Genomic DNA, 57671 nt, shown 5'->3' with positions numbered 1-57671 from the left:
CAATATGTAACTTCTGATACCTTTAAAACCTTAAAAGAAAACTATGGAATAAATGTTGTTCGACTTGCAATGTATACTTCTGAATATAATGGATATTGTACTGGAGATGAAAATAATAAGCAAACTTTAAAAAATGTTATTTCAGAAGGAATAAATCATGCTACAAATCTAGGAATGTATGTAATTGTTGACTGGCATACTTTAACTGATAATAACCCACTTCAGAATAAAGAAGAAGCCAAGAAATTTTTTGATGAAATAAGTAAACAATATAAAGATTCAGACAATATCATTTATGAAATATGTAATGAACCTGTTAATACATCATGGCAAGATATAAAACAATATGCTGAAGAAATAATTCCAATTATTCGTTCTAATGATAAAAACGCAATTATACTTGTTGGAACACCAAATTGGTGCCAATACTTAAATGAAGCTGCTGCCTCACCTCTTGATTATGATAATGTTATGTATACTCTTCATTTTTATGCAGCAACTCATAAAGATGATCTTCGCAATACATTAAAAAATGCAGTTAATCAAAAACTACCTATATTTGTTAGTGAATTTGGTATTTGTGAAGCTAGTGGAAATGGTAATATAGATATAACTTCTGCTAACAGTTGGATTGACCTACTAGATCAAAATCAAATAAGTTATATACTTTGGAATCTTTCTAATAAAAATGAAGCATGTTCTTTCCTAAAACCAGATTGTCAAAAAATATCAGACTTTACTGATAGCGACTTATCAGAGGAAGGAAAATGGTATGTGGACAAATTAAGTCAAACTAAGTAAAATAAAAAATAATTTATAATTACAATATTTCCATCTCTGTCTGGCTTAAGTGTTGGAATATCATATAAAAATCTATCCAAATTTTAGTCCTCCTATTTATAATGTAGTAAAAAAACACCGGCAAAAGCCAGTGTTACTAACAACAATTGCGAGATGAACCGTAAGCGGGGTTATGTATTAAGCAATCATCTATCTAGACCTACTGTTACCAATAGGCTCAAGCGACACACCCAGAGACAGGACGGGCAGCCCCTATATGTCTCTCTATTCGGTCTTGCTCCAAGTGGGGTTTACATAGCCGTGAAGTCGCCATCACGCTGGTGAGCTCTTACCTCGCCTTTCCACCCTTACCAGAAGAACTGGCGGTATATCTCTGTTGCACTATCCTTCAAGTCGCCTTGACTGGACGTTATCCAGCACCCTGCCCTACGGAGCCCCGACTTTCCTCTCCTAGTTAAATACTAGCAGCGATTGCATGTTTCACTCGCATAAATCTTATGATATCATAAGAAAATAAAATTTACAAGGTTAATTTTATACCAATTAGCTTATGGTATGAATATAAATAATAATACTAGCAATAGCAAAACAAGTAATGCATATAACCCTATTCCACTAACTATCAATGTTATTATAAGTGCACATAATACTATGAATTTACCTGGACTGATAAAATAAAATATAGGCCAAGATAACCATCTCTTAAATCCTTTTTTATAAAACTTCTGACAATTATCTCTTATATTCTTGAAGGAATTATTACTTCCCATTCCTTATCTCCATACAAATTGCTTTATGCTAATATATATATTCATAACAATGATAAAAATTTTATTTAACTCTTAAAAAAATTCATATGGATCATTTGATACTCTTGAATGCATAAATTCTATATTAGTGAATTTACTCTCTATGTTCTTCATAACTTCTAAAAATATTATCCATTCAGTCTTAAAATGTCCTGGATCAATTATAGTTATTCCCATCTCTTTATAATCTGAAGCATAATGATATGTAGTATCTCCAGTAATTATACAATCAGCACCATATCTTACTGCATCACTAAAGTAATCTTGACCACTACCATTTATTATTGCTATCTTAGATATAGGCTTATCACCTATTACAACTCTTAAGTTTTCTACATTTAATTTATTTTTCACTAAATCTATTATATCTTGTGGAGTTTTCTCTTGAGATAACTTCACTATTCTTCCAATGCCACTGCCCTTGTATTCAGGATTCTCAACTTCATCTATTATTTTACTCTCACCAAATCCTAACATCTTAACTATTGTTTCATTTATACCACCCTTAACTGTATCTAAGTTAGTGTGACTAGAATATAATGATATGTCATTCTTTATAAGAGATATTATCTTCTCTCCTTGTAAATCACCCATAACTATTCTACTAGGTTTTCTGAATATAAGTGGATGATGTGTTATTATAAGGTCTATATTATTTAATATAGCTTCGTTTATTACTTCTTTTGTACAGTCTAATGCAAGCAATATCTTCTGTACATCTTTTTCTTCATCTCCTACCATTAACCCAACATTATCATAACTTTCTTTAAGAAATGGTGGTGCTAATTTCTCCATTTCTTTTATTATATCTTTTACCTTCATACACTACACTCCTTAATAGATTTATCAATAAATTCTATCTTACTGCTTATCTCTTTTTTTCTATTATTTGCACTTTCCGTATCTTCTTTTATGAAGCCTAAAATTTTCTCTAGTTTTTCTCTCTTAACTTCTAGATATTCTTTCATCATTGGATTCTTTTCTCTCAATAATATAGGCGATATCTCATAGAATATATCATCTATTACTAATTTATTTTCTGTAGAATATCTTACTTTAAATATCTCATAATATATTCCTTCATCTTCACATATATCTTCTGTTAATATCTCATAACCTGTGTTATACAAATATTTTCTTAACACCTCTGGATTTTGAGCAGGTAATAATATCATATAATCTAATTCTTTTACCTTTGATATATCTGCTTCTAGGATGTCACGTATAAGATTGCCGCCCATTCCTGCTATAACTATAGAATTCACTTCACCTTTTCTTATAGTTTTAAGCCCTGCACCTAAACGTACATCTACAAAGTCTGATACTCCTTCAAACATCGCATTCATTCTTGCCTTTTCAACAGGTCCTTTATTAATATCAGATGCTATTGCTCTCCTACATATGTTATTTTTCACTGCATATATGGGAATATATCCATGATCAGATCCTATATCCGCCATCTTCTCACATTTATCCATATGCTTTACTATACTATTTAATCTTTTACTTAATTCCATATAATATCATCCTTTATACTTAAAAAGGGAACCTTTTATAATAATAAATAAGGTTCCCATATGTTTTAATCTAAATAATCTTTTAACTTTTTACTTCTTGATGGATGTCTTAACTTTCTAAGGGCCTTCGCTTCTATTTGTCTTATTCTTTCTCTTGTTACATTAAACTCTCTTCCTACTTCTTCTAGAGTTCTTGCTCTTCCATCATCAAGTCCGAATCTTAATCTAAGTACTTTCTCTTCTCTAGGTGTTAGAGTATCTAGTACGTTTATAAGTTGCTCTTTTAACATTGTAAAAGCAGCTGCTTCAGCTGGTGCTGGTGCTTCATCATCTGGTATGAAATCTCCTAAGTGACTATCTTCTTCCTCACCTATTGGAGTTTCTAATGAAACTGGTTCTTGAGCTATCTTTTGAATTTCTCTAACTTTCTCTACAGGAAGATCCATAACTTTAGCTATTTCTTCTGGGAACGGATCTCTACCTAGTTCTTGTAATAATTGTCTCTGAACTCTTATTAATTTATTAATAGTTTCTACCATGTGTACTGGTATTCTTATAGTTCTCGCTTGATCTGCTATAGCTCTTGTTATCGCTTGTCTAATCCACCATGTAGCATATGTTGAAAATTTAAATCCCTTTCTGTAATCAAACTTCTCAACAGCTTTTATTAATCCTAGATTTCCTTCTTGGATTAGATCTAGAAATAACATACCTCTTCCCACATATCTCTTGGCTATACTAACAACCAATCTTAAGTTAGCTTCAGCTAGTTTTTTCTTTGCAACTTGATCTCCTTGCTCTATTCTATTAGCAAGTTCTATCTCTTCTTCTGATGATAGTAAAGGTACCTTACCTATCTCCTTTAAGTACATTCTAACTGGGTCATCTATAGCTATACCTTCTGGAACAGATAAATCTATTTCTTCTTCTTCTATATCGTCTCCACCATTTCTAGCTCCTATTATCTCTATACCTAGTGATTCTAGTACCTCATAGACTTTTTCTATCTGTTCTGGAGCTAATTCAACGTTCTCTAGTTCGTCAATTATCTCCTTTTCTGTAAGGGACCCTGCTTTCTTTCCCTTATCCATTAATTTTTTTACTATTGACATCTTATTATTTCTATCTTCAGCTTCCTTGTTGTTCTCTACTTTTTTAGTTTTAGTTTCTGCCATAGCTGTCTTCCCTCCTTCCGTTATGACCTCTAACCTTTAGTTTGTTTAACTCTTCATTTACCTTCCGAAGGTCTAGAGCTAATCTTATTGATTCTTCTATCATACCCTTTGCTTCCAATTCTTTCTGCTCCTTTTTTAAGTCTCTCTGCCTTTCAATTAACCTAAAAGATTTTATTTTAACTATATAATCATTTATTAATTTATTAATATCTTCTGCCTGCATAACTTCTGTTTCTTGTATAATCACCCATTCCTTAGAAGAACTAACATCATCGCATCTACTTCCTACATATGATACAATGTTAGATGCATTTTGCTCATTTCCTTCTTTTATCAATGAGAATATCTTACTATGTGCCTCTAGATTAAAATCATTTTCTGATATCTCATTAATAATATATTCATAAAACTCTTTATTTAACATAAGTTTTAATAATGATTTTTCCGACTTTAAATAAGCAGGTTCTACATATAATTTTGTTCTAACTTCTTCCAAATTATTCATTGTATGTTCTTCTTTTTTGACTTTTTCAGCAGAAATCAAATCGTACAACCCTTGTTCTTTTAATCCAGTAGTTTCTGAGATTTTCTTGATATAAACATCTTTTTCAATAGGATCTAATTCAGCAAGTATCTTAGACACTTTTCTACCATATTGTATTAAAGATTGTTCATCACGAAAATTAATATTTTCTGCTGCCTTCTTCAATCTATAATCAATTAATGTAACAGCATTATCTATTAATTTTAGAAAAGCCTCTCTTCCATTTAAGCGTAAAAATTCATCAGGATCTTTTCCTTCTGGTATATTAAGTACTCTAACCTCAAAGCCTGCATCTCTTAAAATATCTAGTCCTCTTAATGTGGCAGTCTGGCCAGCAAAATCTGCATCATAAGATATAATTACCTTATCTGCATATCTTTTTAACATTCTAGCTTGATTGACAGTTAATGCAGTTCCTAGTGATGCTACAGCATTAGTTATTCCATACTGATGAAGAGATATACAATCCATATATCCTTCAACTATTATAAAATACCTATCTACAATTTTGTTTTTTATTGCATAATTAAGTCCATATAGGTTTGTGCCCTTATGAAAAACAATAGTCTCTGGTGAATTTAGATATTTAGGTTTACTATCATCTAGCACTCTCCCTCCGAAACCTATGACTCTTCCCTTTATATCGAAAACAGGAAACATTACTCTATTCCTAAACCTATCATAATAGGTGTTTCTCTTTTCATTCTTTAGAACTAATCCTGCTTCATATAAGGTTTCTTGCGAATATCCTTTTCCTCGAAGATAATATAATAAATTGGTGAACCCATCCTTCGCATATCCTAATCCAAACCTTCTTATAGTCTGTTCACTTATACCTCTTCTAAGGAAATATTCTTTTGAGTTATTATCATTTAGTAAATTAGAGAAAAAATATCTTCCTGCCTCATTGTTTACTTTATAAAGTAATTCCTTTTTCTTTACTACCTGGCTAGATTCTCCTCTTCCAATCTCCAATGGTATATTAACTCTATCGGCTAAATACTTAAGTGCTTCAACAAAGTTCATATTCTTCTGTTTCATAACAAAAGTAATTACATTTCCAGCTTCTCCACAAGAAAAACACTTGTATATCTGTTTATCCTGAGATACTGAAAATGATGGTGACTTATCATTATGAAAGGGACATAAACCAATATAATTCCTTCCTGAACGCTTCAACGATACTGTTTCTGATATTATATCCACAATATCAGTTTCTGATTTTATTCTTTCTATTATCTCATCTGAAATACGCAAGGAGCAATCTCCCTCCCTACAAATTTTTTTCACAAATTTATATTATTCGACATAATTAATTAAAATCCTCTTAACTTATATAATTTTTAATAATTTATTTTTCTAATGTATTATTATCAATTATGGCATTTAATATACTACAATTTTAGGTACATATATTTTATTAAACATACTCAAGCAATAATCATCGCTCATTCCTGAGATATAATCAACTATTCCTCGTTTATCTCCTTCTTCTTCTGCTATATTCTTATACATAGGTGGTAGCTTTTCTACATTCTTCTCAAAATAACTCAATAATTGCTCTAAAACAAAACTTGCTTTTCTTCTCTCTTCTTTTAATTCTTCACTAAGATAAACATTCTTAAACATGAATTTTCTAAGTTTTCTCATAGCACTATCAATTTCACTACTTAAACTTATATTAACTATACCTTTCTTTATGTTATTTAAGGAATTATTTATTATATCCATAACTAACGTATTTATCCTCTCTGAATGATTATATCCTAAAATCTCCAAGATATCCTTAGGTATAGAATCTCTATTAAGTAATCTAGCTCTTATAGAATCATCAATATCATGATTAATATATGCTATCTTATCACTATATTGCACCACCTTACCTTCTAATGTCTTGGCACCACCTAAATCATCACTATCTCTTAACCCACTATGGTTAAGTATACCATCAATTACTTCCTCTGTAAGATTGAGACCTCTTCCATTATTCTCTAGCTTAGTAACTACCCTTACACTCTGTTCATTATGTCTAAAACCTTCCTCTAAGTAATCATTAAGTACTGCTTCACCATTATGTGCAAAAGCTACATGACCTAAATCATGACCTAATGCTATTGCTTCTACAAGTATTTCATTTAGACCAATACCTACAGCTATTGTTCTAGCTACCTGTGATACTTCTAATGTATGAGTTAATCTTGTTCTATAGTGATCTCCAAAGGTATTTATATAAACTTGAGTTTTATGTTTAAGTCTTCTAAAAGACTTCGAATGAATTATTCTGTCTCTATCAATCATAAAACAAGTTCTAAGCTCTTCTGCTTCTTCCTTCTTCTCTCTCTTAATGTCTATTCCTGAGAAGGTAGCTTCTTTTATTAATGTCAATTTTTCAAAAGACTCAATTTTCTCCCTATAATTCATATAACCACCCCTTAGTATTATTATTCTATACTTTTCGTTTTATTCCTCTTAATTATTGCCTTTAAATATTATTTGTATTTTTTTATAATATTTTCTTTTTCTCCTTAGAATATTTATTTATTTTTTTAATATGATAATAGTGTATATTAATGTAAGGAGTTTTATGAGATATGGACGCAGTATTCTCTACAAATAATATTAAAAATAGCATTTTACCATTTTATGATCTTATGGACGCAACTGTAGAAATAATAAAATTTAAAAATACAGACAAACAAAGAGTCGTATATAAAGTTACAAACAACAATAAAAGTTATGCTCTAAAAAAAGTTTATTATTCTCTAGAAGATTTATTATATGTCTATTCTGCAATGGAATGGTTATCTCGTAATAATATTAATGTTCCCAAATTCATTCATACTAATACTTCTGGTAGATATGTTGAATATAATAATATGCTATTTGTATTAACTCCTTGGATAGCGGGCTATAAATGTGATTTTGACAATCCAACGCATCTATTTAATTCTTGCACAACTCTAGGAAAAATGCATGCTAGATCAACAAATTTCATTCCCATTATTGGTAGCTCTAATCGTGAATCTTTAGGAGATTACTATATATACGCCTTAAAGCATTTTGAACAATTCATAAAATGTTCTGCCTTTGCATATATAAATCAAGATAAATTTTCAAAAAAATTCTTAAGTACATATGATAATAATCTAAAACTTGCTGAATTATCCCTTTATATAGCCTCTAGCATTAATAATAATAATTTAAGTATTTCCCTTTGTCATGGAGATTATGTAAACAAAAATATTTTATTTGATAAAAATAATGAAACTTATATAATTGACTTTGATAAATGTAAAAAAGATTATTGTGCTCATGATCTTTCATATTTCTTAAGAAGATTATTAAAACGTGATAATACAAATTGGAATGTTGAACTAACAACCTCTCTTATACAATATTATAATTCTGAAAAAAAACTAACTACTGACGATATTAAATATATTATTTCTTATTTGATTTTTCCTCAAAAATGCTTAAAAATTGCAAAAGATTATTACAAAGCTCTTGAAAACAAAAAAGAAATAGACATTAATCTGTATATTTCTCTATTAAATAAATGCAATAAAAATTTAACTAATCAAATCATATTTTCTAAAGAAATCTATAAAAAATTCAAATCATCTCATTGGAGATTAATATAGCAGTAGCTTAGGATACCTTATTTTACTAAGGTATCCTAAGCTACTATTATTTTAATTTTCTTCCGATTCCATCTCTTCTTCTTCAAAATATCTTGAAAATTTCTCTTGATGCTTAAGTATGTAAGCTACTACTACTGAAGTTACAGGAATAATAAGAATGCTTCCTATTCCACTTATTATTATACTTGCAAATTCTTCTACAAAAGCTTTAGAATTAATAATCTGAAGGAAGTTATAATTAAACTTATTATAAAATATGAATAACATTATTGATTCACCTATATATGCAAAAAATAATGTATTTATCATTGTACCTATTATATCCTTTCCCATACTTATTCCTGACTTTATAAGTTCAGTACTAGATAAATGCTTATTATTATTGTATACCTCATATACAGCTGTAGCTATGGCTATAGCGCCATCAATAAGTGCTCCTATAAGGCCAAATATTATAAGTGCTACTGTTATATTCACCATATTAATATTAATATTTACAGTTAAACCCATCATTTCATCTTGTCTCTTAAGTATTTCATTTATTCCACTTATATTAGTAGTATACGAAAATCTATATACTATAATTGCTAACAGAACCATAATTATAATTACAGATATGAACGATGCTAACATTTTAGGGTTTTTTCCATTTTGAAAAAATATAGTATTGATACTTATAAGAACACAACCTATAAATGCAACTATTATAGGATGTAATCCAAAATATATCATAATTACAGATGCAATAAATATAATTATATTTGCTATTAGAGTAACTAATGAAAGAGAACCTCTCTCCCCTCCTATTATTATCATTAACAATATTAAAATTATAGATAATGTTATTGTTGTTACCATTATTTCTTACTTCCTTTTTTCATTATAAATATAGAAACATATTGAGCTATTGGTATAGATAATATTATCCCTATACCTCCTATAAGAAACCTATATAATTCAAAATCCATATGTAATGATAATATAGTTAATAAACTCATATCATTCTTCATCTTAAGTATCATTATAGGTATAGATCCACAGAAAAATGTAAATAATAAGATATTCACCATAGTACCCATAATATCATAACCTATTTCTTTTCCTGAAGTTCTAAGAGCCTCATATGATATATTATTTTCTTTAGTAACAAGTTCATCCATTGCAGTGGACATTGATATAGACACATCCATAATAGCTCCTAAACCACCCAATAATATTTCTGACAAGAATATCTCTGGTAAGTCATTAGGTGACAATATATATTCCATAAAAGCATAATCAACTTCTGTAAAATGCAAAACTATCTTCACTATCATCATAGTTACTGCTACCGATATCAATGTAGATATAATAGCTGCAATAGTCTTTTTATTAATACCACTTATAAACATTAGTGAAAACATAGTATAAAATATAACTAGTATAATGCTAATTCTTAATATATTATGTCCTTTGATATATTCATTCAATCCATAAGAAAATATGCATATATTTACGCACAGCGTTATAATTGCAAATAACCCTTTTCTACTAGCAACAAATACAGCAATTATTGCAAATAGCACAAATAATATTGCAACATAAGTATCCCTCTTCATAGACTTTATAGTACCAACTAATTGAGTATCTGTACTATTGCTTAAATCAATAAACACACTATCTCCTTCTCTGTATCTATCATCATATATTCTAGAGGTAGTAAATGTATTCGATAAAGTAATATTCTCTCCTTTATACTTTCCATTCATTATCCTAGCTTCTATATCTTGTTTATAATATTTTTCTCCATTTTCTTTTGTCTGAGTATAAGAATCTTTGACTGATATAATCTTAGCTATATCCACATAATCATACAGAAAATAATCATTATAAACAAAAATAACTCCTACTATAAGTAATATAGCAAGAATTATTTTACTTATAATTGACTTTTTATTTTTATTGTTATTATAATATTGTTGTAATTTTGCTTTGCATATTTCAATATAATTCATAATCTTCACGCTTCCTTATTTTTTTACTGTATCACTTTTTCAATAAGCTGTCTAGGAAACTTAGATTCTATTAATTAATTTTTAAGATTTCAATTTTTTGCAGCATTCACAAAGCTTTTTAATATCTTTCTACTATTTTCATCCTTCAAATATGAAAATTCAGGATGCCATTGTATTGCCCATATATACCTTTTACTCAGTGCACATACAGCTTCTATAATACCATCAGGAGCATAAGCCATTGCACTTAGCTTAGGTGAAAGTTTCTTTATAGCTTGATGATGATAACTATTTACGTTTAATTCATTCACATTTAATACTTCATATAATGGAGAATCATTAATTATCTCAACCTTATGTATAGGAATATCATACGGTGGCAATTGATGATGTTCTATATCAGATGGTTTTTGAGTAGGTATATCTTGATACAATGTTCCTCCTAACATAACATTAATGAATTGAATTCCTCTACATATACCAAGTATAGCTTTATCCTTATCATATATCATAGGAAACAATATTTTCTCCATGTTATCTCTTAATTCAGAGCAATCTCCACATACCTCTAGTATATCTTCACCATATAATTTAGGCGATACATCATGTCCCCCTGTAAATAAAAATCCATCATATGTATTTGCTATTTGTTCTAATATATATTTATTATCAGTTAATGGTAACATAACTGGAATTCCTCCTGCATCAATGATTCCGTTCATATATCCAGGTAACATCCAATAACTATCTTTTTCTTCATCCACTAATGGTATAAGTCCAATTATAGGTTTCTTCATTATAATCTCCCCTTTATAGATCAATGTAAAAAAGGACAAAAAGTTTCAAAAAATTGAACCTCTTTGTCCTTTTCTATAAAATACAGTATACAATATACTTTTCAATGTATCAACTTTAAGTAAATATATCTTCAAAAAAAATCATCTTTATTATATACAACAATAACCAATCAATATCTACAGATTAGGATTTTATATAATTTCCTATTAGAGTAAAACTCCTATTAAAAATCTATAATTCTTAATATGCTATCTCAGACCTACTGCTTCCATAATAGCTTCAATGCTTTCCACTGGAGTATCGCTCCAAGGATATCCTGCATCTTCACAACCTGCAGAAGATAGAAGATCCTTAGCCCCATCTCCTAACAATTCTTTATACACCGAATCTACTAACTCCATCTTTTCTGCAAATTCTACTTGTTCATCATTTCCCTTGTTAGACAACCATTCAACTGTTGCTTTCTTTATCTCTTGTGGATCAAGACCTGTAGTGGTTCCCCAATCTAATAACTTAACTACCACCGGAACAGCCTTCAGAGAGGAACCTGCAGTTCCAACCATTATGTTTTTATTAATCTCATCTAGTATTGGAAGCTCAATTTTAGTATCACTTGCTTTATTTGCTATCTCTTGTTGTTTTATTTCATTTGACTTTATTTGAATTTCTTTATCATTATTAGTATTTTCTGTTTTTGATGTTTCTGTTAGCTCTTCTGAATTTGAACTTAAATTTTCTGATTGCTGCTCCTCTTTAGGTAATTCATTTACATTAGTTTCCTTCTTTTGATTATTTCTTTCACAAGCTGGCAATGTAAACACCATTGCGACAAGTATTATGATCAATACTTTTTTCATTAAATATTTCCTCCTTAAAATATAACCTATTTTATTAATAAATCTTATTTACTTATAAATTGATACTCTACTGTACAAATATAAAAGACGCAAGCGAAAATTTAATTTCTACTTTGCGTCTTAGCATCTAGCATCCATTCTATATTCAACTAAGATCATATTTTTTATTAATATATTAAGTAAATCAATACTGAAATACAACCATTCTACATTCTTCACAACAATTTGCTTCTATTTTTGTTCTATGACTCGCTTTTAATTTTGTAATCTCAACAAAGCCATCTACTTTTTTCGCATTTTCAAATACTCCTGGCACTTTATTTGCAAAACTAAAAGCACCATCTTTACTACTAAATAAATAACCTTTTCTCATTTCTTTTCCGCATTTTGGACACTTCATAATTTATCCCTCCATATTCTCCTTACTCTAATCCTTTTATTATCATATAATTTCCTATATAGTAAAAAGAGGAATAAACCCAAATAAATGAGTTTACCCCCCAACATCTTAGGTTTCAGAAATATATACCTTTTATCTAATTCATTTTTTCTTTAACTGCTGCTTGTGCTGCTGCAAGTCTTGCAAGTGGTACTCTAAATGGTGAACAAGATACATAATCTAATCCAATATTATGGCAGAATTCTATTGATGATGGATCTCCACCATGTTCTCCACATATACCTAAGTGTATATCTGGTCTTGCTTGTTTTCCTTTTTCTACTGCAATTTTAACTAATTGACCTACTCCTACTTGATCAAGCTTTGCAAATGGATCCTGTTCGTAGATCTTCTTATCATAATATGCTCCTAAGAACTTAGCTGCATCATCTCTTGAGAATCCAAATGTCATTTGAGTTAAATCATTTGTACCAAATGAGAAGAATTCAGCTTCTTTTGCTATTGCATCTGCAGTTAATGCAGCTCTTGGAATTTCTATCATTGTTCCTACATGATAAGGGAACTTCATATTATTTTCTTCTAACACAGCATCTGCAGTTTTAACTACTATATCTTTTACATATTTTAATTCTTTTACTTCTCCTACTAATGGAATCATAATCTCTGGAATTACTTCAAATCCTTTAGCTTTTCTTACCTCAATAGCTGCTTCTATTACAGCTCTTGTTTGCATTTCTGCAATTTCCGGATAAGAAACTGCAAGTCTACATCCTCTATGACCCATCATAGGATTGAATTCGTGTAAACTATCTACTGTAGCTTTTAATTCTTCATATGACATATCCATTTCTTTTGCAAGCTCTTCAATATCTTCTTTTGAATTAGGTAAGAATTCATGTAATGGTGGATCTAAGAATCTAATAGTTGCTGGTTTTCCTTCTAGAGCTTCATACATCTCTACAAAGTCTTGTTTTTGCATTGGAAGAATCTTATCTAATGCCTTTCTTCTCTGTTCTACATCTTTTGCAACTATCATCTCTCTAACTGCCATTATTCTATCATCTGCAAAGAACATATGCTCAGTTCTACATAATCCTATTCCTTCAGCACCAAATTCAATTGCTTGCTTTGTATCTCTAGGATTATCTGCATTAGTTCTTACTTGTAATCTTCTTATATCATCTGCCCATTCCATAAATGTTGCAAAATATCCTGTTATCTCTGGTGTGATTGTCTTAACAGCTTCTCCATATACATTACCTGTTGCACCATCTATAGATAAGAAATCTTGATCAGTATATACTTTACCATTAACTTCTACCTTTCTAGTTTCTTCATCTACTTTTAATGCACCACAACCAGCTACACAACAAGTTCCCATACCTCTTGCTACAACTGCTGCATGTGAAGTCATACCACCTCTTACAGTAAGTATACCTTGTGCTGCAATCATACCTTCTATATCTTCTGGTGAAGTTTCTAGTCTAACTAAAATAACCTTTTCTCCATTAGCTGCTCTATCTTTAGCTTCATCAGCTGTAAAACATATCTTACCACATGCTGCTCCTGGAGATGCTGGTAATCCAGTAGCTATTACTTCTGCCTTCTTAAGATCTTCTGTTAAGAATGCTGGATGTAATAATGAATCTAATTGCTTTGGTTCAACCTTTAATATTGCCTCTTCTTTAGTTAACATACCATCATTAACTAAATCAACAGCTATCTTCAATGCTGCTTGAGCTGTTCTCTTACCATTTCTTGTTTGTAAGAAATATAACTTTCCTTCTTCTATTGTTATCTCCATGTCCTGCATATCTTTGTAATGAGTCTCTAATGTATTAATTATACCTACTAATTGTTTGTATATTTCAGGATTTTGCTCTTCTAGTTGAGCTATTGATTGAGGTGTTCTTATACCTGCAACAACATCTTCTCCTTGTGCATTCATAAGATATTCTCCATATATCTTATTTTCTCCAGTAGCTGGATTTCTAGAGAATATAACTCCTGTACCTGAAGTTTCTCCTTTATTACCAAATACCATTTGTTGAACGTTTACAGCAGTACCCCATTCACTTGGAATATCATTAAGTCTTCTATATACTATAGCTCTTGGATTATCCCATGATCTAAATACTGCAGTTATTGATTCTATCAATTGAACTTGTGGATCTTGTGGAAAATCTTCTCCCTTTTCTCTCTTATATATATCTTTGAAGTCGTTAACAATAGCTTTTAAATCTTCAGTTGTTAATTCAGTATCATATTTATATCCGTTAGCTTCTTTTATCTCATCTAACCTATCTTCAAATAATCTCTTATCTATTGCCATAACTACATCTGAAAACATCTGTATAAATCTTCTATATGAATCATATGCAAATCTTGGATTATTAGTTTTCTTAGCTACAACTTCTACTGCAATATCATTCATTCCAAGATTTAATATTGTATCCATCATACCTGGCATAGATGCTCTTGCACCTGATCTAACTGATACTAATAAAGGATCTTCATTACTGCCAAACTTCTTGCCTGCTAAATCTTCTAATAGCTTTATATGTGTTTTTATTTGTTCTAAAACTTCTGGTGCAATTACCTTTCCATCTTCATAATACTTATTACATGCTTCTGTAGTAACTGTAAATCCTTGTGGCACAGGAATACCCAAATTAGTCATTTCTGCTAAGTTTGCTCCTTTACCACCAAGTAAGTTTCTCATGTTCGCATTTCCTTCACTAAAAAGGTAAACATACTTTTTCTCCATCTCAATACTCCTCCGCTTCCATAAATATATATTACTAGCGAAGCCTCCATAGGGCCTCGTAGATATCAAATTTTATTCCCCTACACCTATTTTTACAAATAACTTTGTAATATTTGTCTTTGATACTTTCCCTACTATTCTGTATTGCTCTTTTCCCTCATTAGATAAAACCTTTTCTACAATTGGAATACTATCTATTTCATGCTCAATGATTTTCTTGGCTAAATCATAAGCTCTATCCTCTGGATTACCTATTATAATGTTTGGCATTCTAGTCATAATAACTCCAACAGGAACTTTATGAATATCTGTTCCTCCTATAGAAATCTTCAAAAAATCTTTTCTAGAAACAGCACCTACTAGATACCCATTATTCTCTACAAATACTGTTCCTACATCATCTATAAATAAAAATACAATGGCATCATATACCATAGTTGATTCATTTATAGTTGCTGGTTTAGACATAATATCTTTTACCTTTATGTTACTTATCATATCTTGGATAGAATTAGTCTTAGGCTTATTAGCTATAGCATATCCAACCTTCGGTCTTGCTTCTAATATATCAGTCTTGGTTAATATAGCCAAATCTGCTCTAAGGGCCGCCCTTGTAACCCCTATACTTTTAGCAATTGCCTCACTAGTTATAGGTTGATTTTCCTTAACTAGCTTTATAATATCCTCTTGTCTTTGAGACAACTTCATGTAAATCCCTCTTTCTGAAAATTACAAGGAATAACTTTGTGACTATTTTTATCCACACACTAATTATACCACACCCATTTACTTTTACTATAATTAATTTCCTGAAAAATCACACAAATAAAAACATTATTCCTCAAATTTCTGTTTATTCACTTTTTATTAACTTTTCTCTTCTATAATTATTAAATGGGCTTTATAAAATATAAAGCCCTTATTATTGTAGATATATTAATTGTTTTCGTCTTCGTCAAACTTTACTGTGTAACTATATACTGTGTCTGTTCCTGTATATACTTTTTCTTTTTTTGATGTATTTTTGAACATTTTTTTAACTTTATCTACTGCACCATTTGCCTTATCTTTTATTGTTTCTGTAGCACTAGTTACATACTTATTAATAACTTCAACTGTACCATCTTGTTTAGTAATTTCTATTGTAATTTTAGTTGCTACTGCAACTATTACACCGAATGCCATTATTTGTGGAATCATAACTGCTATTACAGTAGCTGCTATTCCTGCATTAACTGGAATATCTAGAAGTTCTTCTTCATCTTTTTTTATCTTTATCCTTGTTACATCGCCTTTTTCTATTATTCCTTTTATCCAAGATTTAAATTCTTCTATTGTTTGTGATTTTTCTTTTTCACAATTTTCTTTCTTTGGATTTTCTTCAATATATATAATAGCAGCTAATACATCTCCATTGCTCTCTTCTAGTGCTTTCTTAGCTTCTGAATAACTTACACCTGTTCTCTCTATTACTGTATCAACTTTTTCTAATGTAATCTCCATAAATTATCACTCCTTTAAATATTTTAACATTTCTAAACTCTTTGGTTTCTTTGAATAGTTATTTGATATAAGAAATGTAGTTACTTTCTCCATCTCTTTTTTCATATCTTGAGTCAAGTTCAATCTATATACTTTATCTGCTGGAGTATTTATGAGGAATTTTAGTGCATTATATGTACCTCTAGAAACATATAATCCATGTATTCTCTCACATTCTTCACACACTCCACCATAATAAGATAGACTTATATAATTAGTAACATTTATTTTCTTTCTACATATAGCGCAATAATCTAGATTTAACCCATAACCAGTAGCTTTTAATAATTTCAATTCAAAAGATCTTACTAATAACTCATAGTCTAGGGCATCTGTATTTAATAGATATAATGTTGTAACAAATTCCTTAAAGAGCCACTTATTACTTTCTCCCTCTGCTAATGCAATGTCTATAAGTTCACAACAGTAACTAGAATAAGTTAACTTATCTAAATTGTTAAGTAGCCCTTGAAACGATTCTATTATTTTACCTTCTTGAAGATTTGCTAATCCTCTTCCTTTATAATATATATATTCACCATAGCACAAAGGTAACGTTATTGATAGAAATTTACTTCTACTTCTCTTAGCTCCCTTTGCAATAGCTGATACCTTGCCATATTCATCAGTATATAACCAAACTAACTTATCATTTTCTTTATAGTCTAGTGTTTTTAATACTACAGCCTTACACTTTATTAACGACAACAATTACACTCCTATTATTTATTCTTCTGCTTATAACCTAATTCTTTAAGTAGGTTTTGGTTATCTCGCCATTCTTTTCTAACCTTAACCCATATTTTTATGTTTACTTTATTATGCAAGAATTTCTCTAACTCATATCTAGAACTTTCACCTATTCTCTTTAAGCACTGTCCATTCTTACCTATTATTATTCCTTTATGTGAAGCTTTCTCACATATTAGATCTACTTCAATATGATAAGTTCCATTAGGTGTTTGTTTCATTTGAATTACATCTACAGCTATTCCATGAGGTACTTCGTCTCTAAGAGTTCTTAGTGCTTTCTCTCTTACAATTTCTGCAACAACAAATCTTTCTTGTACATCAGTTATCATATCTTCTGGATAATATTTAGGTCCTTCTGGCAATTCATTAACCATAAGTTCTAGAAGAGTATCTACATTCTTCCCCTTCATAGCTGATATAGGTATGATCTCTTTAAAATTAAATTCTTTTGAATACATTTCTAAAGATTTTGCCACTCTATCTTGAGTATTCTCATCAATCTTATTAAGTACTAAAAATACTGGTGCTTTGCTGTTTTGTAAAGATTCTAATATGAACTTATCACCTTTACCTATTTCATCATCTGGATTAGTTAAAAATAATACTAAATCCACGTCTTTCATTGATTCCTTTGCTGAATTAACCATATATTCACCTAACTTGTGTTTAGGTTTATGAATACCTGGTGTATCCACAAAAACTATCTGATAATCATCTGTTGTAAGAATTGTTTGTATATTATTCCTAGTTGTTTGAGGTTTACTAGATACTATAGATAACTTCTCTCCCATTATATAATTCATTAATGTTGACTTACCAACATTAGGTCGCCCTACTATTGTTACAAATCCTGATTTAAACAAAAATTTTTCCTCCTACTTATCTAAATCTGCTTTTGAAAATGCTCCTGGAAGTATATCTTCTAATGTCTTCTCTAATACTTCATTTTCATTCTTAATAATATATATCTTCATGTCACTGCTCTCTGCAAATTCACAAATAACTTGCCTACATATTCCACAGGGATATGTAAAATTATTAAAATCTCCAATAACAGCTAGTGCTCTTAAAGTTCTATTGCCCTTAGAAACCCCATTAAATATAGCAGTTCTCTCAGCACAATTAGTGGCTCCATATGATGCATTCTCTATATTACACCCAGTGTATATATTACCATCTTCAAATAATGCAGCTGCACCTACCTTGAAGTTTGAATAAGGACAATACGCTAATTCTCTTGCTTCTATTGCCTTCTTAATTAAGGCTTCTCTACTCATAATCTATTATCCCTCCATGCAAATACATCTTATAAATAGTATATCATATTAATCAATATAGTACATCAAATATCAAAAAGAGTAAATATAAATACTGTTACTATTATACCCATTATTCCACCAACTATAACTTCAGATACTGTATGCACCTCTGAATCCACTCTACTCTGTGCTGTTATAAGCGCCATAAGATAACTTATAACTATACATATAGGTTCTACAGTAACAAGAGAAATAATAGTTGCCATAGCAAAAGCTAAAGCACTATGTCCACTAGGCATACCACCCTTTAAAGGTGTTCCTTCTCCAAATATTGCCTTAGCTATAACTGTTACTAAACACACTATAGCCAAAACAATAAGAACTGCATAGGAATCAGAGTTTCTCACCTTATCAATCATTGTATAAGATATATCACTTAGTTTTTCTCCAAATATTATGTATCCTACTATAACTGCTCCTATTGCGTGAACAAGTACGCCACCTGCTGCTGCATTCTTTGCTACCTTTGCTAATGGATGATAATAATTCGTAGTCATATCAACTACCGCTTCTATAGCCGTATTAAATATTTCTGCTGCTATTACTGAACATATAGTAAGAACTAATATAAGAAATTCAATCTTTGATATATCAAAGAAGAAACATGCTATTAGAACTAAAATAGATGCACATATATGTATCTTCATATGTCTTTCAGTTCTTGCAGTATCAATAACACCATTTATTGCTGCATTAAAACTATCAACCATTTTCTTTAACTTCATTACATATCACCATACCTTTATCTAGTTATGTTTAACTTTTCTAATATCTCTTCTTCTCTTCTTCTCATAACTACCTTATCTTCTTCCACCATATGATCGTATCCTAACAAATGTAGAATCGAATGAACCACAAGATAAGATGCTTCTCTCTGAAAAGAATGGTTATATTCCTTACTCTGTTCTAATGCCTTCTCTAACGACAACACTATATCTCCTAAAACTACTTCTTCTCCATCTTTATATGTTACATCAAAATTATAATTTTTATACATATCTTTGAATACTTTTTTGTCTTCATAATCAAGCATAGGAAAAGATAATACATCTGTTTCTCTATCTATATTTCTAGTGTCATTGTTTATTTCTCTTATCTCTTCATTATCCACAAATACAAGCGAAACTTCTGTAGGTATATCTACCTCCTCTTCCTTTAATGCATGAAGAATTACTTTTTTTAATCCTTCTATCTCTTCTTCTGTTATGTTTATCTTATTTTGTCTATTATCTACATATATCATATATCATATCTCCATATTGTTTATTTTTCTTCCTTTGGATATTCTATCCTTTTATGATAAATACCATTTAACGCTCTTAAGAAACATTCTTTTATCTTACTTAAATCTTTTAATGTTAATTCACAATTATCTAATTGTCCTGATTTTACTTTGTCATCAACAATATTATTTACCATTTCTTCTAATTTTTTAGTTGTAGGATCATTAATAGATCTTACAGCTGCCTCTGTGGAATCTGCTAACATTATAATAGCTGATTCTTTTGTATTTGGAATAGGCCCTTTATATCTAAAATCTTCTTCTTTTATGTCATCTGGATTATCAGATTTATTTCTAGCTGTATAATAGAAATACTTCACTAAAGTTGTTCCATGATGTTGTTTTATTATATCTATTATCAATTCAGGGAGATTATATTCTTTTGCCATCTCCACCCCATCCTTAACATGGGATATAATTATCATAGCACTGAGATTCTCATTTATATTATCATGAGGATTCTCATTAGTAAGCTGATTCTCTTTGAAGAAATATGGTCTAGTAATCTTACCTACATCATGGTAATAAGCCCCTATTCTGGTTATTACCGGATTAGCTCCCACTTCATCTGCTGCCATCTCTGCTAAGTTTGCTACAAGCATGCTATGATGATATGTTCCTGGAGCTTCCATTAGTAATTTCTTTAATAAAGGATGATTAGGATTAGATAACTCTAATAATTTTAGAGTTGTAACTACGTCAAATGCTCCTTCGAGAATAGGTAATAGTCCTATTGTTAATATGGCTGATACTATTGTTCCAACAACCATAAGTAATGTGTTAATAAGTACAACCTTTATGTCACTTGATAAGAAAACACCTATACAAAAATTAACTATAGATATAACAAGAGCTATAAATAAACTTGCATATAAAATATCATTTCGTTGTTGTAATCTTCTCATAAAAGTTGAACTCAATATAGTACATAAAACTGCTATTAGAATAATTGATGGATCAAAATCTGTTATTGCTGCAATATAAAATACATTTAATATATTAACATATATTGATACCTTATAATTAATCAACACCGTCATAAGAAGCGGCGCACAAACCATAGGAATAATATAAGGCGACACAAGTGCCAATCCTCTTGCTAGCAATACTGTCATAACAGATAACAAATTAATAAGGACAATTTTTTTATGTTGTTTAAATAAATCATAATAATTTCTATAAATGTATAAGTTTTGTAAAGACAAAATAGCTATTACAAACACGGCTAGTGCTATATATATTATTATTGATCCACTTGAATCATTACTAGATAATCCTAGAGATTTAAGTATTGCTATCTGTCCTTCAGTTATAGGTTCTCCTTCATTAACTATTATTTGATTTTTTTTAATTGTGACATTTTGAACAGACTTCTCTGCTTCTTCTTTTGCTTTTTCAGTAGATTCACTATCATAAAACAAATTAGGTTTTATTTCTTCTTTTGTTATTTGCTTAACAATAGCATTAAGTGTACTACTATAATTTAATTCATCCACATCAGAATTCACCAAATCTTCAGCTTGTTTAATACTATCGTCATTATTATCCTGAACATGACTACTATATACTTCATCTAATATCTTTATAATGCTATCTTGAATAGTTTTTAATTCGTTATCACTTAAACTTAGTAGATACATACATTGTGTACTAGTTAAGGTACTTCTTTTTTGTTGAAGCTCAGCAACTTTAGTATTTTCGCTATTATTCTCATCTAATATACTCATAATTGATGAAAACAAATTGTTTATGTTATTCTCTGCTGTATTCTGCACATCAGCTTTAACTACATATATATCTTCTACAGCATCCTTTGCTTCTTGAATCTTCTTATCCGTAGCTTCCTTATCTATAGTATCTCTTGTTGCCTTTATATCATTAAGAGCTATATCTCCAACCTTATAATCATACTTCTTCGGTGCAACCACAGTTGCAAGCACACTAAATATAATAATAAAAGAGCATATAAATGTTATAGTAAATTTTATTCTCTCTCTTACTTTATTATTAATTTTCTTCTTCATATATCTCACCTTCAAACTAGAAATCTAATCAAGAATTCACTACTAATGCTATATTTTGTTCAACCACAAATATAGCCTTAACTAATATCTTTCCATCATCTATTCTACTAGCAGTTACATCCTTATCTACTATCTTTGCTTCATTACTTAATTTTTTTTGCAAAGCATTCTGTAGTTTATTGCAAGTTACCTCAACAGCATCCTTTTCTTCAATGTTAATTTTCATCTTTTCTTTTTCGTAATATTTCACAATATCTATAAGTTTACTCTTATCTTCTATTTTATCATAATACTCAAAATTATTAATAGCCTTTTTCAAGTAAATTTTCGCACCAAACAATTCTATATATATATCACTATCTTCTTTTTTGGTTCGCAAAAATTCCTCACCTGTAATCTGAACCTCAGAAGACATCTCATAAAAAGTATTTGCAATAACAACACCTTTTGCAGGAACCTCATGTATATTCTCATCAATTCCTCTAACCCCTTGAATAAGCAAATCATTTTTATTAACTATATCCCCTGGTGCTACCATAGCAGTTCCTGAGGTAACAAATATCCTCTTAATTTCTCCGCCTCTTTCTGCAATAATATTACCTATTTGTTGTTTATCAGATAACTCTGGTGGATTTACCTTTTCCTTTACAAGAACCTTTAAAGTAGAACCTTCTATTCTTATTCTAAGCCACAGTATTTCATCATTAACAGTTTCTAGCCTTCTTTCTAAATCATATACATCTATATCATTTTTCTTCATCCCAGCTTTTACCCCAAGTTTTTCCAAATCTCTTCTCACTTCAAAGGGGGATAAATTGTTTTCTGTTGTAATTTCAACCGACCATACATAAGTTGATAAATAATATATTATTCCAATAAATATAAATGCTCCCGCTATCAAACTCTTTTTATTTATAATCTTTTTTATAACATATATAACTCCACTTTTATTTATAACTTTTACTTTACCCCTCATTTTCTCAACTATTGCAACAACTTCTTCATATTGTTCATAACTCACTTCTATTCTAAGGGTAGTGATACTTTTTCTTTTTACGCTGAAAAGTTCTATATTCTCTTGCCACAATACATTCAAAAATCTTTCTATAGATGGAACAATAACTTCCATTGATATCTTACCTTTTTTTAAATTATTCATCATAATTAATCCCCTCATATAGAATTGATTTAAACTTTCCACTTATAGTTACTGTATAAGTACCTATGTATAATATCTCCAATCCCATTCCCTCAATTTTAATTGGACCTAGCTTAGAATTAATTCTTATTAATAATTTATCAAAAGACAATATTCCTTTATGGTTTTCTATAGTTATTTCTTTATACCCAATAATTGTTATCTTAGGCACATCTAATATAACTTCTATTGGCAAATCAGCCTTTTGAGCTATAAAATCTTTACCTTTTTTTATTTTATCTTCCACACTCTTTACCTCAAAAAATAATATTACTTCAATGTACTTTATGATAAAAGAGTAAAAAAAATAACAAAAAGAACTCTTTCGAGTTCTTCTTGTTATTTATTAGTTAAATATTCTTTCACTAATGCACTTACAAGTTTGCCGTCTGCTTTACCTACAATTTTAGGTCTAACAATCGCCATAACTTTGCCCATGTCTTTTATGCTATTAGCGCCCACTTCAGTAGCTGATTCTGTGATTATTTGTTTTATTTCATCTTCGCTTAATTGCTGAGGAAGGTACTCTAACAATATTTCAATTTCAGCTTTGTTTTGCTCAACCAAATCTTGTCTATTTCCCTTTTCAAATTCAAGCATAGCTTCACGTCTTTGCTTGACCTCTTTTGCTAATATTTCAATAGCCTGAGCATCCTCAACTTGTATACCATCAGTTTTTTCGACTAATAGTATTGCAGATTTAGCCGTACTAATAACATTAGACTTAAATTTATCCTTTGCCTTTACAGCATTCTTCCAATCTTCTTGAAGTCTTTCTTTTATACTTGGCAACTTTTACTACCTTCTTTCAAAAAAGAAACAGTTCTACTTGAACTTTCTCTTTCTAGCAGCTTCTGATTTCTTCTTTTTCTTAACGCTTGGCTTTTCGTAGTGTTCTCTTTTTCTTACTTCTGAAAGTACTCCAGCTCTAGCGCATTTTCTCTTAAATCTTCTTAATGCATTTTCAAGAGATTCGTTTTCTCCAACTTTAATTTCTGACATAAATTATCCCTCCCTCCGCTAGCTAAAATTCTTAAATTAACTCAGCTACGGGCTTAATAACACTTAATATATTATACAATACTTATCTTCTATGTGTCAACAACTGTTATAACTTTATACAAGTTTTTCTCCTAAATTTTTCTTTCCAATTATATGAAAATGTAAATGTGGAACTGTTTGTCCGCCATCTTTTCCACAGTTGTTAATTATTCTATAACCACTTTCATCAATTCCTAGTTCTTTTACTATTTTATTAATTGCTAAAAATATATTTGAAACTTCTTGTACATTATCTTCATTAATCATATTAGCACTTTGTATATGAACTTTTGGTATTACTATTACATGTACTGGCGCTTGAGGATTAATATCCTTAAATGCTAATACATTATCATCTTCATAAACTTTTGTGCTAGGTATTTCACCTTTTATAATTTTACAAAAGATACAATCTTCCATTAATATTCCCCTCCTTCTTATTCTATATATTCAGCTACTGCATAATCATCATATGATTCTACAAGCTTACATTTTATTATATCACCTTTAACTGTATTTGGACAATTTTTTACAATTACTTTAATATAATTTCTAGTGTAACCTTCATAACAACCTTCATTGTCTTTTACTTCTTGTTCTATTAATACTGTTAATTCCTTATTGATATATTTAGCTATAAATTCTCTTTCATTTTTATTATTAAGAGCTATTAGCTTTTTACTTCTTTCATCTTTAATATTTCCATTTATTTGATTAGGCATATCATATGCCTTAGTTCCTTTTCTACCACTATACTTAAATACATGTGTCTTAGTAAGTTTTATCCTCTCTAGGAATTCATATGTTGTATTAAATTCTTCTTCTGTTTCACCTGGAAATCCTACTATAACATCAGTTGTTATCGATACATCAGGAATGTTTTCACGAAGAATATTAACTATTCTCTCATATTCCTCTGCTGTATATCTTCTATTCATTCTCTTTAATGTTGAAGTACATCCACTTTGTAATGATAAATGAAATTGAGGACATAACTTCTTCATCTTCTTAATCTTATCAACCACTTCTTCTGTGAAAAATGCAGGCTCTATCGAACCTATTCTAACTCTCTCTATTCCATCTAGTTTCTCTATTTCTTCTAATAAATCCACTAAAGTAATGTTATCATCTAAATCTAATCCATATGACGCTATATGGATTCCTGACAGAATTATTTCTTTAAATCCATGCTCTTCTAAAGCTTTTATCTCTTCTAAAACTTTCTTAGGTTCTTTTGAACATACAGCACCTCTTGAATAAGGTATTATACAATATGTACAAAATCTATTACAACCATCTTGTATCTTTAGAAAAGCTCTAGTTTTATCTTGATATTCTTCTATGTTTAAATCTTCAAACTTTTTATTACGTAATACACTATCTACATGGAATTGAAGTTTACCTTCATCTCTAGCCTTGTTAACATAATATACAACATCACCTTTGTTTCTAGTTCCCAAGACTACATCAACGCCTTCAATCTTACTTACTTCTTGAGGTGCTATCTGCGCATAGCATCCTACAACCGCAATAATTGCGTCAGGATTAAGTCTTCTAGCCCTACTTATTACTTGACGTGACTTCTTATCTCCCATATTAGTTACTGTACATGTATTAATAACATAAACATCTGAAACTTCTGTAGGCTCTACTACTTCATATCCTTCTCTTATGAACTTCTCAGCCATAGCTTCTGATTCATATACATTAACTCTGCATCCTAATGTGTGAAATGCAACTTTCATTATCTTATTCCTCCTAAATCGCCCAATTCATATTGTATCAATGAAGTAGTTGTAAAACCTGCTGTTTCTGTTCTCAGAATCCTATTACCTAATGTTATTATATAAGCTCCCTTATCTTTAAGCTCATCTATCTCTGACTGCTCAAATCCGCCTTCAGGTCCTACTAATATTCCTATTTTCTTAATAGAAGCTATCTTATTATCTTCTGTTAATTCATCTATCAACGCTTTAATTCCATAATTCTCAGCATTCTCATAAGGAACTAAAAATACATCCATATCATCAATTCTATTTAATACTTCGTTGAATTCTATAGGTAAACTCACTGTTGGAATAACTGTTCTCTTACTCTGCTTCGCTGCTTCTAATGCAATTCTATTAAGTCTATCTAATTTCTTAAATTCACCTTTTAGCTTTACATCAACTCTACTAGTTATAACAGGTAAAAATTCCTTAACACCTAATTCTGTTCCCTTCTGAACAATTAAATCCATCTTCTGAGACTTGGGTAATCCTTGAAATAAATATATATCTATGGGGCTCTCATTATCAACGTCTAGTTTCTCAATCAAGTCAACAATAACTTCTGTCTTGGTTATAGTGTTTATCTTCCCTAAATATTCAACACCTAAACAATTATTGATAACAACTTCTTCACCTTCATCTAATCTCAAGACCTTATATATATGTTTAACATCATCACCTAATATAGTTGCAGTATTATTTACAATATTATCTGCTGCAGTGAAAAATTTATGCATATCTTATCCTCTCTTATTTTAATCTTGCTACTATACAGTTCCATTCTCCGTCCTTGTTGATTTCTTCTACTTCAAATCCACACTCTGCTAGTTTATCTAAAACCATATCTACTCTATCATGAATTATTCCTGATGTGATAAAATATCCACCTGGAACTAATGCTTTACTAACATCTGATGTTAAAATACAGATTACCTCAGCTATTATATTAGCTACAACAATCTCTGCCTTTCCTTCTATAACATCTATTAAGTTTCCTTGTAATAATTCTATATTATCTAAATCATTAAATTTAACATTTTCTTCCGCTGACTCTACTGCCACTGGATCTAAGTCTACACCTACTGCCTTTTTTGCTCCAAGCTTTGCTGCAGCTATAGCTAATATACCTGAACCACATCCAACATCAAAAACTGTTGTATCAGGTTTAACATATTTCTCTAAAGCCTTGATACACATTCTAGTTGTTTCATGTTCTCCAGTTCCAAATGCCATTCCTGGATCTAGCTCTATAACTAAATCTCCATCTTTTTCTGCATATTCTTCCCAAATAGGCTTAACCACTATTTTATCACCTATTCTAGTAGGTTTATAATACTTCTTCCAATTATTCGCCCAATCTTCTTCATGCATCTTTTCTGCTTCTACAACGCCATCACCTATATCTATACCCATATCTTTAAGTTCTTGTAATTTCTCATTTACATATGTTAGAATCTCATCCATATTATCTTCTTCAGCAAAATATGCTTTAACCACAGCAACTTTTCCTTTGTGTTCTAATACATTTATATCTGCGAAATCCCATGTTAATGGGCCTTGTTCCCTACCTAATATATCTTGAGGATCTTCTATAGCAACCCCCTTACAATCTAATCCATAAAATATTCCCGAAATAGGTTCTAAAGCTTCACTTTTAGTAAAAACTCTAACTTCAATCCATGTTCCTTCCAAGTACATCTCATCCTTTCATAATTATTAACACTAATAAATTATTTTATACTTATTTTTTACAATGTGTCAATGCCTTTATTTATACGCTAAAAAAAAAGCTACACTTGTAGGGGGATACAAATGTAGCTTAACATCTTATAATAAGATGTATTTGTTTATTTTATAAGGGGTAAAATACTTAATAACTACTTTACATTTATTATTATAATATGCATTTATTTATAATCAATGTATAATAATTTAACAAATTGAAAACTTATTTTACCTTTAATATTATTCCTGAAAATGGCTCCAAGCTAATTTTTAATTTCTTATTTTCGAAGAAATATTTTTCATTATTTTTAACTGTCTTTCCGCCAAATTCCTGCCAGTCCGAGTTTAAAACAACCTCTGCATTATCAAAGTCTACATCTACTTCATAATTTTCTTGATATTTATCTGATAAATTTAAAATTACAACAAGTCTTTCATCATTTGACTTTCTTTCATAAGCATATATACACTTCTCTTCTTGATGACAATCTAACCACTTAAATCCATCTTCTATATAATCATTTGCATACAATGAATTGTGATTTAGATATATATTATTCAAACATCTCATATACCTATAAAAGTCATCATGATTTGGATATTTAAGTATATCCCAATCTTGTTCTCTTTTTTCGCTCCATTCTCTAAGTTGTCCTATTTCATTTCCCATAAAATTTAATTTTTTGCCAGGATGTGTATACATATACATATAAAGAGCTCTACCTTGTGGAAATTTCCCTTCATATTCACCATTCATCTTTTGTAATATAGTTCCTTTTCCATGTACAACCTCATCATGAGATAATGGCAACATATATTTTTCATTATAATAATACATCATAGAAAATGTTAACTTGTGATAATTAGTTTTTCTATCCTCAGGTGACATTGAAAAATATGCTAATGTATCATTCATCCAACCCATATCCCATTTATAATCAAAACCTAATCCGCCTTCGTTTACTTTCTTTGTTACTCCATTATAATTAGTAGAATCCTCAGCCATTAACAAACAATCAGGATATTTTTCCTTTAATCCTTGATTCATTGTTTTGATAAAATCTACTGCATTACCATTTACTCCTCTTTTTTCATCGCCCTGCCAATATATTATTCTACTTATTGCGTCCATTCTAAGCCCATCAAAATGATATTCCTTAAGCCAATACATAGCACATGATTGTAGAAAACTTCTTACTTCACCTCTTGAGTGCATAAAATTATGACTTCCCCATTCACTTACACCAACGTCATTATGAGGATATTCGTATAATGCTGTCCCATCATAATTAGCTAATGCATATTTATCAACTGCAAAATGTACAGGAACAAAATCTAAAATAACACCTATATTATTTTGGTGACACTTGTCAATTAATTTCTTAAGTTGAGTTGCTGTTCCATATCTAGATGTTGGACTATAAAAACCTGTATTCTGATATCCCCAAGATTCATCACATGGATGTTCACTTATAGGCATAAGTTCTATATAATTGTATCCAGCTTCTTTAACATATTTAATAAGTTCATCTGCTATTTCTTCATACGAATACCAGCCCCACTCATTGTCTTTATTAGTTCTCCATGATCCCATGTGCATCTCATATATGTTTATTGGTTTTTTATCACATTGTCCTCTATTTCTCATCCATTTATCATCATTAAATTTATATTCATTCATATCTCTAATAATTGATGCATAAAAAGGTCTTAATTCCATACCATAACCATAAGGATCACAATGCTCTACAACATTACCATCATTTTGATATATCTTATATAGATATTTCATTCCTTCTGTAGCATTTGGAACAACGACTTCATAGAAATTACCATTGTATACCTTATTCATTTCAATCTCTTCCCAACTGCTAAAGTCACCAACTAATGTTATTCTTTGAGCTGCTGGTGCAAATGTTCGAAATACAACTCCTTCATTTATAATATGAGCACCTAAGTATTCATAAGCATCAAATATCTTACCTGTATAAAAACCATACATATCCATAATTATATCACTCCCAAAAATTAATTGACCATAGTCTATTATCTATTTATAATTTAATTATAAAACAACTGTATTTATATTCCATATTCATTTTTCAAATATAGTTGTTTAATAGACTTTTCGTTAAAATAGTCTATTTATTTATAGGGGGATTATTATGGATTTACGTGTTAAAAAAACAAGAAATAGTATTATTAATGCTTTTATTGAACTTAGGTCAAAAAAACCTATTGAAAAAATTTCTATAAAAGAACTTTCAGAATTAGCTATGATTAATAAAGCTACCTTTTATCTACATTATAGAGACATATATGATTTATCTGATTCATTAGAAGAAGAACTTATTCAAAATGTATTAAACAGCATAACTGATGCAGATAATTTTAGTGAGCAGCTTTTAAATGGATTAATTGCTCAAGGAGAATTATTCACAATACTTTTATCTCACAACAGAAATAATAATTTTGCAAATAAATTAGAAAAAGAAATTAAAAAATTTATTTTTGATAATAGACCTCAATATGCTAACAATAAAAAAATAGATATTATATTGTCATATGCAATACAAGGCTCTTATCATGCCTTCATTAACAACAATAATGTTTATGATATAAATAGTATTGTTGATGCTTTAAATTATATAAATAAATTAATTACTCAGGCATTATAGTGATTTTTAGTTTATCTATTTCACTTAATGCCATTAAATTATCCTAATGCCACATCTAACACCATCATTAACGAAAATCCAAATGCAAACATTATTGTTCCAACGTTTGAATGTTTACCTTGAGACATCTCTGGTATTAATTCTTCTACAACAACATACATCATAGCTCCAGCTGCAAAACTCAACAAGTATGGCAAAATAGGCACTACAAAGCTTGCAGCAATTATAGTTATAAATGCTCCTATAGGTTCTACAGCACCTGATAATACACCATATACAAATGCTTTTCCCTTGCTCATACCTTCAGCTTTAAGTGGCATAGATATAATTGCTCCTTCAGGAAAGTTCTGAATAGCAATTCCTAACGATAATGCAAGAGCCCCCATTGCTGTAATTTTTACATTGCCAGAACGTAATCCTGCATATACAACTCCAACTGCCATCCCTTCTGGTATATTATGAAGTGTAACTGCAAATACAAGCATAGTAGTTCTCTTTAATTTACTCTTAGGTCCCTCTGTTTCTGAACTATTCATATGCAAATGAGGAATTATACTATCTAGTAATAGCAAGAAAAAAATTCCAACCATAAACCCTATTAATGCTGGTATAAATGATAATTTACCCATATCCTCTGATTGCTGAATAGCTGGTATTAAAAGACTCCATATAGATGCAGCTACCATAACCCCTGCTGCAAAACCAGTCATAATTCGTTGTACTAAACAACTCATTTGCTTCTTCATGAAGAAGACACATGCGGCTCCTAGACTAGTTCCTAAAAAGGGAATAAGTATTCCTTTTATCACTTCTTTTTCCATATTTTTTCACCTCAATTTAAAATTCTTTCTTTAAATTAAAGATAATTTATAATATATATATTTACAACTTATTTTTTTATCAAAAAAAATTAAAACAAATTATACTTTACTATACATTAAAAAAAGAGTCATTCGCTATTGCAAATAACTCTTTTTTATCTATTTACCAAAGAACTTTTTTTTATGCTTAGTTTCTTTAATATCTATTTCTTCTCCACTAGCTTCCATAAATGCTCTTAAAGCTTCTTTTTGCCTTTCATTTAAATTCCTTGGAATGTCTACTATTACTTTTACATATTGGTCGCCTCTACCACCACTGTTAACTCTAGGAACACCTTTTCCTTTTAATCTAAATAATGTACCTGATTGAGTTCCTTCTGGAACATTATATGATACATCACCATCTACAGTAGCAACTTTTATCTCAGTTCCTAATGCTGCTTTAGCCATTGATAAATGAACCTCTATATAGATATCATTTCCTTTTCTAGTAAATACCTTAGATGGAGCAACATTTATTCTGATATATAAGTCTCCTGGAGGTCCTCCATTCTTGCCATGTTCTCCTTGACCTCTCAATGGAATCATGTTGCCATTATCAACACCAGCTGGAACTTTTATAGTAATCTTTCTGTTCTTTCTAACCTGTCCTTTTCCATGACAAATATGACAAGGTTTTTCTATAATCTTACCTTTTCCTCCACATTTATCACATGTAGTTGTACTAACAAAATTTCCAAGTGGAGTCTGTCTCTGAACTCTTATCTGACCTGTTCCCTTACAATGTGGACATGTCTTAGGAGAAGTTCCTGGTTCTGCACCTGTTCCTTTACATTCTTCACAATTTTCATTTCTAGTTATAGAAATCTCTTTTTCACATCCAAATACTGCTTCTTCAAATGTCAATCTTAAAACATATTCTAAATCATCACCTTGAACAGGGCCATTTCTTCTTCTAGATGAAGAACCACCACCACCGCCAAAGATTGTATCAAATATATCTCCAAAGCCACCCATTCCTGAGAAGTCAAATCCACCATCGAAGCCGCCGCCACCGCCTGCTCCATTAAAGTCAGCTGTTCCGAATTGATCATAATTAGCTTTCTTTTGAGGATCAGATAAAACTTGATAAGCTTCATTTATCTCTTTAAATTTTGCTTCTGCTTCTTTGTCTCCTGGATTTTTATCTGGATGATATTTAATAGCTAATTTTCTAAATGCACTTTTTATTTCTGCATCTGAGGCACCTTTTTGAAGTCCAAGTACTTCATAATAATCTTTTCCTGCCATTAAATCTTCACCACCTAACTTAATTTACCTTATAAAAGGGAAGACGCATTTAGCCTTCCCTTTTAACATTATATAGTCAATCTATTTATCTGACAACTATTTATCTTCGTCTACCTTGAAATCTGCATCTACTACATTGTCATCTTGAGCATTGTTAGCTCCTGCATTACCACCTGCTGCTGCATTTGGATCAAATCCTTCTGCTCCTTGAGGGTTAGCATTTGCATATATCTTTGATGATACTGCATAGAATTCTTGATTTAATTCATCCATTGCTTTCTTGATTCCTTCAATATCATCGCTATCTTTAATGTTCTTAAGTTCTTGTAACTTAGCTTCTACTTTAGCTTTATCTTCTGCAGATACCTTATCTCCTAATTCTTCTAATGTTTTTTCTGTTTGATAAGTTACTTGATCAGCGTTATTCTTAACTTCTATTGATTCTTTTCTCTTCTTATCTTCTTCAGCGAACTTTTCTGCTTCTTTTACAGCCTTATCTACTTCATCATCACTTAAGTTAGTAGAAGCAGTAATTGTAATGTTTGCTTCCTTACCAGTTCCTTTATCTACAGCAGATACTTTTACTATACCGTTAGCATCTATATCAAATGTTACTTCTATTTGAGGGATTCCTCTTGGAGCTGGTGCAATTCCTGATAATGTGAATCTACCTAATGTCTTGTTGTCAGCAGCCATTTGTCTTTCACCTTGTACTACGTGAATTTCAACTGATGTTTGACCATCTGCTGCAGTTGAGAATACTTGACTCTTCTTTGCAGGAATTGTTGTATTTCTTTCTATTAATGGAGTAGAAACTCCTCCTAATGTTTCAATTCCTAATGTTAATGGAGTTACATCTAGTAATAATACATCTTTAACTTCTCCAGTTAATACACCTGCTTGAATAGCTGCACCAATTGCAACACATTCATCTGGGTTAACTCCTTTTGAAGGTTCTTTTCCTGTAAAGTTCTTAACAGCTTCTTGTACTGCTGGAATTCTTGTTGAACCACCAACTAATATTACTTTATCTATATCACCAATTGAAAGTCCTGCATCTTGTAATGCTTTCTTCATTGGGGTAATTGATCTTTCTACTAAATCAGCAGATATTTCATTGAATTTAGCTCTAGTTAAGTTCATATCTATATGCTTTGGACCAGTTGCATCAGCAGTGATGAATGGTAAGTTAATATTTGTTTGAGTTGATGCTGATAATTCTATTTTAGCTTTTTCTGCTGCTTCTTTTAATCTTTGAAGAGCCATCTTATCATTTCTTAAATCTACACCATTTTCTGCCTTAAATGTATCTGCTATATAATCCATTATCTTTTGGTCGAAGTCATCTCCACCTAACTTAGTATCACCATTTGTAGATAATACTTCAAATACTCCATCACCAAGTTCTAGTATAGATACATCGAAAGTACCACCACCTAAATCATATACTAATATTTTTTCATTTGAATCAGTCTTATCTAGTCCATATGCAAGTGATGCTGCTGTTGGTTCGTTTATTATTCTTAGAACCTCTAGACCTGCTATCTTACCAGCATCTTTTGTTGCTTGTCTTTGAGCATCATTAAAGTAAGCTGGTACAGTAATAACTGCTTGAGTAACAGGTTCTCCTAAATAGCTTTCAGCATCTGATTTGATTTTTTGTAAAATCATTGCAGATATTTCTTGTGGTGAATAATCTTTGCCATCTATGTTTGTCTTATGGTTAGTTCCCATTTCTCTCTTAATTGATATTATTGTTTTATCTGGATTAGTAATTGCTTGTCTTTTAGCAACTTGACCAACTAATCTAGATCCATCTGCTTGGAATGAAACAACTGATGGAGTTGTTCTTGATCCTTCTGAGTTAGTTATAACAGTTGGTTCTCCACCTTCCATAACTGCTACACATGAGTTTGTTGTACCTAAGTCAATTCCTATAATTTTTCCCATAATCTATTCCTCCCGAAAAAATAAATATTTATTTTCTTTTTTTAATTTGCTACTTTTACTACTGAATGTCTTATAACTTTGTCGCCTCTCTTGTATCCTTTCATAAATACCTCAGCAACAACATTCTTATCATAATTTTCATCTTCTACATGCATTACTGCTTGATGTAGATTTGGATCAAATTCACCAGATGCATCTATTTCTTCAACACCTAGCTTTTCAAATGCTCCTGTTAGCCCTTTCATTGTCATTTCAATACCTTTCTTAAGGTCTTCAACACTTCCTTCTGCTGCATAAGCTCTCTCTATATTGTCAACTACCGGAAGTATTTCCTTTAATACATCGTTACATGCATCTGTATAAAGGGCTTCTTTTTCTTTTGCTGTTCTTTTTCTGTAATTTTCATATTCAGCTGTCAATCTTAATAGTCTATCTTTTAATGTATCATTTTCATTAGTTAATTTTTTTATTTCTTCTTTATTCTTCTTAAGCATTGATATCTCATCCTCTACTTCTGGAGTTTCACTTTGAGTTTCTTCAGATACATTTTCTTCTGATGATGCCTCATCTGTTACTTCTTCTTCAGATATTGGATTTTCTTCAACTATCTCTTCGTTTTCTAACTTTTCTTTATTATCTTCCAACAAATACACACCTCTCTTGTTTTATTATAATCCTTGATTCTTCAAGGTGTCATTTAACTCTTTCATTACTTCTGCCATTATGGCTATTACCTTTGAGTAATTAATTCTTCTAGGACCTATAAGCCCTATTGTTCCTATTGGTCTACCTCCTACAGAATACTCTGATGATATTACACTACAATTCTTAGCTTCAGGTATATAATTTTCTTCACCTATCTTTACTGATAACTCTCCTATTGGAGCTATAAGCTTAACCATAGAATCTTTATCATATAACATATTAAGAATTTCTTTTGCACTATCTATATCATTGTACTCAGGGTAGTTAAGTATATTAGTTGTTCCTTGCATTATAATATCTGAAGAACTTTCAGACTTAAGTGTTTCATATAATGCTGGTACTATAGCATTAAACAAATCGTCATAACCAACTAGGTCTTTCTTTAAATTGTTAATTACTTCTAAGTTTATATCATCAATTGTTAAATTAGATATTCTTTTATTAATTACTTCATTTATCTTAAATAATTCTTCTACAGATGGTACCTTATCTAGCTTCATTAAATGATTCTTAATAACACCTGCATCTGTTACTATTACTGATAAAAGAGTATTACTATCTACATTCATCAATTGAATAGATCTTATATGACTTTGTTTTACTGATGGTGTCTGAACAACACAAGTTAAATTAGTAAGTTCAGATAACAACCTACTTGCTTGCTTAACTATCTTATCTACCTCTAACATAGCATTATCTATTATATATTCCTTTATAAGAAGCTCTTCTTCTCTAGTAAGACTAGACTTCTTCATCAAGTTATCTACATATAATCTATATCCCTTGCTAGAAGGTACTCTTCCAGCTGAAGCATGTGGTTGTTCTAAGTATCCCATGTCCTCTAAGTCAGACATTTCATTTCTTATTGTAGCTGATCCTACACCTAAATCATACTTTTTAGCTATTGTTCTAGAGCCTACCGGCTCACCAGTATTAATATAGTCATTAATTATTGCTTCAAGTATCATAATTTTTCTTTTATTAATTGACACTATCATCACCTCTTTTTTGTTAGCACTCACTACCATCGAGTGCTAATGACTATGATATTAATATATTCTTTCTTTTATTCTTTGTCAATGGCATATATATATTATTTCTTTTACTTTTTTAAATTCTTAAAGGTTTTTCTTTTATTTTCTCTTGTTTTCTCTTTTTTTCTCGCGTTTTCATTTTTTATTCTATTAAGAAATTATACAGAAGCTAAAACTGTAGATAAGTATCGTAAACATGGCATTTATGTATTGTTACATATACTACTTATAGAATAAAAAAAATAAAATAATGCCCTAACAGAACACCCAAAACAAGTTTTGGGTTCTGTCATAAGGCTCTAACAAAATCGAAGGCTTCATAAAGTAGACTTGGTATTTTTGTATTAAAAATTTATATTATTATTTTTACCTATTTTATAATTATTATTCATATTATTAGCAACACATGTAACCAATAATAATTATTAATTCTCCAAACTTATGTTAATATGAAATCACTCATAACATAATTAGATAACTCAATTCCTTTTTCACTTAAGAATATTTTGTTCCTATCTCTTATAAGTAATCCATTCTTAATATGTTTATCTATTACTTCCTTATATATCGAATCTATGTGTTTATGAAACCTATTAAAAAACTTATTTTCATCTACTCCTTGTAGCATTCTTAGATTCATAAACATAAACTCTTCCATATTATCTATTTCTGAATTATTCACCTCTTCTTCTATAACAGATTTATTATTTTTTATACTATATATATATTCTTTTATAGAAGATATATTTGTTATTCGTCTATTATCAATATAACTACTTGCTGCTATTCCTATACCTATATATTCTTCACAACTCCAATATATTTTATTATGATAACATTCCCTTTGTTCCTTTGAATAATTAGATATTTCATATTGATGATAACCATTAACTCCTAATATATCTTTGGTACATCTATACATCTTTCTTTCACATTCTTCTGTTGGAAGTTTAATAAGATCTTTATTGTACATATCATAAAAAGGTGTTTCTTCTTCTATTATAAGGCTATATGCCGATATATGCTCTGGATTTAATTTTACAATCTCATTCAATGTTTCTTTATACATATTTAGTGTTTGATTAGGTAAGCCAAACATTAAATCTATATTTATATTATTAAATCCCATCTTTCGTGCGAGAAAATAATTTTCCTTAAATTCTTCATAAGTATGAATTCTTCCTATTACTTTTAATAATTGATTGTTAGTGCTTTGAAGTCCAAAACTTAATCTATTTATTTTCCCTTCTTTTATAATTGATAATTTTTTCTCATTTATTGTACCTGGATTACATTCGATAGTTTTTTCTGCATTATCAATATATTCAAGTTCAGATATACCATGCATCAACTTGCTCAAACTTTCATCATCTAAAAAAGATGGTGTACCACCGCCTATAAATAAACTCTTAAATATATATTTATCTTTTATTCTATCAAGCTCTAATAACAAAGCCTCTATATAGTCAGCCATATATCTTTCTGCATTAGCAAAAGACTTAAAATCACAATATAAACATTTTTGTTTGCAAAAAGGAATATGAATATAAAGTGCTACTTCTTTCATTAAAATTTCTCCTTAACATATAAGGGCATCTACTTAATCTAGATACCCTTACTACAATATTTCAAAAACATTAATCTACTTTTAATATTGACATAAATGCCTCTTGTGGAATTTCAACAGAACCTACCTGTCTCATTCTCTTCTTACCTTCCTTTTGCTTCTCTAGAAGCTTCTTCTTTCTAGAAATATCTCCTCCATAACATTTTGCAAGTACATCTTTTCTCATTGCCTTAACTGTTTCTCTAGCAATTATCTTAGAACCTACTGCTGCTTGAATAGGTACTTCAAACATTTGTCTAGGAATTATTTCTTTTAACTTCTCAGCTATTCCTCTTCCTCTAGCATAAGCTCTCTCTTCAGGAACTATCATAGATAATGCATCAACTACATCTCCATTTAATAATATATCTAACTTAACTAGCTTACTTTGCTCATATCCCTTATGCTCATAATCTAATGATGCATATCCTCTAGTTCTAGACTTAAGGGTGTCAAAGAAATCATATATTATCTCATTTAATGGAATATCATAATGAACTACAGCCCTAGTTGTATCCATATATTCCATATCTATATACTTACCTCTTCTCTCTTGACATAATTCCATAACTGCCCCCACATAATCTGTAGGTGTAATTATATCTACCTTTACTATAGGTTCTTCCATATAATCAATTTCAGTTGCAGGTGGTAAATTAGTTGGATTAGTTATGTCAAATTTTTCACCATTAGTCTTAGTTACTTTGTATATAACTGATGGTGCAGTTGTTATAATATCTAAGTTAAATTCTCTCTCTATTCTCTCTTGAATTATTTCCATATGTAATAGTCCAAGGAAACCACATCTAAATCCAAATCCAAGTGCTATAGAAGTCTCAGGTTCAAAATTAAGTGCTGCATCATTAATTTGAAGCTTCTCAAGTGCTTCTTTTAATTCATCATATTTTGCTCCATCAACTGGATATATTCCAGAGTAAACCATAGGTATTGCTGGTTTATATCCTGGTAATGGTTCTGATGTAGGATTATTAGCATCTGTTATAGTATCTCCTACTCTTGCATCTCTAACATTCTTAATAGAACCTGCTATGTAGCCAACCTCTCCTGCTCTAAGCTCTTTTATTGGCATAAGTTTAGGAGTAAACACACCTACTTCTACTACTTCATATACTTTATTAGTTGCCATAAGTTTAATCTTAGATCCAGGTTTTACTATACCATCTTTAATTCTAACATAACATACTACACCTTTATAACTATCGTAATATGAATCAAATATAAGTGCTTTTAGTGGCGCTTCTTCGTCTCCTTCTGGTGCTGGAAGTTTTGTTACTATTTCTTCTAGAACTTGATCTACATTAAGTCCTGTCTTTGCAGAAATCATAGGTGCATCTTCAGCATCGATTCCTATAACATCTTCTATCTCTTGTTTAACTTCTTCTGCTCTCTGGGATGGTAAGTCTACCTTATTAATAACTGGTGCTATCTCTAAATCATTATCTAATGCTAAATAACAGTTAGCAAGTGTCTGCGCTTGAATTCCTTGGGTCGCATCTACTACTAACAAAGCTCCTTCACAAGCTGCTAAACTTCTAGATACTTCATAGTTAAAATCTACATGCCCTGGAGTATCTATAAGATTAAGTATGTATTCATGTCCATCATCTCTTTTATAAATTAATCTTGCTGCTTGAGACTTGATAGTTATTCCTCTCTCTTTCTCTAATTCCATATTATCTAGAACTTGAGCTTCCATTTCTCTCTGAGTTAATGTTCCTGTTGATTCTAATAATCTATCTGCTAACGTAGACTTACCATGATCTATATGTGCTACTATAGAAAAGTTTCTAATGTATTTCTTTCTATCTTTCTCCATAAAATATTGTCTCTATTAGAGACGAACTCACCCCCGAATTAATTAAATCATGTAAAAATTATATCATAAAGATTATAATATCTCTTCTATTTTGTCAAAAATATTTTTTATAATAGTATGTAACGATATATCCTTACATATTATATATTCTCTCTCTCCAACCTTAAATAAGAAATTATCTTCATTATTATATATCTTAACAAATGTATTATCATTAATAAAATCTTGGTATTCTTCTAAAACTTCTTCTTCTTCTACATTAACATATTCATTGTTAATAGGAGACAATGTCTCAGAATTAATAATGTTAATTTTAATAAGACATACCAACACAAATCCAAAAATAAAAAGCAATGATATATATATAATTATTCTCCTAAACCTATCCATAATATTACTTCCTTCTAAAATATAAAATCACTATATATTATCATTGCCTATTTATATTTTTTTATTCATTTTTATTAAAATATTCTGCTATAACCCTAGCTATATATTTAGTTGTATTCTGAACCTCTTCATAGGTATTAACATAACTACCACATTCTATAAGAACTGAATTAGCATTTAAATCTTGATTAAATGCTAATATTCCAGAATTATATTGAAATATTCCTCTAGATATATTAGGGAAAATATTATTAGCTATATCAGTAAATTTAGTTGCTAACTCATAATTCTGAGAATATAATGAACTATTCTTAGTTGTTACAAACATAAATCTTGCAGCATCTTCATTGTTGATATTTATTGTTACTGCATCTTTATTATCTATAGAATCTCTATGAAAATCAATTATTAATTTAAATTCTCCATAAGTATCTATATATTTCTGAACTGTTTCTCTAGATCTATTATAACATCCATTATATTGTATACTATGATCTGTAGTATCATGAATAACCGAGAAACCATACTTTTCTAAATTCTTTTTAAGTTCTTCTCCTGCACCTACTATATTAGTAGAATTGTCAGTAGAATTAACTACACCATTAAATCCTTCTGAAGTATGAGTATGATATATTAAAATTTCAGGCTTACTATTATCTAAAGGTTTAACTAAATCAGATTTCATAACATCTTCTGCTTCAATAAACGATACAGTATTATCATCTATAACAAATGAACTATATTGATTATTATCAGCTACATAAGTAACATTACCTATAATATCATCAAAATAGCTTACTTCGCCACCTACAATACTGAAACTATTAATATTATAAAATCCTATAGCTTCTAAACATATATTCTTTATAGATGCTCTATTCTCAGCATAATCTTCTTCATTATAAATAGTTTCTTCAATTAATGGCATAGTATAATTCAACAACTGAACATAAGAAAAACCACCTCTTTCTCTTGTTCCACCTAATACAATAATTATTCTATAAAAAAATATACATATGATTATCAGAAAAATTATTATTGAAAAATTTATTGTATTTTTCTTTGGATATTTTAAGACTATTTTTTCATACATATTACACCTCACCATAAATGATATTATTAGTATATGATTAGATGTAACATAATTATTATAATAAAAGCTTAATTTAAAAATTTATTTATTTCTTCCATAGTCATATTAGGCTGAATTGCTATGTTAATACCATCTGCAATAATCTTAGACATAGAATCTATCATAACATCTATATCCTTGGGAGTTACAACTAATTCCGTCATATACGGTTCTAATAACTCCTGTATAAGAATACCTTTCTCTTGCTTATCTATTTGTTTTAACATCTTATAGAATTCCTTTCCTTTTGTGGATTTACTTATCATATCATCTATAACAAGATCTATTGCATCACTTGCAATAGTTGATGCATGCACTACTGTAGGCACACCAATTGATATTACCTCTACACCTAATGTTTCTTTGTTAAGTTTCCTTCTATTGTTTCCTACGCCAGCCCCCGGTGCTATTCCACTGTTGCAAATCTGTATAGTTCTATTAACTCTATCAGTCTTTCTAGATGCAAGTGCATCTATACAAATAACTAAATCTGGTTTTATCTTATCTACAACTGCAGATACTATCTCACTTGTTTCAATACCTGTTATACCTAAAACTCCTGGAGACATAGCACCTACTGAAACTACATCATCTGTTATAATATCTGGCATAACATCTCTTAAATGCCTAGTTACCATAATTTTTTCTATTACTTTAGGTCCTAAAGCATCTGGAGTAACTTTAACATTTCCTAATCCCACAACAAGAACACTTTTATTAGAATCTATTTGGGTTAATTTTTTTAGTGTTTTACCTAAAGCACTGGCCACATCATTCATGAGCTCTCCATCATATGCAGTATATTCCGGTACTTCTAGAGTTATATATGTTCCTATAGGTTTACCTAATAATTTTTCTCCATTCTTATCCATTACTTTTACTATAGTTATCTTCGTTCCATCTTGTATTGTTTCTTCAACTTCTATACCATCTGGTTCTGAATTATTTTCTTCAACATATAAGTTATGTGATTCACATGCTAAATCTGTTCTAACATTTTCCATACTATATATTCACCTACCTATTTTCTTTCTCTTTTTTATTTTTCCTAATTTAAATAATTTAATACTTGAATATGTAATATTTCAATGCTATAATAGGGAGTGTTGAATATGACGAATTATGCTTGTACGTAGATCAAGCATAAACCCTATAAAATTTTAGAGGGGGTGAATTAAGAATGGCAAATATTAAATCAGCAAAGAAAAGAATATTAGTTACTAAGACTAAAACAGCTCAAAATAGAATGATTAAGTCTGCATTAAAGACTGCTATTAAGAAATTCGAAGCTGCAGTTGTTGCTAACAACGCTGAAGAAGCTAAAGCTTCATTCGTTAGCGTTACTAAAGCTTTAGACATGGCTGCTCAAAAAGGAGTAGTACATAAGAACATGGCTGCAAGAAAGAAATCAAGATTAGCTGCTAAGTTAAACGCTATGGCTTAGTTTCGATACCGACCTAGTTATCTAGGTCGGTTCTTTACTTTATATTTACTTTATTGTTGCTATGTTAATAAGAAGTAATTCTAGTTCCATATTCTTATCTACAGTACTAGATTTTAATCTAAGCTCAGTATCTATACATTTTTGTATTATCATTCCCAATCTTTTAAATGAATATTTTCTACTTAAATTAATTATTTTTTCACATACAAACATAGGTACTTTTAATTCTTTAGCAATTTGTTCAGTTCTTTTACCTGCATTGATACTAGTTTTAGCCTCATATAATTGTTTGAATTTTTTCTCTATAGATATAACTATAAGCATATGTTGATCTGACTTAAATAATATATCATCCATAACATTCATAGCCTTATTAATCTTACCTTGAGATGCTAAATCAACTAGATCAAATACGTCATCCTCACTTCTAGAACCTACTAATAACATAATATCTTCTTTTCTTATCTCTCTACCATATGTATATGCAATAAGCTTATCTATTTCATGATTAATAATTTCAAAATTATTTTGAACTCTATCACAGAAAAATCTAAGTTCCATATTTCCTATATTTTTTCCTTTTTCCTCAAATATAGTTCCTACTCTTCTTATAAATTGCTCTCTTTTTAGTTTATCACAATAAATAACATTAGATATCTTATCTAATGCCATTATCTTTTTATTTTTCTTAGGAGTTTCTCTTTTATCTGAAAATAATAAATAAGCTATAACTATAGTGTACTCAGGAACATTTTCTATATAATTCTTAAATTCTTTATATAGTTTTTCTCTCTCTGAATCACATTTGTCTTTAAGAAAATATGCTCTATATATAACAACTATCTTCTTATCTCCAAAAAAGGGCATAGTTTCACATGCATTCAATATCTCATCCATAGTAATATTATTACCATCTAATCTTATATAATTTAAATCGTTAGATTCATCAGCTATAAATTTTTTACTTATTCTTCTTATAGCTGATTTCATTAATTCCTCATCTTGTCCACAGAATATATATGAATTTCCTATCTTATTTTCCTTTATATTTTTTTCAAAAATATCATAAGTTATCATCTTATCGTCCTTTCAATATACACATATACTCAATAATAACATAAAAGCTACTCTTTTTTAATCTCATTATAGCACAATTCTAATATTCAATAGCTATATATATTGTTATCTATTACATACAATACGTCTATATAATCATTTCTAAAATTTATCCCTTTAGATTCTTTATTTTTATATCTATTTACATCTAAATATATAGACTTATTATTTATTTTAAGAGTATAAAATTTTTCTTCTTGCTCTAATATAGCTTCTGCTATAGTTATATAATTACGATCATTTATTATAACATTATCTGTTCCATAAATTTTCTTTAAATTCTGTATATCAGGACTTGAATCTTGTAATAAAATAATACTTTCCCCTCTATAAGATAATGCTACCCCACCTTGTCTTAAATATTCAATTTTTAGGAATGGACTATATATATTTATTATCATTAATATGCTTGCTATTATAGGCAATACTTCTGCTTTCTTATACCCACTCTTAATAAAGCATACAGTAACAATTATTGCTCCATATAAAAATACATATTCCTTATTTAATATAATAGTATTGCAACTAATATTATAGATTATATCCATAACATTATCTAAAATAACAATTATCTTCAACAATATGTAGGATAACAAATCAAATAAAAATTGGCTTTTATATATAATAATAAAAACATTCCCCAAAAATATTATTATATTTAATATAGGAACTATAATCACATTAGCTAATACACTAACTGATGACACTTCGTTAAATTCTCTAATAATTATAGGAATTGTAAATATCATAGCCGAAATACTTATTGCTACCGTACTTCTTATAATATCTGGAAGCATATATAATCTATCACATACCTGTTTATTAAAAATAATTATTCCTAAAGTTGATAAATATGATAATTGAAATCCTAAATTAAAAAATAAATATGGACCATATATTAACGTTAACATCGCACTTATTGCTATAGCTGCTATTGCTGAATAATTTCTATAAAAAATCTCTCCACCTATCTTTATTATTATCATTATTAATGCTCTTACAGCTGATACTGGTGCTGATGTAAAAAGCACATATAAGATAATAATAGGAACTATAAGAGGTCTTTTTATAAGATTTTTAAGTATAGAATATATTATAGCAACATGCATTCCTGATACACTTATTGCATGAATTATCCCCATATTGTTGAAGTTCTCTTTATCAACTTCGTCTAAATAATCTGTATAACCATAAGATAATGAACATATAAGAGCTGCTTTTCTCCCACCTAAATTCTCTTTTAATTTATTATATATATTTTCTCTAAATTTGAATAACCTTGAGTTTATAGTTTGTCTATTGCCTAATATTCTTCCTTCTACTTCTATTGTTCCTACAATCCCACTCTCTATATCATTACATTTAGTGAATTCTCCATTAATCTTTATAACTTCCCCCACTTCAAGTTTTTCTCTACAAGCTATATATACTTTTTTACCCATATACTTTGCCACAGAATAATTATCATTTACTTTTATTATCTTCACTTCTCCATATACCCTGCCTGTTTCTATTGAGTAATATCGAAAACAATTACAAATTTGAATAAGAGATACTATGATAATAATAAACATAAATGTTTTATTAGTTTTTATAAATAAAATAGAAAAAAATAGACTTGCAACAATTATTGCAAGTCCTTTATTCATATACCATAATCCATAACACATAGATGCTATAACCACACCCAATGATATGTATACAATATGATAATGTACATCATTAATATCTTCTATCATAATAGACTCACCTCGTCTATTAATTATGCCCACTTTCTAAAAAATAATTCTATTATAAAATATAACACCAAAAGAATTAATCCTCTAATTAATATCCATTTAGTTAAATGTACTCCAATAAATAATGCTATTACAACTACAAGGGAAATCAATACAAACAAACTAATTAATAACAAAATCTGTTTTCTCTGTAGCTTTTTTAATGATATTCTAGAATCTATTATAACTTGTCCTATTATCATCATTCCAAACATAGCATATAAAATTGGTGATACACTGCTCTTTGTCTTATAAACAGTAATTAATGGAAAACTTATCCACAATATACACCTTATTATTTGCTTATATATGTTAATAACTTGATCTTTTTTTTCATCATCCATTGTTATAGTAGACAATAAAATCATCATTGCTATATTAAATATAGTTATGTAATTAAAATTATCTTTTATATTGATTAATCTAGCAATATTAATAATCATAATTTCGCTTATTAACATACTTATAATTAATGTTACTGTATTTTTTACACCTCTTGAAAATTTCTTAGATATATCTATTATGTTCAAAAACTTCTGTATATAATCTTCTTTTACATATACATCAGAAACTCTTCTAACTACCTCTGGAACTTCACCTTTTGCTATCCCTACCTTTGATACACTAAGTGATGCTAAATCCCCTAAAGTTTCTCCTGTAGATGCTATATTATAATTATCTTTAGTAAACATAGCTATTATTCTCCCCTTTATCTCAGGAGTAACTCTTGAAAACAATCTAACTTTTGATAATAACTTTTTAAGTTCTTCTTTAGTTGACGATTCTAACTCAATTCCAGATATAACTCCTCCTACATCTGATATAAGATTGCATCTTTTTCCAACATAAGTTGCCGCTATCTTGTTATCTTCAGTAAAAACTATTGGTGTAATTCCTCTATTCTTTACTTCTTCTATTGAAGCATTAATATCTTCTTTGAATAAATTTTCAAGTGCAACTATAGCAGTAAATACTAAATTACTTTCTATATTTTCGGACAAAGACGGCATATATGAAAAATTTCTATAAGCAACTCCTTGAGTCAATAAACCATCAACTGAATAATTATAATCTACAGCCTTTATCTTCTCTCTATCCTCATCTGTTAAAGGTCTCTCTGCACCATCAATTAATATATGTGTACACCTATCAATTAAATTATCTAAATTTCCTCTTACATTAGCCCTATATCCTCTATTAAATTTATTGATAGTTGTTAATACACGTTTATCAGAATCCATAGGTACTTCTAAAACTCTTTTATATTTTGAATCTAATATTGATTTATATATTTTGTTATTAGCTGCATACCTTAAATATGCTATTTCTGTTGAATTACCTGTTCCTGAATCCTCTGTAATATTATATACAGAATCATTACATAATAATAAAATATCCACAGCTCTTTCTATATTTTTATCCTCTGTATAGGATACATTTTCCATAGACATAATTTCATCATTTGTGTATATAGATTTAAGTTTCATTTCATCTTTTGTTATAGCTCCAATTTTATCTATAAACAATACATCTATATCTTGAATCAAGTCTAGAGTAGACATATTAATTAATTCTATACCATATTGCTTCATAGCATCTGCTTTAATAATTTTAATTTCTAACATAATTATTATTGCTATAGGTAATGAATTAACTACAGTAGCAGATAATAATACGCTACTTAAATTATGGTTTAATATGTATGATAACACTATAGCTCCTATAGTCAAAATAAATGAATACATACTAATTTTTTTGTTTATTTTATTCATTAGTGTATGTTTATTATTAGCATATTCAATTAAAGACATTAGTTTTCCGAATTCTGTAGATTTACCAACCTCTATTACAACTCCAGTTCCTTCTCCTTCAACTATTATAGAACCTTTAAACAAAATATTTTTCATGTCTTTTATGTTATCTATATTGCCATCTAACTTATTCTCAAATTTTTCTTTTAAAAATCTTTCTCCAGTTATGTTTTTTTCATCAACTTTTAAATCTTTTGCTTCTATTATTCGCAAATCTGCTCCTATCAATGATCCTTTTTTAAATGAAACTATATCTCCTAAAACCAAATCTTGAGCTCTTATAATTTTTTCTCTATTATCTCTAATAACTGTTACTGTAGCATCATTAACTCTTTGTATGTAAGAAATATTATTGTTATTTTTTATAGTTATCATAATATTCATAACTATGTTTATAATAATAAATATTCCTGTTATAGACATCAATATATACTCATTATTGAATAAACAAAAACTAAAAATAATAATTAAAATAAAAATATATCCTTGGAAAAAAGCCTTACATGTTGAAACAAAGTTATTATTACTAGTTTTTAATTTTATCTTATTAGAACCAAATTCTTTTCTAACTGTCTCACATTTATCTTCACTTAAGCCATTATAAGCATCACTATGAAGCATGCTTACTACATCCTTCCAAAACATACCATAAAATTTATTCAAAATTTCTCCAACCCCTTCGCATCCTTTTACCAACAATACTATTATAATACAAATATCTATAACTAACTACATATATGCACTTAAATTAATCATTTGTTATCATACTACTTTTTTGTTTTAGGATTAAAAATTACAGCCATTAAATATCCAAAGAAAATAGCTGCTGTTATACCTGCTGCTGCTCCTGTTACTCCTCCTGTAAATGCTCCTAATAACCCTATTTCATCAACTTCCTTAATCACTGACTTTGCTAATGTGTTTCCAAAACCAGGCAAAGGAACTGTTGCACCTGCACCTGCAAAATCAATTAATTTATCGTATATACCAAAAGCTCCAAGTATAGCTCCTAATACAACAAAAATAACTAAAATTCTAGCTGGTGTAAGTATTGTAGTATCCATTAGCACCTGTGCTATAACGCATATAAGTCCCCCAATTAAAAATGCTTTTAATAATTCTATAATCACAATAAAAACCTCCTATTCAACCTCTATTGCTACAGCATGGGCAATTCCTGGTATGCTTTCTCCTTGATAATTAGATGTAGGACTCATAAGTGCACCTGTTGATACTAACAATATTCTCTTTACATCTCTATTAAGTAACTTCTTATAAAAATATCCGGAAGTTACAACTGCAGAACATCCACAACCACTTCCTCCAGCCTTTGCATCTTGTGTTTCATCAAATATCATTTCACCACAATCTTTATGATTACTAGTAATGTCATATCCATATTCTAACAACAATTTATCTGTTATCTCTTTGCCAATCTTACCCAAATCTCCAGTTATTATATAATCGTAATCTTCTGGCGATTGATTGGTATCTTTTAAATGTGTATATATTGTATTAGCAGCAGCAGGCGCCATAGCAGCCCCCATATTGTTTGGGTCCGTAATTCCATAATCTTTAACTTTACCAGTTGTTACATATCTTATATAAGGATAATTTCCTTTGTTTCCTAGAACCATTGCTCCTGCTCCTGTTACTGTCCATTGTGCTGTAGCATGTCGCTGTGAACCATATTCTAAAGGAAATCTAAATTGCCTTTCAGCCGCACTAAAATGAGATGATGTTGCAGCTACAACATAATCTGCAAACCCTCCGTCCATAATTAAAGACGCTATACTCAAGGATTCTGCCATAGTTGAACATGCTCCATATAATCCAAAAAAAGGTATGTTAAGATCTCTAGCCGCATATCCTGATGATGTAATTTGATTAAGTAAATCCCCTGAACATAAATAATCTATATCTTCTTCTGCTAAATTGGCATTTAATATACTTCGTAAAATTGCTGTATATAGAAGTTTTGATTCAGCTTTTTCAAATGACTTCTGTCCAAAAGTATCATCTTCAATAATATCATCAAAATATTGTGCTAATGGTCCTTCACCTTCTTTAGGTCCTACTATTGAATAAGTCATAATTATCTTAGGATGACTTCTTAATTCAACTGTTGATTCTCCTAATCTTTTATTGCTCATAATTAATACCTCACTATTTTATAAAATAATATATAATACCTATTAATACTGATGAACCTATTCCATATACTAATACAGGACCAGCTATAATAAACATCTTAGATGCAACTCCAAAAACATATCCTTCTTTTTTAAATTCCATAGCTGGAGAAACAATAGAATTAGAGAATCCAGTTATAGGTACAACAGTACCTGCTCCAGCAAATTCAGCTATTCTATCATATATACCTATTCCTGTTAAAAGTGCTCCTAAGAAAATCATAACTATAGACGTTATAGCCCCCACTTGTTCCTTAGTAAAGTCAAAACTCTGAACATAATTATTAACCAATTGACCTATACTACATATAAAACCACCTACTAAAAAAGCCTTAATAGAGTCTAAAAATATAGGTGTCTTTGGTTTCACATTATCTGAAATACTCTGAAACTTCTGTTTAGCTATATTCTCTTTATTCATATAAAACACCCTTTCTTTTTTTATATTTATATTTTCCCCAAAGAATAAAAGGTTATACCTAAAAATAGATATAACCTTTTATTCTTGCAATTTATCTCGCATAATATTAAGAACTCTCTTTTCAATTCTAGAAACTTGAACTTGACTTATTCCTAGCATTTTAGCTACTTCTGTTTGTGTTTTATCTTTAAAATATCTCAAAATAATTATTTTTTTTCCTCTTTCATCTAATGTACTTAATGCTTCTTTTAATGCTATCTTATCTGTAATATTTCCATCTTCTTCTCCTTCTTCGCTTAATTTATCAATTAACAAAACAGGAATACCGTCTTCTTGATGAATAGTATCATATAAATATTGAAGATTACTATTAGATTCCATAGCAAATATAAGCTCTTCCTTCTCTATTCCTGTATATGCAGATAATTCTTCAACAGTAGGAGCTCTATTTAATTTTTTACTTAATTCTTCTCTTGCATAATGAATCTTTATAGCTTGACTCTTTACCGTCCTGCTAACTTTCATTATTCCATCATCTCTTATATATCTTCTTATTTCTCCAAGTATCATTGGAACAGCATAAGTAGAAAATTTTACATTAAAAGAAGGATTGAAATTATTAACCGCTTTTACTAAGCCAATACATCCTATCTGAAATATATCTTCATAATCATAACCTCTCATTATAAATTTTTTACTTATAGAAGAAACTAAAGGTAGATTTTTTTCAATTAATTCATCTAAAGCTTCTTGATTTCCATTTTTTATCTTCTCTAGTAATTTTGAATTTTCCTCATATTTGTAATCTTCTACCCTATTATTTCTTTTATCCATAGTATCACCTAATTTACTGAATTAAACTTTTTGTATAATACTATTTTAGTACCTTTTCCTTCTGTACTATCCACTTCTATATTATCCATAAAACTCTCCATAACAGTAAAACCCATACCAGACCTTTCAAGATCTGGTCTTGATGTATACAATGGTTCCATTGCTTGTTGTATATCTTTTATACCTTTGCCATAATCAATTATTACTATCTTAGCTTCATTTCCATATAGACATACTTCAATTCTAATTATGCAATCTTCCTTTCCATCATACCCATGGATTATACTATTTGTAACTGCTTCTGAAACAGCTGTTTTTATATCTGATAATTCTTCTACAGTAGGGTCTAATTGTGCAACAAATGCTGCTACTGCTACTCTTGCATAGCTTTCATTCTGAGATCTACTTTCTATTTCTAATACAATCTTATTATCATGCATTCCTATAATTCCCCTCCATTTTTAACACTTCTAAAGCTTCATCTACATTATCATAATAATCTATTACCTTTAATAAACCTGATAATTCTAGTACCTTGCTCACATTATTTCTAGCATCAGTTATACAAAAACTTCCTTGCTTCTTCTTTATTTTTTTATATCTTCCTACAATGGCCCCTATCCCAGAACTATCCATGAATGTAACTTCTCCGAAATTTAGTATTACATTCTTTATATTATCTCTATCTATTCTATCATCTATTTTAGTTCTTACTAAATCAGCATAATGATGATCTAATTCACCTACCAAGTCTACCACTAAGGTATCTAACTTTTTCTGAAATCTTAAGTACATATAAACCTCCAACAATTATCTCTTTACCATATTTTAACAATTTAATTATATTAAGTCAATGCCTTATCTATATAACAAAAATTTAAGCATTATATCAAGTTCATTTTTCTTTTTCCGAATTGTTCTAAACATACTTCTACTCTCCAATCTCAATAATATAATTTGTGTATCATCCACAACTTGATTCTCTTTTCTTCCAACTGATAAAACCATATATATCATAAAAAAAGAAAATAATAAAGATAATAGTTACCGATAAATAACGCGGATCGCGAATGGATGCCAAAATCCAAAGAACAATCAGCACAATATCATTTGATGCATATCCTAATGCATAATAAGATGATCTCAACATGGTCAGTGAGGCAGCGAAAAAGCTGGTTGTCACGGATATTGTACTAAATGTTATATTCGGTGTGTTTAATGCATCTAATATCGCAAAAAATAAAGCTGTAACGGCAGTGCCGCTAATTATCAGCAGAAAAACATGTTTGGGGGTTAATTTCTGAATCTCAACCTCTTTTCCACTCGCTGAAGGGTTCCTTATCCATGTTATTGTTGACCATATCGCCATCGGCATAGTCATTCCAAGATATGTCATCATTTCTCCCCAATAACGAAATTGCCATGAGATAATGCTATACAGAATACTGAATATTATCATTAAGATCTGAGACCACACATTACCTTTTGCTGCAAATATCAAAGAGGTAACCCCTATGGATGCAGCAACTAATGTCAGTAAATCAAAATTTCCGGATAAAAGGTTTGATATAATAATTATGCACAACGAACCAATCCATACCCTGCATTCTTTTTTCGTTAAACTTGTAATTGGATTACTCATATTCACTTTTAATCTCCTTTCTTATCATCTTTAAAGCAAAAAATAAAGCGCCAGAGGTTTCTATCTTCTCAGACCTAACGATAGAAACTCTGACGCTTAACTTTCCTACCCGGCGGCAGAAAAGCATCATAATCTATTTTATTGCTACCTATTTATAACATGTAAGAAACTCATTGTCAAGAATTTTTTATATCAGAAATTCTTAATGAAATTATGATATTTATAAAAATATAATTTCTATATTACAAGTATTTCTTTAAATTGTTTCTTATTTTTCCCAAAACTTCTTCATAACTAACACCCATGGTTATTTCAATAGCTTCTTTAATATTTTTCATAGAAAATATATGAAGCCTCTTTGTTTTAACACATTCCTCTACTTCAGGCAATAAAATTAATTCATTTATATTTGTTTCTGGTATTAATACATTTATCCCACTATTAACACCACAAGCCATGCACACATCATAAAAGCCTTCTATCTTTTCTTTTACTCCACCTATAGGTTGAACTTCTCCCATTAAATTAAGAGATCCTGTTACAGCAATGTTTTGCTTTATAGGAATTTTACTTATAGAAGATAATATTGCTAAGTATTCAGCAACAGTTGCACTATCTCCATCTATTGTTCCATATACTTGTTCAAAACTAACATAAAAATCTACTGGCAATTTTTTGTATGGCCATATTTCATTACTTAATAAGCCTTTTATTATATTAATTGATTTTATGTGAATATTTCCTGATAAACTGCTTTCTTTTTGAACATCTATTATATTCCCATTTCCAACACCACATACACAATTAATCCTTATTGGTTTTCCAAAATTTGCCGAATTAGTGCTAATAACAGCTAATCCATTTATTGTTCCTATTTTTTTCCCTACTAGAGACAATACCATTTTTCTTTCTTGATACATTGATATTATTTCTTTTTGAATATAGCTTTTTGGATAAAATATATCTGATAATGTTTCATTCTCTATATTATTTTTTATTTTTATAATTAAATCATCTAAAATATCCATGTCAATATTCATTCTATATTTGTTATCCTCTGCTCTGCACAAATATCTCATTATTTCTAATATAACCATATTAGATATATCATGTATTCCATATTTTTTAAATCTAGCTATTATATAATCTTTTATTACATTTTCATTATTTTTTACCTCAATATATTCTGGAAATTGAAGTACTTCATTAAATAACTGCTTAAAATCTTCATCACCATTTATCAACAAATTGTATATTTCATAGCTTCCAATTAAGATAACCTTTACATTTATAGGTATTGACTCACCTTTAAAACTATTAGTTGTTATTAGTTCTAATATAGATTTATTTCCATCTATATTTACTTTTTTGCTCATCAAAGATTTCTTTAACATATTATAACTAATAGGATTATTTAATAGTTGATTAATTCTTATTATAAGTACTCCTTCATTTGCTTTTAATATAGATCCTGCTGATATCAACGATAAATCAGTGTAATAAATTCCATTCTTATTCTCATATTCCACATTTCCAAATAGATTTGATGGAGTAGGATCTTCTTCATAAATTATTGGAAAATGTACTTTATTAGAATTATCAACTAATACATTTATATCTATACTTTTTAATATTTTTTCTATATTCTTCTCATCATCTTCAAGATTAAGAGTATATTCTTCTATAAGCTTAGCTTCTATTATATCAAATAATCTTTCTAAGAAATTATATGCATTTTCATCTTCTATAAATTCTAACAATAAATCTTGTTTTTCCTCTTCCATAATGCTTTCTATATATCTTTTATATATCTTTTTTAAACTTTCTAATGCTATTAATTCCATCTTCTTTATTTTGTCTAATATTATCTCTGCTTTATCCTTTAATTCAGATGCCTTTATAATAATTAAATCTTTCTCAGAATCACTTAACTTGTCATATTCATCTTCTGTCATAATTTCTCCATCTCTTAACGGAACAAATGCAAATCCAGACTTAGTTGTTTTTATTTCAAAACTTTCTTCACTAGCCATGTCTATAAGTTCATCCATATATTTACTACGTTTTATACTAACTTCTTCTATAAGCTTATCTTTTTCTTCATCTGATGACGCATTATAAAATTCTACACATACATCATAATATTTATCTTTTATATTTTTTATTGATGACTTCAACTTTTTTCCATGCCCATTTTCTACATAAATAGCTTTAGGTTTATTTTTATCTTTATCTATAACATAACATATATCTGACGGAGGTTTAGTATTAGATAATGTTTTTTCTATACATTCTATCATTTCTTGCAACCTTTGCTCTGAAAATTTATCTATTATAAATAAATTATAACTTTTATCCGTTATTGAAATAGCTTTTTCAATTTTTTTATAGAATGAATTTATTGGGGGAATATTCTTAAGTTCTCCTTTATCCTCCCCTTCCTTACATGAGAAGTTAAATAGAACTTCTGATAGAGTTAATTCTCTTTTCATTAAATACCCACTTTGAAAAAGCTGTTTTTACAGACTTCCCCTAGTAGTTCCCTCCTTTTATATTTTTTCTTATTATATTAATATTCTAAATATCTTATAAAGGGAATATTTTTCAGAAAAAAGTTATCTGTCTATTTTCTGTTTCTCTAAAGGATGATATGCTAATTCCTATTAATCTAAGTGGTTCTTGTAATTTTTCATTATCAAGTAATTCTTTAGATATATTATATATTTCTTCTGTTGATCTTATATAATGATTAAATGTTTTACTTCTTGTATGGTTTTTAAATGACGATGTTTTGTATTTTAATGTTATTGTTTTTCCTTCCATATCTCTTTTTTCTAAAATACTATTTATTTCCCGGGAAAACTTCAATAAATACTGTAATAATTCACTTTTATCTATAATATCACTCTTAAAAGTAGTTTCTTTTCCTATAGACTTTCTTTCTCTAGATACAATCACTTCTCTATCATCAATTCCTCTTATCCTTTTATAAATATCCACACCTAATTTGCCCATATATTCCATATAAAATTCTTGGGGCATTTCATACAAATCCTTTATAGTAAATATTCCAATATTATTAAGCTTTGAAACTGTTTTTTTGCCTATTCCAAACACTTTATTTATATTTAGAGGTAATAAGATATCAGGAATCATATCTTTAGTAATAACCTTAATTCCATTTGGTTTATTCCAATCCGATGCAAGTTTTGCCAAAAATTTATTATACGAAACTCCTACAGACAAAGTCAATCCAATTTCTCTCTTAACCCTATCTTTAATAAGTTTAGCGACCTCAATTCCATCATTATATTCTGTATTAGTTAAATCTAAAAAAGCCTCATCTATAGATAGAGGCTCTATTATCTCTGTATATTCCTTAAAAATATCAAATATTTTGTTAGAAATATCTTTATATCTATTCATTCTAACAGGTATAAATTCTCCCATGGGACATTTCTTTACCGCTATAAAAACTGGCATAGCTGAATGTATTCCATATCTTCTAGCTTCATATGAGCAAGTGGAAACAACTCCTCTTTCTCCTTGTCCACATACTATAACCGGTTTACCTTTTAATGAAGGATTATCCATAACTTCAACTGATGCAAAAAATGCATCCATATCTACATGTATAATTATTCTATCCATAATAAACTACGCTAATACTTCTTCCATCAATCCTTGATTCTTACTATTTATAAATGAATATACACCTATTGTTAGAAGTTCATTTAAATATTTTTCTTGTCCTTCATTGTTATAATATTCTAGCATAGCTATCGCAATAAAAGCTCTAAAGCTGCTATCCATGTAATATTCATATTCATACTCTTCATCACATAATTTCTCGATAATAGCCTTTACTTGTCCACTATATTCTTGAGGAACAAAACTACCTGCAGATACTGCTAGAATAGGTAAAAATTGATGACTTATACTAATATTTTTTTCTTTCATCTCAAGTAATAATTGTTCTATTCTTATTAATGATGATTCATTATTGTTAAGTATAACTGAAAGAGTTAACCCTTGAAGACTATTCTTAGAAAAATGTTCTATATTCATAAGGGAATTAAATATATTATCCATACAATTATTAACAATCTTTGTATCAATTCCATTTATTGATAACAATGCACATTCTAAATAATCATCTTCATTTATTATATCGCCATACTTTAACTTCATATAAGAATATATTTCTTTCATTCTATGCATACTTTCTTCATTTTCTGTAGATTCTCCATGTTTAACATATGCATAAGCAGCTAATACTAGATATTGACTTTCTTTAAACCCTTCATCTAATAATTCGTCATAAGTTTCTAAAAGTACTTCACAGAAAATCCTACTATTACTCTCTAACCCAATTAAAAATGATAATAAATATAATATATCACCTCTAAAAGCTGACATTCTAGGTGTATTATTCTTTATGTAAGTTCTTATTTTCTTTATTCTATCAACTGGTAAATCCATTCCTGCATTAGCATAAACAATTGCAGCATAATGATTAATATAATCTCCATCAAATCTAAATTCTTCTCTAGCTTGTCTATAATTTCTAACTGTTAATTTGCATAAACTCTCTAATTCTTTTTTCATAACAAACTCCCCATTTCTAAATAAAAGGTATTTTTACAAAAACCTTCTATAAATTATTATATACTAATCTTTTAATAAATGGCCTTAATTATTTATTAACTTTATTATATATTCCTTTAGTGGCAATATTATGTCACTTTTGCTTAATAAATTAAAATATAATAGCACGCATATTATATTTTAATTATTTAATCGTTATGGTGATTTTTAATATATCTATATTATTAACAAGTATCTTAAGTATTCAGTAATTCTTACTTAAAAAAGTTATTGAATACATTTATTTTGGATTACTTATTTTTTCAGTTGAGGATATTTCATAATAGAAATATCCCAATCTGTGGATAACTTTTTAAATTTTTTCTAAAAAAGCCGATAGCAAAGCTAGGTAACTGAAATTACCTTTTTTTGATATTTATTTTTATG

The 57671-nt window shown here is 29.3% G+C and carries 56 protein-coding genes and 1 other RNA gene (1 of these 57 running past the window's edge); 4 read left to right on the top strand and 53 right to left on the bottom strand.

The genetic code is table 11. From position 1 onward, the window contains the following. On the top strand, positions 1 to 801 hold the 3' portion of the coding sequence (locus KQI77_RS00410) for a glycoside hydrolase family 5 protein (protein ID WP_216387369.1). The gene continues 357 nt to the left of window position 1, outside the view; the window shows 801 of its 1158 coding nt (coding positions 358-1158); its start codon lies beyond the left edge, outside the window; the stop codon is at positions 799 to 801. Positions 802 to 946: 145 nt separating this feature from the next. Here KQI77_RS00410 and rnpB read toward each other — a convergent pair. From rnpB to KQI77_RS00375, 7 genes are all read right to left on the bottom strand, one after another. Continuing rightward, positions 947 to 1288: RNase P RNA component class A (rnpB, locus tag KQI77_RS00405), an RNA gene on the bottom strand. A gap of 61 nt (positions 1289 to 1349) precedes the next feature. Then, the gene (locus KQI77_RS00400; protein WP_216387368.1) at positions 1350 to 1571 is read right to left on the bottom strand and encodes a hypothetical protein; all 222 of its coding nucleotides are present in this window, start codon (positions 1569 to 1571) and stop codon (positions 1350 to 1352) included. 72 nt (positions 1572 to 1643) lie between these two features. Next, positions 1644 to 2432 carry a Nif3-like dinuclear metal center hexameric protein gene (locus KQI77_RS00395; RefSeq protein ID WP_216387367.1) on the bottom strand — a complete coding sequence of 263 codons (789 nt, stop codon included), beginning with the start codon at positions 2430 to 2432 and terminating at the stop codon, positions 1644 to 1646. After that, entirely contained in the window at positions 2429 to 3127 is a 699-nt protein-coding gene (locus tag KQI77_RS00390; RefSeq protein WP_216387366.1) for a class I SAM-dependent methyltransferase, read from the bottom strand. Before KQI77_RS00390 ends, KQI77_RS00395 begins: the two co-directional genes overlap by 4 nt. Positions 3128 to 3192: 65 nt before the next feature. Then, the gene (rpoD, locus tag KQI77_RS00385; RefSeq protein ID WP_216387365.1) at positions 3193 to 4302 is read right to left on the bottom strand and encodes an RNA polymerase sigma factor RpoD; all 1110 of its coding nucleotides are present in this window, start codon (positions 4300 to 4302) and stop codon (positions 3193 to 3195) included. Beyond that, positions 4289 to 6103: a DNA primase gene (dnaG, locus tag KQI77_RS00380; protein ID WP_216387364.1), complete on the bottom strand. Its 1815-nt coding sequence runs from the start codon at positions 6101 to 6103 to the stop codon at positions 4289 to 4291. Before dnaG ends, rpoD begins: the two co-directional genes overlap by 14 nt. 129 nt (positions 6104 to 6232) lie before the next feature. Beyond that, positions 6233 to 7267 (bottom strand): deoxyguanosinetriphosphate triphosphohydrolase, encoded by a 1035-nt coding sequence (locus KQI77_RS00375; RefSeq protein WP_216387363.1) that lies wholly within the window; start codon positions 7265 to 7267, stop codon positions 6233 to 6235. A 170-nt stretch (positions 7268 to 7437) separates the two neighbouring features. Between KQI77_RS00375 and KQI77_RS00370 the strand changes: the two genes are divergently transcribed. Continuing rightward, entirely contained in the window at positions 7438 to 8487 is a 1050-nt protein-coding gene (locus tag KQI77_RS00370) for a CotS family spore coat protein (RefSeq protein WP_216387362.1), read from the top strand. Positions 8488 to 8538: 51 nt separating this feature from the next. Here the strand turns inward: KQI77_RS00370 and KQI77_RS00365 are convergent, their stop codons facing one another. The 23 genes from KQI77_RS00365 to glgB form a co-directional block, all read right to left on the bottom strand. After that, positions 8539 to 9345, bottom strand: coding sequence for a YibE/F family protein (locus tag KQI77_RS00365; protein ID WP_216387361.1), 807 nt, complete (start codon positions 9343 to 9345; stop codon positions 8539 to 8541). Beyond that, positions 9345 to 10481 carry a YibE/F family protein gene (locus KQI77_RS00360; protein WP_216387360.1) on the bottom strand — a complete coding sequence of 379 codons (1137 nt, stop codon included), beginning with the start codon at positions 10479 to 10481 and terminating at the stop codon, positions 9345 to 9347. The genes KQI77_RS00365 and KQI77_RS00360 overlap by 1 nt, the downstream gene beginning before the upstream one ends. 89 nt (positions 10482 to 10570) lie before the next feature. After that, the gene (locus KQI77_RS00355) at positions 10571 to 11278 is read right to left on the bottom strand and encodes a gamma-glutamyl-gamma-aminobutyrate hydrolase family protein (protein WP_216387359.1); all 708 of its coding nucleotides are present in this window, start codon (positions 11276 to 11278) and stop codon (positions 10571 to 10573) included. Between the two features lie 249 nt (positions 11279 to 11527). Further along, a complete protein-coding gene (locus tag KQI77_RS00350; protein ID WP_216387358.1) occupies positions 11528 to 12136 on the bottom strand; it encodes a hypothetical protein in 609 nt (202 codons plus the stop codon). Positions 12137 to 12320: 184 nt separating this feature from the next. Continuing rightward, positions 12321 to 12536: a PF20097 family protein gene (locus KQI77_RS00345; protein ID WP_216387357.1), complete on the bottom strand. Its 216-nt coding sequence runs from the start codon at positions 12534 to 12536 to the stop codon at positions 12321 to 12323. A 136-nt stretch (positions 12537 to 12672) separates the two neighbouring features. Next, positions 12673 to 15303, bottom strand: coding sequence for a pyruvate, phosphate dikinase (ppdK, locus tag KQI77_RS00340; RefSeq protein ID WP_216387356.1), 2631 nt, complete (start codon positions 15301 to 15303; stop codon positions 12673 to 12675). A 72-nt stretch (positions 15304 to 15375) separates the two neighbouring features. Next, on the bottom strand, positions 15376 to 16011 hold the full coding sequence (locus KQI77_RS00335) for a helix-turn-helix transcriptional regulator (protein WP_216387355.1): 636 nt from the start codon (positions 16009 to 16011) through the stop codon (positions 15376 to 15378). Between the two features lie 228 nt (positions 16012 to 16239). After that, on the bottom strand, positions 16240 to 16806 hold the full coding sequence (locus tag KQI77_RS00330) for a DUF4342 domain-containing protein (RefSeq protein ID WP_216387354.1): 567 nt from the start codon (positions 16804 to 16806) through the stop codon (positions 16240 to 16242). A gap of 6 nt (positions 16807 to 16812) precedes the next feature. Then, entirely contained in the window at positions 16813 to 17556 is a 744-nt protein-coding gene (recO, locus tag KQI77_RS00325) for a DNA repair protein RecO (protein ID WP_253289279.1), read from the bottom strand. An 11-nt stretch (positions 17557 to 17567) separates the two neighbouring features. After that, positions 17568 to 18461 (bottom strand): GTPase Era, encoded by an 894-nt coding sequence (era, locus tag KQI77_RS00320; RefSeq protein WP_216387352.1) that lies wholly within the window; start codon positions 18459 to 18461, stop codon positions 17568 to 17570. Between the two features lie 12 nt (positions 18462 to 18473). Then, positions 18474 to 18875: a cytidine deaminase gene (locus KQI77_RS00315; protein WP_216387351.1), complete on the bottom strand. Its 402-nt coding sequence runs from the start codon at positions 18873 to 18875 to the stop codon at positions 18474 to 18476. Between the two features lie 65 nt (positions 18876 to 18940). After that, the gene (locus KQI77_RS00310) at positions 18941 to 19642 is read right to left on the bottom strand and encodes a diacylglycerol kinase (RefSeq protein WP_216387350.1); all 702 of its coding nucleotides are present in this window, start codon (positions 19640 to 19642) and stop codon (positions 18941 to 18943) included. A 17-nt stretch (positions 19643 to 19659) separates the two neighbouring features. Further along, positions 19660 to 20160: an rRNA maturation RNase YbeY gene (gene ybeY, locus KQI77_RS00305; RefSeq protein ID WP_216387349.1), complete on the bottom strand. Its 501-nt coding sequence runs from the start codon at positions 20158 to 20160 to the stop codon at positions 19660 to 19662. Positions 20161 to 20180: 20 nt separating this feature from the next. Further along, positions 20181 to 22223, bottom strand: coding sequence for an HD family phosphohydrolase (locus KQI77_RS00300; protein WP_216387348.1), 2043 nt, complete (start codon positions 22221 to 22223; stop codon positions 20181 to 20183). A gap of 28 nt (positions 22224 to 22251) precedes the next feature. Further along, entirely contained in the window at positions 22252 to 23385 is a 1134-nt protein-coding gene (gene yqfD / locus KQI77_RS00295) for a sporulation protein YqfD (protein WP_216387347.1), read from the bottom strand. After that, complete coding sequence (gene yqfC / locus KQI77_RS00290; RefSeq protein WP_216387346.1) at positions 23375 to 23668, bottom strand: sporulation protein YqfC; 294 nt, start codon at positions 23666 to 23668, stop codon at positions 23375 to 23377. The genes yqfD and yqfC overlap by 11 nt, the downstream gene beginning before the upstream one ends. A 92-nt stretch (positions 23669 to 23760) precedes the next feature. Beyond that, positions 23761 to 24213 (bottom strand): GatB/YqeY domain-containing protein, encoded by a 453-nt coding sequence (locus tag KQI77_RS00285; RefSeq protein WP_216387345.1) that lies wholly within the window; start codon positions 24211 to 24213, stop codon positions 23761 to 23763. Between the two features lie 33 nt (positions 24214 to 24246). Continuing rightward, positions 24247 to 24423, bottom strand: coding sequence for a 30S ribosomal protein S21 (rpsU, locus tag KQI77_RS00280; protein WP_216387344.1), 177 nt, complete (start codon positions 24421 to 24423; stop codon positions 24247 to 24249). Positions 24424 to 24537: 114 nt separating this feature from the next. Next, entirely contained in the window at positions 24538 to 24882 is a 345-nt protein-coding gene (locus KQI77_RS00275) for a histidine triad nucleotide-binding protein (RefSeq protein ID WP_216387343.1), read from the bottom strand. A gap of 17 nt (positions 24883 to 24899) precedes the next feature. Further along, positions 24900 to 26207, bottom strand: a complete 1308-nt coding sequence (gene mtaB, locus KQI77_RS00270) for a tRNA (N(6)-L-threonylcarbamoyladenosine(37)-C(2))-methylthiotransferase MtaB (protein ID WP_216387342.1) — start codon at positions 26205 to 26207, stop codon at positions 24900 to 24902. Beyond that, positions 26207 to 26968: a 16S rRNA (uracil(1498)-N(3))-methyltransferase gene (locus KQI77_RS00265; RefSeq protein ID WP_216387341.1), complete on the bottom strand. Its 762-nt coding sequence runs from the start codon at positions 26966 to 26968 to the stop codon at positions 26207 to 26209. The genes mtaB and KQI77_RS00265 overlap by 1 nt, the downstream gene beginning before the upstream one ends. Before the next feature lie 13 nt (positions 26969 to 26981). Further along, positions 26982 to 27923: a 50S ribosomal protein L11 methyltransferase gene (gene prmA / locus KQI77_RS00260; protein WP_216387340.1), complete on the bottom strand. Its 942-nt coding sequence runs from the start codon at positions 27921 to 27923 to the stop codon at positions 26982 to 26984. A 256-nt stretch (positions 27924 to 28179) separates the two neighbouring features. Then, positions 28180 to 29964, bottom strand: coding sequence for a 1,4-alpha-glucan branching protein GlgB (gene glgB, locus KQI77_RS00255; protein WP_216387339.1), 1785 nt, complete (start codon positions 29962 to 29964; stop codon positions 28180 to 28182). A gap of 157 nt (positions 29965 to 30121) precedes the next feature. Here glgB and KQI77_RS00250 point away from each other — a divergent pair, with 157 nt between their 5' ends. Then, the gene (locus tag KQI77_RS00250; RefSeq protein WP_216387338.1) at positions 30122 to 30634 is read left to right on the top strand and encodes a TetR/AcrR family transcriptional regulator; all 513 of its coding nucleotides are present in this window, start codon (positions 30122 to 30124) and stop codon (positions 30632 to 30634) included. Positions 30635 to 30672: 38 nt separating this feature from the next. Here the strand turns inward: KQI77_RS00250 and KQI77_RS00245 are convergent, their stop codons facing one another. The 10 genes from KQI77_RS00245 to gpr form a co-directional block, all read right to left on the bottom strand. After that, complete coding sequence (locus tag KQI77_RS00245; protein WP_216387337.1) at positions 30673 to 31455, bottom strand: ZIP family metal transporter; 783 nt, start codon at positions 31453 to 31455, stop codon at positions 30673 to 30675. Positions 31456 to 31614: 159 nt separating this feature from the next. Continuing rightward, positions 31615 to 32745 (bottom strand): molecular chaperone DnaJ, encoded by a 1131-nt coding sequence (gene dnaJ, locus KQI77_RS00240; RefSeq protein ID WP_216387336.1) that lies wholly within the window; start codon positions 32743 to 32745, stop codon positions 31615 to 31617. A gap of 96 nt (positions 32746 to 32841) precedes the next feature. Continuing rightward, positions 32842 to 34695 carry a molecular chaperone DnaK gene (gene dnaK, locus KQI77_RS00235; protein ID WP_216387335.1) on the bottom strand — a complete coding sequence of 618 codons (1854 nt, stop codon included), beginning with the start codon at positions 34693 to 34695 and terminating at the stop codon, positions 32842 to 32844. Positions 34696 to 34736: 41 nt separating this feature from the next. Further along, complete coding sequence (gene grpE / locus KQI77_RS00230) at positions 34737 to 35339, bottom strand: nucleotide exchange factor GrpE (RefSeq protein WP_216387334.1); 603 nt, start codon at positions 35337 to 35339, stop codon at positions 34737 to 34739. A gap of 24 nt (positions 35340 to 35363) precedes the next feature. Further along, positions 35364 to 36392 carry a heat-inducible transcriptional repressor HrcA gene (hrcA, locus tag KQI77_RS00225; protein WP_216387333.1) on the bottom strand — a complete coding sequence of 343 codons (1029 nt, stop codon included), beginning with the start codon at positions 36390 to 36392 and terminating at the stop codon, positions 35364 to 35366. A 481-nt stretch (positions 36393 to 36873) separates the two neighbouring features. Further along, on the bottom strand, positions 36874 to 38001 hold the full coding sequence (gene hemW, locus KQI77_RS00220) for a radical SAM family heme chaperone HemW (protein ID WP_216387332.1): 1128 nt from the start codon (positions 37999 to 38001) through the stop codon (positions 36874 to 36876). A 70-nt stretch (positions 38002 to 38071) separates the two neighbouring features. After that, on the bottom strand, positions 38072 to 39877 hold the full coding sequence (gene lepA / locus KQI77_RS00215; protein WP_216387331.1) for a translation elongation factor 4: 1806 nt from the start codon (positions 39875 to 39877) through the stop codon (positions 38072 to 38074). A gap of 72 nt (positions 39878 to 39949) precedes the next feature. Beyond that, positions 39950 to 40267 (bottom strand): hypothetical protein, encoded by a 318-nt coding sequence (locus KQI77_RS00210; RefSeq protein ID WP_216387330.1) that lies wholly within the window; start codon positions 40265 to 40267, stop codon positions 39950 to 39952. Positions 40268 to 40328: 61 nt separating this feature from the next. Next, positions 40329 to 41360, bottom strand: coding sequence for a stage II sporulation protein P (locus KQI77_RS00205; RefSeq protein ID WP_216387329.1), 1032 nt, complete (start codon positions 41358 to 41360; stop codon positions 40329 to 40331). Between the two features lie 68 nt (positions 41361 to 41428). Then, positions 41429 to 42403 (bottom strand): GPR endopeptidase, encoded by a 975-nt coding sequence (gene gpr / locus KQI77_RS00200; protein WP_216387328.1) that lies wholly within the window; start codon positions 42401 to 42403, stop codon positions 41429 to 41431. Positions 42404 to 42579: 176 nt separating this feature from the next. Between gpr and rpsT the strand changes: the two genes are divergently transcribed. Then, positions 42580 to 42843 (top strand): 30S ribosomal protein S20, encoded by a 264-nt coding sequence (gene rpsT / locus KQI77_RS00195; RefSeq protein WP_216387327.1) that lies wholly within the window; start codon positions 42580 to 42582, stop codon positions 42841 to 42843. A gap of 45 nt (positions 42844 to 42888) precedes the next feature. Here rpsT and holA read toward each other — a convergent pair whose 3' ends face one another. From holA to KQI77_RS00130, 13 genes are all read right to left on the bottom strand, one after another. Further along, entirely contained in the window at positions 42889 to 43920 is a 1032-nt protein-coding gene (holA, locus tag KQI77_RS00190; protein ID WP_216387326.1) for a DNA polymerase III subunit delta, read from the bottom strand. Between the two features lie 86 nt (positions 43921 to 44006). Further along, positions 44007 to 45698, bottom strand: a complete 1692-nt coding sequence (locus KQI77_RS00185; RefSeq protein ID WP_216387325.1) for a ComEC/Rec2 family competence protein — start codon at positions 45696 to 45698, stop codon at positions 44007 to 44009. A gap of 23 nt (positions 45699 to 45721) precedes the next feature. Continuing rightward, complete coding sequence (locus KQI77_RS00180; RefSeq protein WP_216387324.1) at positions 45722 to 48211, bottom strand: HAD-IC family P-type ATPase; 2490 nt, start codon at positions 48209 to 48211, stop codon at positions 45722 to 45724. Between the two features lie 104 nt (positions 48212 to 48315). Continuing rightward, on the bottom strand, positions 48316 to 48672 hold the full coding sequence (spoVAE, locus tag KQI77_RS00175) for a stage V sporulation protein AE (protein WP_216387380.1): 357 nt from the start codon (positions 48670 to 48672) through the stop codon (positions 48316 to 48318). An 18-nt stretch (positions 48673 to 48690) separates the two neighbouring features. Further along, complete coding sequence (spoVAD, locus tag KQI77_RS00170) at positions 48691 to 49701, bottom strand: stage V sporulation protein AD (protein ID WP_216387323.1); 1011 nt, start codon at positions 49699 to 49701, stop codon at positions 48691 to 48693. A gap of 13 nt (positions 49702 to 49714) precedes the next feature. Next, entirely contained in the window at positions 49715 to 50161 is a 447-nt protein-coding gene (gene spoVAC / locus KQI77_RS00165) for a stage V sporulation protein AC (protein WP_216387322.1), read from the bottom strand. Between the two features lie 78 nt (positions 50162 to 50239). Beyond that, on the bottom strand, positions 50240 to 50995 hold the full coding sequence (gene sigF / locus KQI77_RS00160) for an RNA polymerase sporulation sigma factor SigF (RefSeq protein ID WP_216387321.1): 756 nt from the start codon (positions 50993 to 50995) through the stop codon (positions 50240 to 50242). Positions 50996 to 51003: 8 nt separating this feature from the next. After that, on the bottom strand, positions 51004 to 51435 hold the full coding sequence (spoIIAB, locus tag KQI77_RS00155; RefSeq protein ID WP_216387320.1) for an anti-sigma F factor: 432 nt from the start codon (positions 51433 to 51435) through the stop codon (positions 51004 to 51006). Continuing rightward, positions 51428 to 51790 (bottom strand): anti-sigma F factor antagonist, encoded by a 363-nt coding sequence (gene spoIIAA, locus KQI77_RS00150; RefSeq protein ID WP_216387319.1) that lies wholly within the window; start codon positions 51788 to 51790, stop codon positions 51428 to 51430. The genes spoIIAB and spoIIAA overlap by 8 nt, the downstream gene beginning before the upstream one ends. Positions 51791 to 51959: 169 nt before the next feature. Next, positions 51960 to 52637 carry a nicotinamide riboside transporter PnuC gene (gene pnuC, locus KQI77_RS00145; protein ID WP_216387318.1) on the bottom strand — a complete coding sequence of 226 codons (678 nt, stop codon included), beginning with the start codon at positions 52635 to 52637 and terminating at the stop codon, positions 51960 to 51962. A 242-nt stretch (positions 52638 to 52879) separates the two neighbouring features. Then, positions 52880 to 55129 (bottom strand): AAA family ATPase, encoded by a 2250-nt coding sequence (locus tag KQI77_RS00140; protein ID WP_216387317.1) that lies wholly within the window; start codon positions 55127 to 55129, stop codon positions 52880 to 52882. Between the two features lie 112 nt (positions 55130 to 55241). After that, entirely contained in the window at positions 55242 to 56288 is a 1047-nt protein-coding gene (locus KQI77_RS00135; protein WP_216387316.1) for a DNA polymerase IV, read from the bottom strand. 6 nt (positions 56289 to 56294) lie between these two features. Further along, positions 56295 to 57245: a DUF4003 family protein gene (locus KQI77_RS00130; protein WP_216387315.1), complete on the bottom strand. Its 951-nt coding sequence runs from the start codon at positions 57243 to 57245 to the stop codon at positions 56295 to 56297. Positions 57246 to 57671: the final 426 nt, after the last annotated feature.

The sequence above is a fragment of the Clostridium sp. MSJ-8 genome, assembly GCF_018918325.1.
Taxonomy (GTDB): Bacteria; Bacillota; Clostridia; order Clostridiales; family Clostridiaceae; genus Clostridium.
The sequence above is the reverse complement of the archived record's forward strand: the minus strand, read 5'-3'. Positions and strand labels throughout refer to the sequence as shown.

Coding starts and splice junctions, on each gene's coding strand:
- KQI77_RS00400 (WP_216387368.1), bottom strand. CDS start 1,571: ATGGGAAGTAATAATTCCTTCAAGAATATAAGAGATAATTGTCAGAAG.
- KQI77_RS00395 (WP_216387367.1), bottom strand. CDS start 2,432: ATGAAGGTAAAAGATATAATAAAAGAAATGGAGAAATTAGCACCACCA.
- KQI77_RS00390 (WP_216387366.1), bottom strand. CDS start 3,127: ATGGAATTAAGTAAAAGATTAAATAGTATAGTAAAGCATATGGATAAA.
- rpoD (WP_216387365.1), bottom strand. CDS start 4,302: ATGGCAGAAACTAAAACTAAAAAAGTAGAGAACAACAAGGAAGCTGAA.
- KQI77_RS00375 (WP_216387363.1), bottom strand. CDS start 7,267: ATGAATTATAGGGAGAAAATTGAGTCTTTTGAAAAATTGACATTAATA.
- KQI77_RS00370 (WP_216387362.1), top strand. CDS start 7,438: ATGGACGCAGTATTCTCTACAAATAATATTAAAAATAGCATTTTACCA.
- KQI77_RS00365 (WP_216387361.1), bottom strand. CDS start 9,345: ATGGTAACAACAATAACATTATCTATAATTTTAATATTGTTAATGATA.
- KQI77_RS00360 (WP_216387360.1), bottom strand. CDS start 10,481: ATGAATTATATTGAAATATGCAAAGCAAAATTACAACAATATTATAAT.
- KQI77_RS00355 (WP_216387359.1), bottom strand. CDS start 11,278: ATGAAGAAACCTATAATTGGACTTATACCATTAGTGGATGAAGAAAAA.
- KQI77_RS00350 (WP_216387358.1), bottom strand. CDS start 12,136: ATGAAAAAAGTATTGATCATAATACTTGTCGCAATGGTGTTTACATTG.
- KQI77_RS00345 (WP_216387357.1), bottom strand. CDS start 12,536: ATGAAGTGTCCAAAATGCGGAAAAGAAATGAGAAAAGGTTATTTATTT.
- ppdK (WP_216387356.1), bottom strand. CDS start 15,303: ATGGAGAAAAAGTATGTTTACCTTTTTAGTGAAGGAAATGCGAACATG.
- KQI77_RS00335 (WP_216387355.1), bottom strand. CDS start 16,011: ATGAAGTTGTCTCAAAGACAAGAGGATATTATAAAGCTAGTTAAGGAA.
- KQI77_RS00330 (WP_216387354.1), bottom strand. CDS start 16,806: ATGGAGATTACATTAGAAAAAGTTGATACAGTAATAGAGAGAACAGGT.
- KQI77_RS00315 (WP_216387351.1), bottom strand. CDS start 18,875: ATGAGTAGAGAAGCCTTAATTAAGAAGGCAATAGAAGCAAGAGAATTA.
- KQI77_RS00310 (WP_216387350.1), bottom strand. CDS start 19,642: ATGAAGTTAAAGAAAATGGTTGATAGTTTTAATGCAGCAATAAATGGT.
- ybeY (WP_216387349.1), bottom strand. CDS start 20,160: ATGATATATGTAGATAATAGACAAAATAAGATAAACATAACAGAAGAA.
- KQI77_RS00300 (WP_216387348.1), bottom strand. CDS start 22,223: ATGAAGAAGAAAATTAATAATAAAGTAAGAGAGAGAATAAAATTTACT.
- yqfD (WP_216387347.1), bottom strand. CDS start 23,385: ATGATGAATAATTTAAAAAAAGGTAAGATATCAATGGAAGTTATTGTT.
- rpsU (WP_216387344.1), bottom strand. CDS start 24,423: ATGTCAGAAATTAAAGTTGGAGAAAACGAATCTCTTGAAAATGCATTA.
- KQI77_RS00275 (WP_216387343.1), bottom strand. CDS start 24,882: ATGGAAGATTGTATCTTTTGTAAAATTATAAAAGGTGAAATACCTAGC.
- mtaB (WP_216387342.1), bottom strand. CDS start 26,207: ATGAAAGTTGCATTTCACACATTAGGATGCAGAGTTAATGTATATGAA.
- KQI77_RS00265 (WP_216387341.1), bottom strand. CDS start 26,968: ATGCATAAATTTTTCACTGCAGCAGATAATATTGTAAATAATACTGCA.
- glgB (WP_216387339.1), bottom strand. CDS start 29,964: ATGGATATGTATGGTTTTTATACAGGTAAGATATTTGATGCTTATGAA.
- KQI77_RS00250 (WP_216387338.1), top strand. CDS start 30,122: ATGGATTTACGTGTTAAAAAAACAAGAAATAGTATTATTAATGCTTTT.
- KQI77_RS00245 (WP_216387337.1), bottom strand. CDS start 31,455: ATGGAAAAAGAAGTGATAAAAGGAATACTTATTCCCTTTTTAGGAACT.
- dnaJ (WP_216387336.1), bottom strand. CDS start 32,745: ATGGCAGGAAAAGATTATTATGAAGTACTTGGACTTCAAAAAGGTGCC.
- dnaK (WP_216387335.1), bottom strand. CDS start 34,695: ATGGGAAAAATTATAGGAATTGACTTAGGTACAACAAACTCATGTGTA.
- hemW (WP_216387332.1), bottom strand. CDS start 38,001: ATGAAAGAAGTAGCACTTTATATTCATATTCCTTTTTGCAAACAAAAA.
- lepA (WP_216387331.1), bottom strand. CDS start 39,877: ATGGAGAAAGATAGAAAGAAATACATTAGAAACTTTTCTATAGTAGCA.
- KQI77_RS00210 (WP_216387330.1), bottom strand. CDS start 40,267: ATGGATAGGTTTAGGAGAATAATTATATATATATCATTGCTTTTTATT.
- KQI77_RS00205 (WP_216387329.1), bottom strand. CDS start 41,360: ATGTATGAAAAAATAGTCTTAAAATATCCAAAGAAAAATACAATAAAT.
- gpr (WP_216387328.1), bottom strand. CDS start 42,403: ATGGAAAATGTTAGAACAGATTTAGCATGTGAATCACATAACTTATAT.
- rpsT (WP_216387327.1), top strand. CDS start 42,580: ATGGCAAATATTAAATCAGCAAAGAAAAGAATATTAGTTACTAAGACT.
- holA (WP_216387326.1), bottom strand. CDS start 43,920: ATGATAACTTATGATATTTTTGAAAAAAATATAAAGGAAAATAAGATA.
- KQI77_RS00185 (WP_216387325.1), bottom strand. CDS start 45,698: ATGATAGAAGATATTAATGATGTACATTATCATATTGTATACATATCA.
- spoVAD (WP_216387323.1), bottom strand. CDS start 49,701: ATGAGCAATAAAAGATTAGGAGAATCAACAGTTGAATTAAGAAGTCAT.
- spoVAC (WP_216387322.1), bottom strand. CDS start 50,161: ATGAATAAAGAGAATATAGCTAAACAGAAGTTTCAGAGTATTTCAGAT.
- sigF (WP_216387321.1), bottom strand. CDS start 50,995: ATGGATAAAAGAAATAATAGGGTAGAAGATTACAAATATGAGGAAAAT.
- spoIIAB (WP_216387320.1), bottom strand. CDS start 51,435: ATGCATGATAATAAGATTGTATTAGAAATAGAAAGTAGATCTCAGAAT.
- spoIIAA (WP_216387319.1), bottom strand. CDS start 51,790: ATGTACTTAAGATTTCAGAAAAAGTTAGATACCTTAGTGGTAGACTTG.
- pnuC (WP_216387318.1), bottom strand. CDS start 52,637: ATGAGTAATCCAATTACAAGTTTAACGAAAAAAGAATGCAGGGTATGG.
- KQI77_RS00140 (WP_216387317.1), bottom strand. CDS start 55,129: ATGAAAAGAGAATTAACTCTATCAGAAGTTCTATTTAACTTCTCATGT.
- KQI77_RS00135 (WP_216387316.1), bottom strand. CDS start 56,288: ATGGATAGAATAATTATACATGTAGATATGGATGCATTTTTTGCATCA.
- KQI77_RS00130 (WP_216387315.1), bottom strand. CDS start 57,245: ATGAAAAAAGAATTAGAGAGTTTATGCAAATTAACAGTTAGAAATTAT.